The organism is Mycobacterium sp. NGS68 (genome assembly GCF_059812195.1).
Map to the genome: position 1 here is coordinate 1 of NZ_JCALCE010000026.1, position 57,671 is coordinate 57,671.

Annotated in this window: 42 protein-coding genes, 1 tRNA gene and 2 pseudogenes (1 of these 45 running past the window's edge); 23 read left to right on the forward strand and 22 right to left on the reverse strand. The window is 69.3% G+C overall.

Annotation, left to right across the window (positions count from 1 at the left end):
- A partial coding sequence (locus AC5Y5V_RS23305; RefSeq protein ID WP_499940289.1) for an NHL repeat-containing protein occupies nt 1-802 on the forward strand: 802 nt, incomplete at its 5' end.
- 137 nt (nt 803-939) lie between these two features.
- Here AC5Y5V_RS23305 and AC5Y5V_RS23310 read toward each other — a convergent pair.
- Nucleotides 940-2,625 carry a hypothetical protein gene (locus tag AC5Y5V_RS23310; protein ID WP_499940290.1) on the reverse strand — a complete coding sequence of 562 codons (1,686 nt, stop codon included), beginning with the start codon at nt 2,623-2,625 and terminating at the stop codon, nt 940-942.
- A gap of 13 nt (nt 2,626-2,638) precedes the next feature.
- A complete protein-coding gene (locus tag AC5Y5V_RS23315; protein WP_499940291.1) occupies nt 2,639-4,507 on the reverse strand; it encodes a bifunctional diguanylate cyclase/phosphodiesterase in 1,869 nt (622 codons plus the stop codon).
- 264 nt (nt 4,508-4,771) lie between these two features.
- On the opposite strand from AC5Y5V_RS23315, the gene AC5Y5V_RS23320 reads away from it, so the two are divergent.
- The 5 genes from AC5Y5V_RS23320 to AC5Y5V_RS23340 all read left to right on the forward strand — a co-directional run bounded on the left by AC5Y5V_RS23320 (nt 4,772) and on the right by AC5Y5V_RS23340 (nt 10,338).
- Entirely contained in the window at nt 4,772-5,575 is an 804-nt protein-coding gene (locus AC5Y5V_RS23320; protein ID WP_499940292.1) for an FkbM family methyltransferase, read from the forward strand.
- A gap of 225 nt (nt 5,576-5,800) precedes the next feature.
- Entirely contained in the window at nt 5,801-6,991 is a 1,191-nt protein-coding gene (locus AC5Y5V_RS23325) for an NAD(P)/FAD-dependent oxidoreductase (RefSeq protein ID WP_499940293.1), read from the forward strand.
- The gene (locus AC5Y5V_RS23330) at nt 6,988-7,893 is read left to right on the forward strand and encodes an RNA polymerase sigma-70 factor (RefSeq protein WP_499940294.1); all 906 of its coding nucleotides are present in this window, start codon (nt 6,988-6,990) and stop codon (nt 7,891-7,893) included. The genes AC5Y5V_RS23325 and AC5Y5V_RS23330 overlap by 4 nt, the downstream gene beginning before the upstream one ends.
- A 21-nt stretch (nt 7,894-7,914) precedes the next feature.
- Nucleotides 7,915-9,159, forward strand: a complete 1,245-nt coding sequence (locus AC5Y5V_RS23335) for an aminodeoxychorismate synthase component I (RefSeq protein ID WP_499940295.1) — start codon at nt 7,915-7,917, stop codon at nt 9,157-9,159.
- 93 nt (nt 9,160-9,252) lie between these two features.
- Nucleotides 9,253-10,338 (forward strand): hypothetical protein, encoded by a 1,086-nt coding sequence (locus AC5Y5V_RS23340; protein ID WP_499940296.1) that lies wholly within the window; start codon nt 9,253-9,255, stop codon nt 10,336-10,338.
- 4 nt (nt 10,339-10,342) lie between these two features.
- Here AC5Y5V_RS23340 and rsmI read toward each other — a convergent pair whose 3' ends face one another.
- Complete coding sequence (gene rsmI, locus AC5Y5V_RS23345) at nt 10,343-11,209, reverse strand: 16S rRNA (cytidine(1402)-2'-O)-methyltransferase (protein ID WP_499940297.1); 867 nt, start codon at nt 11,207-11,209, stop codon at nt 10,343-10,345.
- 24 nt (nt 11,210-11,233) lie between these two features.
- Here rsmI and AC5Y5V_RS23350 point away from each other — a divergent pair, with 24 nt between their 5' ends.
- A complete protein-coding gene (locus AC5Y5V_RS23350; RefSeq protein WP_499940298.1) occupies nt 11,234-12,793 on the forward strand; it encodes a dolichyl-phosphate-mannose--protein mannosyltransferase in 1,560 nt (519 codons plus the stop codon).
- 114 nt (nt 12,794-12,907) lie between these two features.
- Here AC5Y5V_RS23350 and arcA read toward each other — a convergent pair whose 3' ends face one another.
- Nucleotides 12,908-14,119 carry an arginine deiminase gene (arcA, locus tag AC5Y5V_RS23355; protein ID WP_499940299.1) on the reverse strand — a complete coding sequence of 404 codons (1,212 nt, stop codon included), beginning with the start codon at nt 14,117-14,119 and terminating at the stop codon, nt 12,908-12,910.
- Between the two features lie 56 nt (nt 14,120-14,175).
- The gene (locus AC5Y5V_RS23360; RefSeq protein ID WP_499940300.1) at nt 14,176-14,544 is read right to left on the reverse strand and encodes a hypothetical protein; all 369 of its coding nucleotides are present in this window, start codon (nt 14,542-14,544) and stop codon (nt 14,176-14,178) included.
- A gap of 88 nt (nt 14,545-14,632) precedes the next feature.
- Here AC5Y5V_RS23360 and AC5Y5V_RS23365 point away from each other — a divergent pair, with 88 nt between their 5' ends.
- Nucleotides 14,633-15,253 carry an alpha-ketoglutarate-dependent dioxygenase AlkB gene (locus tag AC5Y5V_RS23365; RefSeq protein ID WP_499940301.1) on the forward strand — a complete coding sequence of 207 codons (621 nt, stop codon included), beginning with the start codon at nt 14,633-14,635 and terminating at the stop codon, nt 15,251-15,253.
- Between the two features lie 115 nt (nt 15,254-15,368).
- Here AC5Y5V_RS23365 and AC5Y5V_RS23370 read toward each other — a convergent pair whose 3' ends face one another.
- From AC5Y5V_RS23370 to pat, 3 genes are read right to left on the reverse strand one after another with little or no spacing between them, the layout of a single operon-like run.
- Complete coding sequence (locus AC5Y5V_RS23370) at nt 15,369-16,022, reverse strand: DUF5642 family protein (protein WP_499940302.1); 654 nt, start codon at nt 16,020-16,022, stop codon at nt 15,369-15,371.
- Between the two features lie 28 nt (nt 16,023-16,050).
- Nucleotides 16,051-16,752: a DUF5642 family protein gene (locus tag AC5Y5V_RS23375; protein WP_499940303.1), complete on the reverse strand. Its 702-nt coding sequence runs from the start codon at nt 16,750-16,752 to the stop codon at nt 16,051-16,053.
- Nucleotides 16,753-16,756: 4 nt separating this feature from the next.
- The gene (gene pat / locus AC5Y5V_RS23380; RefSeq protein WP_499940356.1) at nt 16,757-17,707 is read right to left on the reverse strand and encodes an acetyltransferase Pat; all 951 of its coding nucleotides are present in this window, start codon (nt 17,705-17,707) and stop codon (nt 16,757-16,759) included.
- A gap of 140 nt (nt 17,708-17,847) precedes the next feature.
- Between pat and AC5Y5V_RS23385 the strand changes: the two genes are divergently transcribed.
- The 7 genes and pseudogenes from AC5Y5V_RS23385 to AC5Y5V_RS23415 all read left to right on the forward strand — a co-directional run.
- Nucleotides 17,848-18,594 (forward strand): class I SAM-dependent methyltransferase, encoded by a 747-nt coding sequence (locus AC5Y5V_RS23385; protein WP_499940304.1) that lies wholly within the window; start codon nt 17,848-17,850, stop codon nt 18,592-18,594.
- 74 nt (nt 18,595-18,668) lie between these two features.
- Nucleotides 18,669-18,881 (forward strand): annotated as a pseudogene (locus AC5Y5V_RS23390) (serine/threonine-protein kinase); the annotation flags it as partial.
- A 653-nt stretch (nt 18,882-19,534) separates the two neighbouring features.
- Complete coding sequence (locus AC5Y5V_RS23395) at nt 19,535-21,226, forward strand: fatty acyl-AMP ligase (RefSeq protein ID WP_499940305.1); 1,692 nt, start codon at nt 19,535-19,537, stop codon at nt 21,224-21,226.
- Entirely contained in the window at nt 21,223-22,152 is a 930-nt protein-coding gene (locus AC5Y5V_RS23400; protein ID WP_499940306.1) for an acyl-CoA desaturase, read from the forward strand. Before AC5Y5V_RS23395 ends, AC5Y5V_RS23400 begins: the two co-directional genes overlap by 4 nt.
- A complete protein-coding gene (locus tag AC5Y5V_RS23405) occupies nt 22,149-23,144 on the forward strand; it encodes an acyl-CoA desaturase (protein WP_499940307.1) in 996 nt (331 codons plus the stop codon). Before AC5Y5V_RS23400 ends, AC5Y5V_RS23405 begins: the two co-directional genes overlap by 4 nt.
- A gap of 2 nt (nt 23,145-23,146) precedes the next feature.
- Nucleotides 23,147-23,458 (forward strand): acyl carrier protein, encoded by a 312-nt coding sequence (locus tag AC5Y5V_RS23410; RefSeq protein ID WP_499940308.1) that lies wholly within the window; start codon nt 23,147-23,149, stop codon nt 23,456-23,458.
- Nucleotides 23,442-25,193 (forward strand): annotated as a pseudogene (locus AC5Y5V_RS23415) (fatty-acid--AMP ligase); the annotation flags it as partial. The gene AC5Y5V_RS23410 and the pseudogene AC5Y5V_RS23415, both read left to right, overlap by 17 nt.
- Nucleotides 25,194-25,601: 408 nt before the next feature.
- On the opposite strand, the gene AC5Y5V_RS23420 reads toward AC5Y5V_RS23415, so the two are convergent.
- From AC5Y5V_RS23420 to AC5Y5V_RS23435, 4 genes are all read right to left on the reverse strand, one after another.
- Complete coding sequence (locus AC5Y5V_RS23420; protein ID WP_499940309.1) at nt 25,602-26,042, reverse strand: hypothetical protein; 441 nt, start codon at nt 26,040-26,042, stop codon at nt 25,602-25,604.
- Between the two features lie 10 nt (nt 26,043-26,052).
- On the reverse strand, nt 26,053-27,807 hold the full coding sequence (locus AC5Y5V_RS23425; RefSeq protein WP_499940310.1) for a protein kinase domain-containing protein: 1,755 nt from the start codon (nt 27,805-27,807) through the stop codon (nt 26,053-26,055).
- A gap of 342 nt (nt 27,808-28,149) precedes the next feature.
- The gene (locus tag AC5Y5V_RS23430) at nt 28,150-34,488 is read right to left on the reverse strand and encodes an SDR family NAD(P)-dependent oxidoreductase (protein ID WP_499940311.1); all 6,339 of its coding nucleotides are present in this window, start codon (nt 34,486-34,488) and stop codon (nt 28,150-28,152) included.
- 250 nt (nt 34,489-34,738) lie between these two features.
- Nucleotides 34,739-35,530, reverse strand: a complete 792-nt coding sequence (locus AC5Y5V_RS23435) for an N-acetylmuramoyl-L-alanine amidase (RefSeq protein WP_499940312.1) — start codon at nt 35,528-35,530, stop codon at nt 34,739-34,741.
- 134 nt (nt 35,531-35,664) lie between these two features.
- Between AC5Y5V_RS23435 and AC5Y5V_RS23440 the strand changes: the two genes are divergently transcribed.
- Complete coding sequence (locus AC5Y5V_RS23440; protein ID WP_499940313.1) at nt 35,665-37,437, forward strand: AMP-binding protein; 1,773 nt, start codon at nt 35,665-35,667, stop codon at nt 37,435-37,437.
- Between the two features lie 10 nt (nt 37,438-37,447).
- Here the strand turns inward: AC5Y5V_RS23440 and AC5Y5V_RS23445 are convergent, their stop codons facing one another.
- Nucleotides 37,448-43,807 (reverse strand): type I polyketide synthase, encoded by a 6,360-nt coding sequence (locus tag AC5Y5V_RS23445; protein WP_499940314.1) that lies wholly within the window; start codon nt 43,805-43,807, stop codon nt 37,448-37,450.
- Nucleotides 43,808-44,037: 230 nt separating this feature from the next.
- Here AC5Y5V_RS23445 and AC5Y5V_RS23450 point away from each other — a divergent pair, with 230 nt between their 5' ends.
- Together AC5Y5V_RS23450 and AC5Y5V_RS23455 are read left to right on the forward strand one after the other, a co-directional pair.
- On the forward strand, nt 44,038-45,246 hold the full coding sequence (locus AC5Y5V_RS23450) for a cytochrome P450 (RefSeq protein WP_499940315.1): 1,209 nt from the start codon (nt 44,038-44,040) through the stop codon (nt 45,244-45,246).
- 44 nt (nt 45,247-45,290) lie between these two features.
- Entirely contained in the window at nt 45,291-46,208 is a 918-nt protein-coding gene (locus AC5Y5V_RS23455; protein ID WP_499940316.1) for an alpha/beta hydrolase, read from the forward strand.
- A 58-nt stretch (nt 46,209-46,266) separates the two neighbouring features.
- Here AC5Y5V_RS23455 and AC5Y5V_RS23460 read toward each other — a convergent pair whose 3' ends face one another.
- The 5 genes from AC5Y5V_RS23460 to AC5Y5V_RS23480 form a co-directional block, all read right to left on the reverse strand.
- A complete protein-coding gene (locus tag AC5Y5V_RS23460; RefSeq protein ID WP_499940317.1) occupies nt 46,267-46,641 on the reverse strand; it encodes a hypothetical protein in 375 nt (124 codons plus the stop codon).
- A gap of 31 nt (nt 46,642-46,672) precedes the next feature.
- Nucleotides 46,673-48,820 carry a molybdopterin-containing oxidoreductase family protein gene (locus AC5Y5V_RS23465; RefSeq protein ID WP_499940357.1) on the reverse strand — a complete coding sequence of 716 codons (2,148 nt, stop codon included), beginning with the start codon at nt 48,818-48,820 and terminating at the stop codon, nt 46,673-46,675.
- Nucleotides 48,821-48,941: 121 nt separating this feature from the next.
- The gene (locus tag AC5Y5V_RS23470) at nt 48,942-50,138 is read right to left on the reverse strand and encodes a DUF1214 domain-containing protein (RefSeq protein WP_499940318.1); all 1,197 of its coding nucleotides are present in this window, start codon (nt 50,136-50,138) and stop codon (nt 48,942-48,944) included.
- A gap of 24 nt (nt 50,139-50,162) precedes the next feature.
- Nucleotides 50,163-51,308, reverse strand: a complete 1,146-nt coding sequence (locus tag AC5Y5V_RS23475) for a sulfotransferase family protein (RefSeq protein WP_499940319.1) — start codon at nt 51,306-51,308, stop codon at nt 50,163-50,165.
- Nucleotides 51,308-52,222 (reverse strand): NAD-dependent epimerase/dehydratase family protein, encoded by a 915-nt coding sequence (locus AC5Y5V_RS23480; RefSeq protein WP_499940320.1) that lies wholly within the window; start codon nt 52,220-52,222, stop codon nt 51,308-51,310. Before AC5Y5V_RS23480 ends, AC5Y5V_RS23475 begins: the two co-directional genes overlap by 1 nt.
- Nucleotides 52,223-52,275: 53 nt before the next feature.
- Between AC5Y5V_RS23480 and AC5Y5V_RS23485 the strand changes: the two genes are divergently transcribed.
- From AC5Y5V_RS23485 to AC5Y5V_RS23495, 3 genes are all read left to right on the forward strand, one after another.
- Nucleotides 52,276-52,884, forward strand: coding sequence for a VOC family protein (locus AC5Y5V_RS23485; protein WP_499940321.1), 609 nt, complete (start codon nt 52,276-52,278; stop codon nt 52,882-52,884).
- 74 nt (nt 52,885-52,958) lie between these two features.
- Nucleotides 52,959-53,891 carry an acyl-CoA thioesterase gene (locus tag AC5Y5V_RS23490; RefSeq protein WP_499940322.1) on the forward strand — a complete coding sequence of 311 codons (933 nt, stop codon included), beginning with the start codon at nt 52,959-52,961 and terminating at the stop codon, nt 53,889-53,891.
- Nucleotides 53,892-54,094: 203 nt separating this feature from the next.
- The gene (locus tag AC5Y5V_RS23495) at nt 54,095-54,499 is read left to right on the forward strand and encodes a hypothetical protein (protein WP_499940358.1); all 405 of its coding nucleotides are present in this window, start codon (nt 54,095-54,097) and stop codon (nt 54,497-54,499) included.
- A gap of 24 nt (nt 54,500-54,523) precedes the next feature.
- Here AC5Y5V_RS23495 and AC5Y5V_RS23500 read toward each other — a convergent pair whose 3' ends face one another.
- Nucleotides 54,524-54,706, reverse strand: coding sequence for a hypothetical protein (locus AC5Y5V_RS23500; RefSeq protein WP_499940323.1), 183 nt, complete (start codon nt 54,704-54,706; stop codon nt 54,524-54,526).
- Between the two features lie 313 nt (nt 54,707-55,019).
- Nucleotides 55,020-55,610, reverse strand: coding sequence for a TetR/AcrR family transcriptional regulator (locus AC5Y5V_RS23505; RefSeq protein ID WP_499940324.1), 591 nt, complete (start codon nt 55,608-55,610; stop codon nt 55,020-55,022).
- Nucleotides 55,611-55,705: 95 nt separating this feature from the next.
- On the opposite strand from AC5Y5V_RS23505, the gene AC5Y5V_RS23510 reads away from it, so the two are divergent.
- Together AC5Y5V_RS23510 and AC5Y5V_RS23515 are read left to right on the forward strand one after the other, a co-directional pair.
- Nucleotides 55,706-56,179 (forward strand): DUF1772 domain-containing protein, encoded by a 474-nt coding sequence (locus AC5Y5V_RS23510; RefSeq protein ID WP_499940325.1) that lies wholly within the window; start codon nt 55,706-55,708, stop codon nt 56,177-56,179.
- A gap of 13 nt (nt 56,180-56,192) precedes the next feature.
- Complete coding sequence (locus tag AC5Y5V_RS23515; RefSeq protein WP_499940326.1) at nt 56,193-56,570, forward strand: DUF4267 domain-containing protein; 378 nt, start codon at nt 56,193-56,195, stop codon at nt 56,568-56,570.
- Between the two features lie 120 nt (nt 56,571-56,690).
- On the opposite strand, the gene AC5Y5V_RS23520 is transcribed toward AC5Y5V_RS23515, so the two are convergent.
- Nucleotides 56,691-56,763, reverse strand: a tRNA-Ala gene (locus AC5Y5V_RS23520).
- Between the two features lie 48 nt (nt 56,764-56,811).
- Nucleotides 56,812-57,671, reverse strand: partial view of a divisome protein SepX/GlpR gene (gene sepX / locus AC5Y5V_RS23525; protein WP_499940327.1) — the 3' portion only. Its footprint extends 157 nt past the window's final position; the window shows 860 of its 1,017 coding nt (coding positions 158-1,017); its start codon lies off the right edge, out of view — the gene reads right to left on this strand; it ends in the stop codon at nt 56,812-56,814.

Below are 57,671 nucleotides of genomic sequence, written 5' to 3' on the forward strand. Positions count from 1 at the left end.
CCTCACCAAGCATCAGCAGTCTGATTCGATTTCGCCGCGGCGCAGCTATGGCGCTCAAATTGCGCTGCCCTTCACCGGCCTCGACCGTCCCAGCGGTCTGGCGGTCGATAGTGCCGGCACCGTCTACGTCGCCGACTCGAACAACGGACGGGTGCTAAAGCTGCCGGCGGGCTCGTCTACACAGGCCATCATGCCGCTCGCCGACATCGTTTCGCCTGAGGGTGTAGCGGTGGATATCGCCGGCAACCTCTACGTCTCCTTGCTCAATCCCCCCGGGGTACTAAAGCTGGCGGCGGGCTCGTCCACCCCAACCAGGCTTCCGTTTTCCGACTTCACACCCAACGGCGTGGCAGTGAGTAGCGCCGGCACCGTCTACGTCGCCCAGAATGGCCTTGACGCGAACCGCGTGTTTGCGTTGGCAGCGGGCTCCTCCGCGCCGACTGTGCTGCCCTTCACCGATCTCAAAAATCCGCACGGTGTGGCGGTGGACAGCGCCGGCAATGTCTTCGCGACCGGATCCATAAATGGCCGGGTGTCGAAGTTGCCAGCGGGCTCGTCCACCACCACCCTGTTGCTCGCCGACCTAAGAGACCCCGAGGGTGTGGCGGTGGACGGCGCAGGAAACGTCTACATCACCGACGGCGGCAACGACCGTGTGTTGAAGTTGCCAGCGGGCTCGTCCGCGCCGGCCGTACTGCCGTTCACCGGGCTTCACCATCCCACGGGTGTTGCGGTGGATCACTCCGGCAACGTCTTTGTGGCCGACCTCGACAAGCGGGTGTTCGAACTACCGGTGCAGTAACGCGCTCAAGACGGCGGCTGTAACGCCTTGGCAGCATCCGGGCCTCGCCAGGCGGGTCTCTCGGTGCACAGTGCCCGGCTTGATTGTGAAGCCATGGCATTGAGTGCGTGAACACAATCACCAGCCGCGGCTCGCACTCAGCGCGGCGCGGAGCCAAGCACGTCGCGCGGCACGTCAAGCGTCGCAATCGAATACCAGCCGGACTCGTCGCGGCCGTCGCGGGCCAACTGCATCGACGGGTAGTTCACGACGTGCGTGCCCTGCGGCTTGTGCTGCTGCCAGGCGACCGACGCCTGCAGCCGATAGCGACCGGGAGCCAGACCCCCGAGGTCGACGGACACGGTCTCGGTGGCCGAGGCGGCGACAGGTTGGTCTGACGAGCTGTCACCCTTGTGCACAAGGCCCTTCAAGTTCACCGTCGCCGGTAGCGTCCGAATCACCGCGCCGGAGTAGTCGACCAGACGGTAGCCGGGCGCCCACTTCTCGGTGGCGGCCGCGGCGCCGTAGTTGGTCCAGGTGACCCCTATGGTCGCCCGCCCGTCACGCTGCGTCTGCGAACCGGACCGTGCCTCCACCGAATACCGGTACCCCGAAGCAACATTGGCCGCAGCCCACAGCAGGTACAGCTTCGGGTCCATCGCGGTGGTCGAGTTCGCGTCCAGGAAGTTCACGCTCGACGTCATCGACACGTGGTACTTGACGACGTCGCGTAAACCCTTGCCGTAGTAGTCCTTGGGGTCGGTCTTGGTCGGCGGCGCGCCGCCCCACTCGGTGATCACCGGCGCCTCGGCCAGCCGCTTCCTCAGAGCGTCGACAAGCGGATCTTTGTGCTGCACATAGTAAGACCCGCTGTCCTCGGCCCAGACCGGGAACGGCGCATAGACGCCGAGCGCGTCCGAGCGGATCCCGACGGGCGCGACCATTTTCTTGGTGACGTCGTCGGCGAGCGTCTGGCGCACGATCTCCGGGTTGGCGACGGTCACCACCAGCTGCGTGTGCGGGAAGGCGTTGACGTTGGCCGCAACCAGCCGCCGAATGGAATCGATCGTGATGTTCTGGTCGCGGAACTGGCTGTAGTAGCCCAGCTTTGCGACGCTCTCGTCGGGCGGAGGACCTGGCGCGTTCAGCGTGTCGCGCAGGTACGCGTTGTGGTCCTCGCTGAAGTCGCCGTATCCGGAAAACTCGAAGACGCTCAGCCGCTCGTCGTTGTCGTAGCGACGGCCGAGCGCCGCCAGCAGCTGCTCGAAGCCCGAAAGGTAGCCCGGGTCATTCCAGTTCGGCACCACCTGCGTCACGCCGCGGGTCGACGAGCCGGCGGGCGGTCCGGCGTAGTCGGTGGTGGCGCCAGGAAGTGCACGGACCCAGTCGGGAACCTTGATGTTCGTGTCGTTGGGATATGTCGCGTCGCAACACGAGTCGTAGGCAGTCACCCGCAGCGTCAGCCGCATGTTGCGGTCGGCCAGCTTGTTAAGTGTGTCGTCGATCGCGCTGAAGTCGTACTTGCGATCGTCCGGAGCATCCGGCGGCAGGGTGCGCGGGTCGACAGGCTGCAACTGCCGCCACGAGATCCGCAGGCTCGCGTCGCTGGACGCCGGCCATGCCGGATAGCGCTGCTGCGCGGGATTGCCTTGCGGGAAGAGCGGTACCAGCAGGTCTTCGTACTGGCCGCGCAGCGGGTTGGCGATCTCCTGGACCCCGGCCGGTATCACCGAACTGACGATCGCGTTCAGCGGCCCGGGGTTGCCGTGCCGATCACCACCGCAGGCACCCACAACCAGCGTCGCGCAGGCGAGCAACACCAGGGCATTCTTCCTCAACATCATCGCTACCGAATGCTCAGATCGCGCCGAGCGACAGCGCCTCGCGGTCGGCGAGGAACGGCATCGGCATCCAGCGCGCGGACAGTAACTGCTCCATCGCGTTGCCGGGGACAGGTCGCGACAACAAGAACCCCTGCGCGCGATGGCAGCCGTGTTGCATCAAAGTCAGTGCGGCGGCAGGTGTTTCGACGCCCTCGGCGACCAGCTGCAGACCGAAGGCCTCGGCCAGGCCGATGATCGCACGGACGATGGCCAAGTCACCGGCATTGGTACCCAGGTCGCGCACGAACCCGGTGTCGATCTTGAGCATGTCGACGGGCAGCGACTTCAGGTGCGACAGCACGGCATAGCCGGTGCCGAAGTCGTCGATGGCGATCTGCACCCCAACCTCTTTGAGCTCCGCGAGGGTCTTGCGGGTGGTTTCGATGTCGTGCACCACCGCACGCTCGGTGATCTCCAGGCACACCGATCCGCCGTCGATGCCGAACTCCTCGATGGTGTCGGCGACGGTGCGGACGAAGCCGCGGGTGATCAGTTGCACGGGTGAGACATTGATGCGCAGGATCGCGCTCTGCCCGACGCCGTTGGCGCGCCACCGAGCGAATTCGGCACACGCGCTGCGCATCACCCAACGGCCCAATTCCCCTGCGAGATTGGTCGATTCGGCCACACCGATGAACGAATCCGGCAGCAGCAACCCCCAGATCGGGTGCCGCCAGCGCACCAGCGCCTCGGCCGCCACGATGGCGCCGGTCCACAGGTCTACTTCGGGCAGGTAGTGCAGCAAGAGGGCCTCGCTGTCGATGTCACCCTGCAAGTGCAGCTCGATGTCGTTGCGGAACGCGCTCTTCAGCGACATGTCGTCGGTGGACAGCGCCACCTGGTTGCCGCCCCCGCGCTTGGCGGTCAGCACGGCCTCGTCGGCGCGGCGCAGCAGGTCGGTGCTGTTGTCGCGCCCGGGCATGCCCACCGCCAACCCGATGCTGACCGTGCGGGTGATCATGTGGCCGCCGATCGCGAGCCGCTCGCGCAGCATGGTGCCCAGCCGCCTCGCGAACGACTCCGCGGCCCCGGCCGACATCGGCTGGTCCGGGATGACGACGAACTCGTCGCCGCCCAGCCGGGCGATCATGCTCTGACTGCCCGCGCACACGCGAATGCGCTGCGCAAACACGCGGATGAACCAGTCGCCGGCGGTGTGCCCCAGGTAGTCGTTGATCGGCTTGAGCCGGTCGAGATCCAGATACAGCACCGCGACGGGTCCGGTGTTGCCCGCGGCGAGCCGGTCGGAGAGATGCGCGACCAGCGCGCGCCGGTTGTACAGGCCGGTCAGGTCGTCGTGCTCGGCCAGGTAGCGCAACTTCTCCTCGGCCGCGATGCGGGCCTGCAGCTGCGCGAACAGCGCGGCCACCGCCTCGAGGGTGTTGATCTCTTCTTGCTTCCACTTGCGGGCGCCGGCCTTCACGAAGCCCAGCACCCCGGTGGTGACGTCACGCGAAACCAGCGGAGCGGCCGCCACCGACGGGGACGGCTCCGGCTTGGGCCCATTGCCGCGACGCTGGAGGGTCTTCCCCGACGCGTTGTCCGGCCGGATCACGACGGGCTTGCGACCGTGTTCACACTGCGCGAGCACCGGATCTGCGCTGGTGAAGTGCACGACGGCCAGCGGATCCGGATCCGGCACGTCGACCCGCGGCGGCCATTCGGCGACCAGCACCGAGGCGCGGATGTCGTGATCGTGGTGGCGCAGGAAGCTGCCGCTCAAGTTCATCTGCTCGACGAGCTGCGCGAGGACGTTTTCGGTCACCTGCGTCGCGGTGGAGGCCGTCGCCTCCATCAGCTGTTTGGCCACCGACGTGACGACCAGGTCCAGGCTGCGTGGCACGAGGTCCTCCGATAGCGGATGATTTGGTCGTCGTCGAGACTGCTACTCCCGATGCCCTTCAATGCGCGTTAGGGAGCCCCATTTGTTCACGTGGTGCTAGTCGAATTCGGCCCGGGGCAGGCCGCAAACTGCATAGAAAAGCGTATCATGCACGCCCCTGTCCGGTGACGCGAAATCGTAGCTGTGACCTGCGTCAAACGGACTTCGGGTCGGCTAGGGTGGTGCCGCAGCAGAACAGGTAATAGTCAGGGGAGACCGTCGCAGATGCCCGCCGCACAGTCGATCAAGCGGTGGCTCGCGCCGGTGGTGAAGACCGTGGCGCCGCGGCGGTTTTGGCGGCGCAAATACGGCATCCTGCGCAGCCTCGGGGAAACGCATCCCGACGTACAGCTGGCCCGCTCGCTGTGCGACCCGAATCGCGTCTCGGTGGACATCGGGGCATCCATCGGCGAGTTCACCATCGCGATGCTCGAGTCGTCGCGCGCGGTGATCGCCTTCGAGCCGCGCCCGGCGCAGGCCCGCGAGCTGTCGGCGATGTTCGACGCCGTCGGCGCCCCCGTCCGGGTCGAGGCGGTGGCGCTGTCGGACCAGCCCGGCGTCACGTCCATGCGGGTGGTGGAGAACGACCCGGGGCGCAGCACGATCGACGACGGCAACCCGCTGAGTGACCTGGACGAATCCGGCGGCCATCCCGTCCAGGCCATCGACGTGCCGGTGAAGCGCCTCGACGATCTGCAGTTGGACAACGTGGGCCTGGTCAAGGTCGACGTCGAGGGCCACGAACTCGCCGTGCTGCGCGGCGCCGCGGACACCCTGACCCGCAACCGCCCGGCCGTGCTGGTGGAGGCCGAGGAACGCCACCACCCCGACGCCGTCGCCGCCATCACCGAATTCCTGACCGGGCTGGGCTACACGGGCTATTTCGACGTCGACGGCACCCGGTTGCCGGTCGAGGAGTTCGACCCGGCCGAGCATCAAAACCCCGCGAACATCGGCGGCCGGGAGGACGACTGGGCCAAGCGCGGCGTCTACGTGAACAACTTCGTCTTCCTCCCGAAGGACGCGTGAGCGAGGCGTGTGACCGCCGAGCGTGAGCGACCCCAAAATTGGGGCAAAAACACCGCAATAGCCTGCAATTTGGGGCCGCTCGCGCGATGCCCAATGTGCGGCCCCTCGCGGCCGCACGGTCGGGATCCGCCCGCTGTGAGACGGGTCACAATCGCGGCCCGGATGTCACGCCCGGCGGGCTTGCGGTGTCTCCAGGGCATGAGTCCCGCAAGCGAAGGAGCTGACATGACCGAGATGGCAACCGCGAGAACACACGTCATCGTGATCGGCGGTGGATACGCCGGCACGCTGGCCGCCAACCACCTGCTGCAGCGAGAAAACGTGGACGTCACCCTGGTCAACGCGCGCCCGGTGTTCGTCGAGCGAATCCGCCTGCACCAGTTGGTCGCCGACACCGGCACCGCCACGGTCGACTTCCACGAACTGCTCAACGAGCGGATCCAGCTGGTCGTCGACAGCGTCGAGAGCATCGACGCCGACGCCCGGCGGATCCGCCTGTATTCGGGTCTCGCGCTGGACTACGACTACCTGATCTACGCCGTCGGCAGCACCGGAGCCACCCCGGCGAGGGTGCCGGGCGCGGCCGAATTCGCCCATTCCGTCGCCGATCTGGACAGCGCGCAGCGGCTGCACTACGCGTTGATGGATCTGCCGCTCAACGCGCCCGTCGCGGTGGTCGGCGGCGGCCTGACCGGCATCGAGGCGGCCTCCGAGTTGGCAGAGCAGGGCCGCCCGGTGACCTTGATCTGCGGCGGGCCCCTGGGGCCGTCGCTGAGCGCCCGGGGCCGGCGCTCGGTGGCCAAGCGGTTGCGCAGGCTCGAGGTGAACGTGCTCGAGTACATCGCGGCCAGCGAGGTGCAGTGGGACTCGGTGGTGCTGGCCGACGGCGCCGTCGTGCCCAGTGCCGCGACGGTCTGGACGGCCGGTTTCGCCGTGCCGGACCTGGCCGCCCGCAGCGGCCTGACTACCGACGCGATGGGCCGGTTGCTTACCGATGAGACACTGACCAGCGTGGACGACGACCGCATCGTCGCCGCGGGTGACGCCGCCGCGCCATCGGACCAGCCGTTGCGGATGAGCTGCCAGGCCGCCGGGCCGCTTGGCGCCCAGGCCGCCCGCACCGTGCTCAGCCGCATCGCCGGCGACACCCCCGTGCCGCTGAACCAGGCGTTCGTCGGGCAATGCATCAGCCTGGGCCGCACCGGCGCCACCGTGCAGCTCTCGCACCTCGACGACGCGACGGTGAACGCGGCCATCGGCGGCCGGTTCGGCGCGTCCATCAAGGAGGCGATCTGCAAGGGCACCGTGTGGGCCCTGCGGCGCGAGGCCGCCAAGCCCGGCTCCTATGTCTGGCTGCGCGGCGGCAAGCGCCAGGCCCGGCTGGCGGCCGCCGTCGAACAGGCCGCACTGCGATGAGCTCGGCACAGGCCGATGGTGAACACGCAGAACGGTTCACGCTGCTGCGCCCGCTGCTGTTCACGATCGCCTACGAGATCCTGGGCTCGGCGACCGAATCGGACGATGTGCTGCAGGACAGCTATCTGCGGTGGGCGGCCGTCGACCTGACGACCGTGCACGACACCAAGTCCTATCTCGCTCAGCTGGTCACGCGCCAGGCCCTCAACGCGTTGCGGGCCGGCGCGCGCCGGCGCGAGGAATACGTGGGGCCGTGGCTGCCCGAGCCGCTGCTCATCGCGGAGCAGGACGCATCGTCGGATGTGGTTCTGGCGGAATCGGTTTCGATGGCGATGCTGGTGCTGCTGGAAACGCTGAGCCCCGACGAGCGCGCGGTGTTCGTGCTGCGCGAGGTGTTCGGTTTCGACTACGGCGAGATCGCCGAGGCGGTGGGCAAGCCGGCGCCGACGGTACGGCAGGTCGCGCACCGCGCGCGCGAGCACGTCCGGGCCCGACGGAAGCGGTTCGGCACCGTCGACCCGCAGCGCAACGCCGAAATCACCACGCAGTTCATGGCCACGGCGGCCAGCGGCGACGTGGAGGCGCTGATGGCGATGCTGGCGCCGGACGTCACCTGGATGGCCGACGGCGGCGGCAAGGCGACCGCGGCGCGCAAGCCGGTGGTCGGCGCCCTGAAGGTGGCCCGGGCCATCACCGGGATGCTGCGCAAGGCCGGTGCCGGCGCGCGCGCCGAGCTGGTCACCTGCAACAGCGCGCCCGCCGTGCTGCTCTACCTCGACGACCACCTGGAGGGCGTCATCACCCTCGAGATCGTCGGGGACAAGATCGCCAACTTCTACACGATGCGCAACCCCGACAAGCTGGCCGCGCTGGCCAGCGCCCGCGAGATCAGCCGCGGCTGAGGCTCATGTCAAGCTAGGGCGGTGCGAATCGAGCGGCTCGGCGACCTTGGCGGCGCACCCCGGGTGTTGCGTGCGGTCGGCGACGCCACCGGCCGCCTCGGTCTGCCGCCGCCGGCCGCGCTGACCGGAGACTGGTTCGGCGCGCTGGCGGTGATCGCGCCGAGCGTGTCGGTGCGGCAGGTGCACGTCCGGGACGCGTTCGACGTTTCACCCGGCTCTGACGGACCGGACGCCACCGCGGTGGGCGGCGGGTGGGTCGGCTACCTGTCCTACCCGGACGCAGGCGCCGACGGCCGCGGCGGCCGCATCCCCGAAGCCGCGGGAGGTTGGACCGACTGCGTGCTGCGCCGCGACCGCGACGCGCAGTGGTGGTATGAGAGCCTGTCCGGCGCGCCGATGCCGGACTGGCTGGCCGCCGCGCTGGCTGAGCAGCCGGCCCCGACGCGCGACTGCCGCATCCATTGGGAGCCCGCCGACCGGGACGCGCACCGCGACGGCGTGTTGGCCTGCCTGGAGGCGATCGCCGCCGGCGAGGTCTATCAGGCGTGCGTGTGCACGCAGTTCAGCGGGACCGTCACGGGGTCCCCGCTCGATTTCTTCGCCGACGGCGTGGCCCGCACCTCCCCCGCGCGCGCCGCCTTTGTCGCCGGGCCGTGGGGCGCGGTGGCGTCGCTGTCGCCGGAGCTATTCCTGCGGCGCCGCGGGACCGCGGTGACATCCAGCCCGATCAAGGGCACGCTGCCCCTCGACGCGTGGCCGTCGGCGCTGCGGGCGTCGGCCAAAGAGGTGGCCGAGAACATCATGATCGTCGACCTGGTCCGCAATGACCTTGGGCGAGTTGCGATTACCGGCACCGTGACGGTGCCCGAGCTGCTCGTGGTGCGGCGCGCGCCGGGTGTGTGGCACCTGGTGTCGACGGTCGCGGCACGGGTCGCGGGCGAACTGCCGACGTCGGCGCTGCTGGACGCCGCCTTCCCGCCGGCCTCGGTCACCGGAACGCCGAAACTGCGTGCCCGCCAGCTGATTTCACAGTGGGAGCAACACCGCCGCGGAATATACTGCGGGACAGTCGGTTTGGCGTCGCCGATCGCCGGGTGCGAACTCAACGTCGCGATCCGCACGGTCGAGTTCGACACCGCCGGTAACGCCGTGCTGGGCGTCGGTGGCGGGATCACCGCCGACTCCGACCCCGACGCCGAATGGGAAGAGTGCCTGCACAAGGCGGCCCCGATCGTCGGGGCGCCGGCCCACGCGGCCGTGGGCTGATCCCACGGAATTTGGCGATAACGGTCACGCCGCGGGCGTTAGTTACCTAAGCTTCAGATCATCAAACGACCATGACCCGACTGGGGGTCCGTGATGAAAATCGCTGTGCTGGGCGCGGCGGCGGCTGCGGTGCTGGGTGGCACCCTGGCGCTCATGCCGCTGGGCCCGGTCGGTCCGCCGACGCAGGGCGCCGGGGCATGCGCCGGCGGCGGTTCACAATGCGACCGGCTGGCCAATGTGCTGATGCCGGGAACACCTGGGCAGGCCCAGCCGCAGGCCGCGCCCGCACTCGCGGCTCCCCGCCCGCCCGGCCCGGCGGGGGCGCTACCCGGCGCGGAGCGCGCCGCGGCTGTGCCGCGCGCGCTGACCGCCCAGGCCATCGTGCCGGGACCGGTTCCCGCACCGCCGATGCCGTCGTTCCCGTCGGCGCCGTCGTTGGCCGCGCCCCAGGCGAGCACCCCCGGCACACCCGGCGCTCCCGGCGCCCCCGGACAACCCGTCGTTCCCGGTGTCGACGCTTCGGGAACTCCGTACGACATACCCGGCATGCCCGACGTGATCAGCCAGGCCTACGGGCTGGTCAACGGCGTCGTCGCGGCGTACACCATCGGCCAAGTCATCAACGGCGTGGTGGGCGTGGCCGCCGTCGCGGGCGGCGTGGGCACAGCCGGCCTGGGCCTGCTCGCCACGTTGGCCACGCTCAACCGGGGCGCCAACGACCTCATCTCGGCGGGCCAGCTGGCGTCGATGCTGTTGCCGCAGATCGGCCTGCCGACGGTCGGCCTGCCGAAACTGCCGATAGGCCTGCCCGAACTGCCCGCGGGGCTTCCGGCGGTCATCGCGAACCTGCCCGCGGGTCTGCCCGGGCCGGCGCAGATCCAGGCGCTGGTCGCGGCCCTGCCGCAGCTACCGCTCGGTCTGCCCGGCATCGCGTCCAACATCCAGGCCCTGGTCGCGGAGCTGCCCGCGGTGCTGCCTCAGCTGCCGGCACATATCCAGCAGCTGATCGCCGGCCTGCCCATCGGCCTGCCGGGGGTGCCGATGAACGCGCAGGCGGTGCTCGCCGTTCTGCCCGCTGTCGCGGGTGCCATCGCGGCGCTCCCGCCGCCAGCCCTGCCGGCGCTGCCCGCGCTGCCCGCGATGCCGTGCGTCACCGGCGTGTTCCACCCCTGCTGGTAGCGGCTCAGTCGTCGTCCTCGGCCGCGTCCTCGCGTGCGCGCAGCACCGCGTCATAGAGCTGGCGGGTGCGCACCTCCGCGTGCTGCCCGGCGACCAGGCTGCACGCGTCCTTGATGCGAATCCCGCCGGCGATCAGCTCCTCGACCTCGTCGACCAGCGAGTCCAGCAGCGACGGCAGGTCGTCCGACGGCAGCGCGGCGCCCAGCACGACGGTGATCTCGCCGAGCACCCCGCCGGCCGCCCAGGCCGCCAGCTCGTCGAGCGATCCGCGGACCACCTCCTCATGGGTCTTCGTCAGCTCCCGGCAGACCACCGCCCGACGCGCCCCGCCGAGTTGCTCGACCGCGTCGCGCAGACACGCGGCCAGCCGCCGCGGGGACTCGAAGAACACGCAGGTCCGCGGCTCGTCGGCCAGCGACGCCAACCAGGTCCGGCGGGCCGACTTCTTGCGCGGCGCGAAACCCTCGAAGCAGAACTTCTCGGCGGGCAGGCCGGACACGGCGAGCGCGGTGGTCACCGCGGACGGCCCGGGCAGGCACTGCACCGGCAGTCCGGCGTCGGCACACGCCACCACCAGCCGGTAGCCGGGATCGCTGATCACCGGCATTCCCGCGTCGCTGACCACCAACACCGTCGCACCGGATTCGATCGCGGGCACCAGCGACGCCGCCCGCCCGGCCTCCACCCGGTCGAAGAGGCTGACCACCCGGCCGGTGATGGTCACGTCGAGCGCCTTGGCCAGGTTCCGCACCCGCCGGGTGTCCTCGGCGGCCACCACATCGGCGCTGGCCAGCGCCTCCATCAGCCGCGGTGAGGCGTCCGACGGCTGACCTAACGGAGTGGCGGCGAGCAATAGGCGGCCATGGGTCATGACGGACAGCCTACGATCGACGGGATGACCGCCCCGCCCCGCGAAAGCTCCGCTGAGCGCGCGGTCCCCCTCGTCAGCCCCGGGCCGCGGATTCCGGTCGCCGACTTCGGGCCGGTCGACCAGGTTCGCGGCTGGGCCGTCACCGCGGTGATCGCGCTGCTCGCGGTGCTGACCCGGTTCCTGAACCTGAGCTCGCCGACCGATGCGGGCACGCCCATCTTCGACGAGAAGCACTACGCGCCGCAGGCCTGGCAGGTGCTGAACAACCACTGGGTGGAGGACAACCCCGGCTACGGCCTGGTGGTTCATCCGCCGGTCGGCAAGCAGTTGATCGCGTTGGGCGAGGCGATCTTCGGCTACACCGGGTTGGGCTGGCGGTTCACCGGCGCGGTGCTCGGCGTGGTGCTGGTGGTGCTGGTGACGCGGATCGTCCGGCGGATCAGCCGTTCGACGCTGGTCGGCGCCATCGCCGGGGTGCTGCTGATCTGCGACGGCGTCAGCTTCGTCGCCGCCCGGACCGCGCTGCTCGACGGATTCCTGGTGTTCTTCGTGGTCGCCGCGTTCGGTGCGCTGATCGTCGACCGCGACCAGGTGCGGCAGCGGATGCACGCCGCGTTCCTCGAAGGCCGCATCGCCGACACGGCCTGGGGTCCGCGGCTCGGGGTGCGCTGGTGGCGGTTCGGCGCCGGGGTGCTGCTCGGATTGGCCTGCGGGACAAAGTGGTCCGGCCTGTACTTCGTGCTGTTCTTCGGTGTCATGTCGCTGGCGTTCGATGTGGCCGCGCGGCGGTTGTACCAGGTGCCCAGGCCGTGGCTGGGCGTGTTGGGCCGCGACTTCTTACCCACCGGGTACGCGCTCGGGGTCATCCCGATCGCCGTCTACCTGGGCAGCTACGCGGGCTGGTTCGCGTCCGAGACGGCGATCGACCGCCACCAGGTCGGCCTGACGATCGGCCCGCGCAGCGTTGTGCCACTGCCCGATGCGATCCGCTCGCTGTGGTACTACACGGCGAAGGCGTTCCAATTCCACGCCGGTCTGACGAATTCCGCGGGCAATTACCACCCTTGGGAATCCAAGCCGTGGAGCTGGCCGATGTCGCTGCGGCCGGTGCTCTACGCCATCGACCAGAACAACGTCCCCGGCTGCGGGTCGCAGTCGTGCGTCAAGGCCGAGATGCTGGTCGGGACACCGGCGATGTGGTGGCTGGCGGTGCCGGTGCTGATCTACGCGACGTGGCGGATGCTGGTCCGGCGGGATTGGCGCTATGCCGTGGTGTGGACCGGCTATTGCGCCGGGTGGCTGCCGTGGTTCGCCGACATCGACCGGCAGATGTACTTCTTCTACGCCGCGACGATGGCGCCGTTCCTGGTGATGGCGATCGCGCTGATCTGCGGCGACATCCTCTACCCGCCCGGTCGGGGCTCCCGTCTGGGTGACGAACGACGCACGCTGGGACTGGTCGCCGTGTGCTGCTACGTGGCGTTGGTGGCGACGAACTTCGCCTGGCTGTTTCCGGTGCTCACCGGCCTGCCCATCTCGCAGGAGACCTGGAACATGGAGATCTGGCTGCCGAGCTGGCGTTGATTGTGCCGCTTTTCCTGCGCCGAGACTGCGTTCGGGCCTGACAAATCGCGGGCGGCGTGACCCTGACCGCAGGTTCGCCGCTCGCACCGCAGACTCGCCGCTCGCCGGGGAGAACTAGAGCGGATCTCGGGCGGCGGGGCACGACATACACCGTGGCCCGCCGCGCCCGGTGCCCAACTCCGAGCCGGCGATCGTCAGCACCTCGATGCCGGCATCCTCCAGCCGGGCGTTGGTCTGCGCGTTGCGTTCGTAGGCGACGACGACGCCCGGCGCCAACGCCAGCGTGTTGTTGCCGTCGTCCCACTGTTCCCGCTCGGCGACGACGGGATCCAGCCCAGTGTCGATGACCCGCAGCTTGTCGATCCCGATCGCCTCAGCGGCGGCATCAAGGAAGGAGGCCGAGTCGCTGATGGTCACGCCGTCCGGCGTGCGCTGGATCGTGAACGCCGACAGCGTGTCGACGACGTTCGCGTACATCACCACCGTGTCGGTGTCGACCATCGTGCACACCGTGTCCAGATGCATCTGCGCGCGACGCTGCGCGATCGGCACGGCAAGCACGGTATGCGCCAGGTCGTCGTCGAAAAGGCTGCGCGCCAACGCTTCCGCCCCGGCCGGCGTGGTCCGCTCCCCAACCCCGATCGCGACCACACCCGGAGCCAGCAACAGCACGTCACCCCCCTCGACCGGCGCGGTGCGCGACTCGTAGGCGCGCCGCACGCCGGTGAACCGCGGGTGGTGGGCATAGATGAGGTCAGTCAGCGACGCCTCGCGCACCCGGGCCCGCAGCGCCAGCGACGGGATCACGATTCGCGGCCCGATCCAGATCGACGAGTCGCGGGTGAACACCAGGTTGGGCAGCGGATCGATGACGAAATCCGCCCCGTGATGCATGCGCAGCACCAACGACACGTCGGTCCGGGTCTCGGACGGGAGCTCGTTGAACGTCATCCCGGCCGTCAGCACGTGTGCCAACGCGGCGGGGTCCAGGCCACGCAGATAGGTCGAAAGCCCTTGCGCCAAGGGCACTCCGAGCCGACGCGCGTCGACGGCTGCGGCCACACCCTGCATCCGCGCGGCGCCGCTGTGCTGCAGCGCCTCGGTCAGCAGCTCCGACATCAGCAGCACTTCCACGCCGCGGGACCGCAGCAGCTCGGCGAACTGATCGTGCTCGTCCTGCGCGCGCGACACCCAGGGCAGCCCGTCGAACAGCAGCTGGTCGTTGTTGCGGGGGTTGAGGCGGCGCAACTCCGCGCCCGGCCGGTGCAGAATGGCGACCCGCAGCGCGCCCACCTCGGAATTGGTGCCCAGCTCCACCGCGCTCACAGTAAGAACCGTAGCGGGTGCTAGTCGCTCAGGCTGATCGGCGCGGGAACCGCACGTCAGTCGCCGACCTTGAAACCGTTGGCTCCCAAGTCGCATTCCTCGTATGACTCAGCGTGGCTGCGTCCGGGAAGCAGCGGAATCGAGCATTGCCATCCTTCGACTGTCGCGAACGCGCTCGATCCGGGTGCGCGGGAAATCGAGGGGTCGTGGTTGTACCGATCGGCGATACGTAGTGCGGTCGGGCAGTCGACATCCCCTTTGAGCACGATCACCGGCTGCTTACGACCGGGCACGTCCAAGACCGTTCCGCACGTGGTTCCCGGTGGGGCCGCGGCGGCGTCGGGCGCAAAAGCAAAGGGGCCGCACCCGGCGGCAATGCCGGCGGCACATCCGACGACCGCCGTCACTCGCCGGGCGAGTTTCATCCGCAGGTGACTCATCGGTGAAACACTAGCCCAGCTGCGGCATTTGAGTGGTTGCGCACCGCGCTCTCACCTCCGGGCGATCGAACGAATGTGCGATAAGCTGGACGGCGTGGTCTCGTCGGGGGTACAGGGCTCGTTGTTCGAGCACACCGAGCGCAGGCAACTCGGCGACGGCGCCTTCATCGAAATCCGTTCCGGCTGGCTGCAGGACGGTGCGGGCCTGCTGGACGCCCTGCTGACCGATGTGCCGTGGCGCGCCGAGCGGCGCCAAATGTACGACCGGGTGGTCGACGTGCCCCGGCTGGTGAGCTTCCACGACCTGACGGTCGAGGATCCCCCGCACCCGCAGTTGGCGCGACTGCGGCGGCGACTCAACGACATCTACGGCGCCGAGCTTGGCGAACCGTTCACCACCGTCGGGTTGTGCTGTTACCGCGACGGTTCCGACAGCGTCGCCTGGCACGGCGACACCATCGGTCGAAGCAGCTCCGAGGACACCATGGTGGCGATCGTCAGCCTCGGCGCCACCCGTACTTTCGCATTGCGCCGGCGCGGCGGCGGACCGTCGCTGCGGCTCGCGCAGGCGCACGGCGACCTGCTGGTGATGGGCGGCTCATGCCAGCGCACCTGGGAGCACGCGGTGCCCAAAACGTCGGCGCCGACGGGTCCGCGGGTCAGCATCCAGTTCCGGCCCCGCAACGTGCGCTAACCCCCGCGGCGTGTGGCCGCCATCCCGCCGAGAGTGAATCTCCTGCGAAATCCAAGCCGCTTTTTCGCAACCAGTTCACTCTCGGCGAGAGCGTCGGCGGGCCAACCCGTGCGCCTTAGCCCCGAATCGCGCTGACCGCCGTAACCAGTAGCTCGCGGGCCCGCTGCGTGTCGACTTTGGCAACCGGCTTGTCGGGCACCACCAGCGGATTGGCGATGACGATCACCTGGTAGTCGCCGAACTGCGCGGAGTAGTCGTACAACTCGCCGGTGCGGGGCCCCCCGGCGGCCGCCGCCTGCAGGATCCGGTGGACACCCATCGTGCGCGCGCCGTCGATCCGCGGCGCCTCGACCACCTCGATGCCGCCACGTACCTGGCTGCCCGCGAATGCCACCTTGTTGCAGTCCTTCCCCGGGTCGTTGAAGGGCAGCGCCCTGGAGGTCTCGACGGCGATGACGACGAACCGGTTGCCGTTGCCCTCCGCGGACACGGCCGCCATGTTGCCCTGCAGGTCCGTCGGCATGTCCGGCCCGGCGGCCACCTTCGCGCAGTTCGCGGGGTCGAACTTGAGTCCCTCGGGCAGCTTGCGGGCGGACAGTAGCTTGGGGTCGATCGCACGCTCGGAGATGTCGAGGACCTTGAATTCGGGGCCGAAACTCGACTTGACGCCGGCGACCTTCGCGATGTCGGCGTTCGACGAGGTGCCGGACGTCGACGAGCACCCGGCGACCAGGCACGCCGACGCCAAAGCGAGCACCACCTTGAACATCGTGGCCAATCTACCCAACCGGAGGCGCTCAGCCGCGTAACGCGGACACCGTTTTGACCAGCAGATCGGCGGCGAATTGCGGTGTCAGCGCGGGCAGTACCGAGCCGGGATCGGTCCGCACCGTGGTGAACGCGTAGTAATCGCCCAGGTAGGCGACGAACGTGTGGGCCCGCGAGTCGATTTCGGTGCCGGATTCGACGGCGGTCCGGATGTCGGTCGCCATGCCGACGGTCTCGGCGCCGTCGATGTGCGGCGCCTCGATCAACCGGACCGTTGCCTCAATGTGACCCGTGTGCCCGTCGACCAGGGTCCACTGGCCACACGCCGCGAGCAGCCCGGGGTCGGGCGCGACGGGACCCGGCAGCGACGGCAACGCCACCACCACCGCGTCGACGATGCCGCCCGAGCCCGACCCCGAAACGCCCTGCGCCTGACCGCGCCCGCTCGCGGGGTCGGCCAGCGCCGCGCACTGCGGCAGCTTGGTGGTGACCTGCGCGGCGTCGGCTTTCAGACCCCACGTGACGCGCGGCGAGGCGGCCCCGGCGCTGGTCACCTCGTAGCCCTGCGGCAGCTCGCGGCCCATGCGCTTGATGTGGGCGGGGTTGACGCCGCCGGGGTGGGCCGGCGGCGCCTGGGACGGCGCCGACACGGGCGCGGAGGCGGGCTGTGCGCACGCCGCGATCAGCAGCGCCGAGGGCAGCACACAGGCGCCAATCCGGAACGGACGCATGCGGTTAGCCGACCGCCTCGATGACCTGACGGGCGACACGCTTGATCTGCTCGACCATGTCCCGTCCGAGGTGCAGGTCGCGGATCCGCGGTACGTCGATGACGGTGGTGATGACCCCGACGTCTTCGCGTTGCCAGACCGCGCCATAGCGGTCCATGATCGTGCGCATCGGCAGATTGTCGGAAAGCATGCGCGCGGAGAACCTTTCGACTCCGCCGACTCGAGCGGCCACCGACAGCGCGCCGATCAGGAAGCCGCCGATCCCGCGGCCCTGATAGGCGTCGGCGACGAGGAACGCGATCTCGGCGACCGTCGGATCGCTCTCGTCGCGGACGAAGCGCGCGTCGGCCACCGGGTTATCCCCGTCGATGACCACCCAGACGAAATGGTCGACGTAGTCGACCTCGGACAGGTAGTGCATCAGCGCCGGAGTGGGGACGCGGGCCGTCATGAACCGCCGGTACAGCGTCTCGCTGGAGAACTGGACGTGCCCGTGGACGGTGCGCTCGTCGTCGCCGGGTAGTACCGGGCGCAGCAGCAACTCGCTGCCGTCGCGCAGCCGGACCGGGATGGGCGTGATGAACGCGGCCAGCCGCTGGCGGACCGTGCGGACGAGGCGCGGCGCGACCCCCGGGATGTGCACCATCCGCGCGAACGCGTCGTTGTCACCGATCCACCCGGTCAGGGGTTCGGTCGTGGTGACCGTCGCGGTCCGCGGGATGTTGCGCAGCAGCGCGATCTCACCGACGAGCATGCCGCGGGAGGCGCGTTCGATGATCGCGACGCCGTCGTCGCCGACGTGCTTGATCTCCACCGCGCCCGACGAGATAAGCAGAAACGAGATGGCGTGCTCGCCCTGCTGCATCAGCACCTGGCCGGCGGAGGCCCGCAGCGGCTCGACCGTGGCAGCCAGCGGCAACAGGTCCGCGGCGGGGCAGCCCTCGAAGATGTCCATCGCGGCGAGTTCTTGGACTCGCGCGCCGATCAATTCGGCCACTGCGATATTTCCGGCACTCGCGGTGCCCGCACTGCCACGCGACCCAGGTTATGGCGTCTGGCGCGGCGGCGGCAAGGACACGCGCTAGCGTGACACCGATGACCGACCGCAATGACCCGCTCGAGTCGACGCGCGCTCTGCTCGACAAGACCGCGGAGGTGCGCCACGGTTTCCTCGACGTGCTGGGCGAGTCGACGAGTTCTCCGGCGCCGACGTTCGCGCAGCGCGCCATGAACAGCCCCTTGGTGGCGACCGTGTACGAGCGGCTGTGGCGCCCGACGTCGTTCTACGTCGCCAGCGGCGTCACCACCGGGGCCGAGCAGCGGCGCGCGGCCGCCGCGCTGCAACTGCCGAGCGCCCAGCGGTTGCTCGATGTCGCTTGTGGGCCAGGCAATTTCACCGGCCCGCTGGCCGAGCAGCTGCCCGACGGCGGCCTGGCGGTGGGATTCGACATCTCCGAGCCGATGCTGACCCGCGCCGTGCTGGACAACAGCGGGCCGCGGACGTGTTACGTCCGCGGCGATGCCCGCATGCTGCCGTTCGACGACGAAACCTTCGACGCCGTCTGCTGTTTCGGCGCGCTGTACCTGATGCCCCAGCCGTTCCGGGTGGCGCACGAGATGATCCGGGTGCTGCGGCCCGGCGGCCGGATCGCGATCCTCACCAGCTATGCGGGCCAGCCGCCGCCGATCCAGCGTTTCCTCAAGGCCGGGGCCGGGGTCATCGGGCTGACGATGTTCGACCGGCATGCCTTCGTCGACCTGTTCACGTCGTCCGGCTTGGTCGACGTCGAACAGGAGACGCAGCGCGCGCTGCAGTTCGTCGCCGCGGCAAAGCCTGCTTGAGCGCGCCGAATGGGTTTATCGTTCCTGCTAACGCTCTGCTGACCAGGAGAAGGGGCCGCGGAGGACGGAACGCCGTCCTGCCCATCCAGTACGCCGACGACCCGGTGTTCCAGGAACGCTTCCGGCGGGAGGCCAGGTCCGCCGCGGCGCTGGACGAGCCACACGTGGTGCCGATCTACGACTTCGGCGAAATCGACGGGCGACTCTTTGTCACCATGCGCCTGATCAAGGGCCGCGACCTGCACAGCATCCTGCGCGACGGGCCGATCGCGCCCGAACGCGCGGTGCCATAGCCGAGCTATCGACGAGACGTTCACCCGCACCGGCGACTAGCCGCGTCGTGTGCTCGCGAGGCGGCACCGCGTTGGTCTCACGGGCCCCGCGTGCCACAAGAAAGTCGGGCATAGGGCTTTTGCCCACCTCACAGCGACGCCTTGTCGCGGTGAGGCGGGCAAACCCGCACATCCTGCCGACCGAGAACAGGGTGACAGATGCGACCAACCGCCCAGCTTCTCCCCCGAGCGTGCGCCAGGACGCGTCTGACAAAGTGCGCCCACGCGCGAGACTTAATCGGCTGCGACGTCCGCCGGCGTGTCGTGTGCGTGATTTCAGTGTCGCGGCGGGGACGGGCCCGGCCGGCATGCAGACTGACGCGGCCCGCCAATCCTGAAGCATGACCGGGCTATTGCCGGCGCTGCACTTTCCGAGTCCGACAGGTGTTGCACGAGTGGCTTCTGTGCCACGCGAATGTGGCCGCCCTGTTACGTGTTGCCCCAATGCTGCAAATGTCCTGCGTACGGGCTGCGCGGGCGTTATAGTCGCGCCATTACGCGGGCGTCAGTAGCGACGATGCTCCGCCGGAATGACGGGTTAGGGGACCCCTTGATGGTGGATGTCGAACGTTTGCTGTGCGCGCCATGTCGCCGCCGAGGCACCGAAAATGCCTGATCACGCGACCATTCTGCACGCGCTGGCGGCCCGGTCCACCTCCGAGAGCGCCGCCTACCTGTTCCTCGCCGACGGCACATCGGACACCGAGATTCGGTGGACCTACGCCGACGTCGCCGCGCACTCGGCCGCGTTCGCCGCCCACCTGGCCGAACAAGGCGTCAAGGCCGGGTCGCGTGTGGTGTTGGCAGTGAACCCCAGCCTGGAGTTCATCGCCGCGATGTACGGCATCATGCTGCTCGGCGCGGTCCCGGTCCCCAGCTTCCCGCCGCTGAAGGCCCGCGAGCTCGACCGGTTCCACGCCATCACCGCCGACTGTGCGCCCGACGCGATCGTGATCGACGCGATGTTCGCCCCGGCGATGGAGATCCTGATGGAGCGCCTGAAGCCGTCGGGCCTGCAACCGGCGCTGTGTTACCCGGAGGGCCTGGCGGCGATGCCGGCCGCAGACCTGACAGCCGTCGAGGCCGCGCCCGACGACCTCGCGCTGATCCAGTACACCTCCGGTTCGACGGGCACCCCCAAAGGCGTCTGCCTCACCCACGACAACCTGGTCAGCAACTGCGAAGCGATCTTCCGCAACATGGGTCCGAACCCCGACCGCGTCGTCGTGTGCTGGCTGCCGCCCTACCACGACATGGGCCTGATGGGCACGATCCTGTACGCCTTCTACCACGGCTGGCCCCTGGTGCTGATGTCGCCGATGAACTTCATCCAGGACCCGCGGCTGTGGCTGAAGGCGATCTCCGACTACCGGGCGAACACCACCGTCGGACCCAACTTCTCGCTCGACATGTGCACCGACGCAATTAACGACGGCGAGGCCGAAGGCCTGGACCTGTCCACCCTCACCGAGTGGTACTGCGGCGCCGAGCCCGTCAGCATCGATACGCTGACGCGGTTCGAGGCGGCGGCCGCCCCGCTCGGGTTCAACCCGAACACGATGCTCCCCTGCTACGGGATGGCCGAGGCGACGCTGTTCATCTCCGGCAAGCGCCGCGGCACCCGCTGGCACACCGAACGCGACCCACAACCCGACGGCGACGGACGCGACCTGGTCAGCTGCGGCGACGTCGACGCCGGGCACACAGTGCAGATCGTCGACCCCGCCACCGGCCTGCCGCTGCCCGACGGCTCGACCGGCGAGATCTGGGTGACCGGGCGCAGCGTCGCCGCGGGCTACTACCGCCGGCCGGACGTGACCCGCGAGGTGTTCGGCGCCCAGGTTCCCGGCGACGACCGGCGCTACCTGCGCACCGGCGACCTGGGCTTCCTCTACAACGGCGAGCTCTACATCACCGGCCGCATCAAGGACCTCATCATCGTCAACGCCCGCAACATCTACCCGCAGGACGTCGAGGCGGCCGTGGGGCGGGCGGTGCCGGACATCCGCAGGTCGGTGGCGTTCTCCGTGCCCGACGAGGGGACCGAGCGGCTGGTCGTGCTGGCCGAGACCGGTGACCTCGACGGCGAGTTCGCGGCGCTCGCCGAAGCGATCCGCACCAGCGTCACCGCGGAGTTCGGCGTCGGACCCGACGTGCACCTGTGCGCGAAGCGGACCATCCCCACCACGACCAGCGGCAAGGTCCGCCGGCAGGAAGCCAAGCGGATGTTCACCTCGGGCGAGGTGACCCCGTTGGTCGGGGCGCCTGTGGACCGTCGAGCGATGGAGTACACGCGATGACCGCCGATGCCACCATGCGCACCGAGCCCGAACGGGACATGCTGGCCGCCCGGCTGGCCTACCTGACCGTCGGCCTGCCGACGCTGGGCACCATCGCCGCCGTCGTCTACGCCTGCTACGACGGGCTGACGGTGACCGACGTGGCGCTGTTCCTGAGCATGTTCGTGATCACCTCGCTGGGCGTGGAGGCCGGCCTGCACCGCTACTTCACCCACCGCTCGTTCGAGGCATCCGAGGCGGTCAAGGTGTTCCTCGGGGTCGCCGGCTCCATGGCCGCCCAGGGCCCGATCATCTTCTGGGTGGCCAACCACCGGCTGCACCACGCCTTCGCCGACACCGACCGCGACCCGCATTCGCCCAAACCGCAGGGCCCGGGCGTCAAGGGTCGCGTAAAAGGCTTGTGGCACGGCCACATCGGCTGGTTATTCACGGTGAAGAAGATCGACTGGAGCCGGCACACCCGCGACTGGCTGGCCGATTACCGTGTCGTGCGGATCAACGCGCTCTACTTCTGGCTGGTCGCGCTCGGCGTCGTGCTGCCGGGCCTGATCGGCCTGGCCGTCACGCAGACGCTGCATGGCTTCATCGGCGGCGTGCTGTGGGGCGGGTTCGCGCGGATCTTCGCGCTGGATCACTCGGTGTGGGCGGTCAATTCGCTGGGTCACACGATCGGCAACCGCGAGTTCGATACGCGCGACGGGAGCCGCAACATCGGGGCGCTGGCGCCGCCGACGATGGGCGGCTCATGGCACAACAACCATCACGCCCGCCCGGTGCTGGCGCAGACCCGCCAACATTGGTGGCAACTCGACCTGGCCGGCGAGTTCATCAGGGTGCTCGACGCCGTCGGCCTGGTGCGCAACGTACGGTACGTCAATTCGTCAGAACGCAAAGACTCTGCGGAGCGTCGAGAGGTGCAGTCATGAAAGCCACGGCAACGACCGACGAATCGCTGCTGCGCGCGATCGTCCAGCTCGACCCCCGCAGCGCCCGCGCCAAGAAGGTGGTCGCGTCGGTCACCATCGGCGTGCCGACCGTCGGGTTCGTCATCGCCGTCTACCTGATGATCATCGGCAAGGCCACCGCGCTGGACTACTGGCTGTTCGCGGTGTTCTACGCCATCCACATCTTCGGCGTGACCGTCGGTTACCACCGCTACGCGGCGCACAAGTCCTTCAAGACCTCGCCCTTCTTCGAGGGCGTCCTGATGATCACCGGCTCGATGGCGCTGGAAGGCCCCGTCCTGCACTGGACGGCCACCCACCGCCGCCACCACCGCTACGCCGACGAGCTGGGCGACCCACATTCGCCGCACCTGAGCGGCGAAGGTTTCCGCGGGGCGATGAAAGGCCTGTGGTACGCCCACATTCCGTGGATGCTCAGCGACGAGGAATCGCGGCTGAACGTCTTCGCGCCGGACGTCCTGCGCAACCAGCGGCTGTACTTCTACAACAGGACCTACCAGATCTGGGCGCTGAGCGGGCTGCTGCTGCCGGGCGTGCTGGGCTGGGCCATCGGCGGCACTCCGTGGGCGGCGTTCTCCGGCTTCATCTTCGGCGGCCTGGCCCGCGCCTGCGCCGCGAACCAGGCGATGTGGTGCGTCGGCTCGATCAGCCACATGATCGGCTCGCGGCCGTTCGCCAACCGCGACGACAGCGCCAACAACTGGCCGGTCGCGTTCCTCACCTTCGGTGAGGGCCTGCAGAACAACCACCACGCCTTCCCCGGCGCCTACCGGCACGGAATGCGTTGGTGGGAGCCGGATATGAGCGCCTGGATCATCTACGGCCTGTCCAGGGTGGGCGTCGTGTGGGACCTGCACATGCCGCCGAAGAAGACGATCAACAACAAGCTGCGGCGAAACCGCCTCGCCAACGCGAATTCCCAGTTACCCAAAGACATCACAGAAGAGGTTTGACCATGTTCGGAAAACACGCTCCGCAGATCAACGGACCGCTGACCTACGACTCGCTGCGGTCGTGGATGGTGGAGGACCTGGCCCGCCGGTTGCGTTGCGCCCCAGAGGACATCGACACCGCCAAGCCGTTCGACGCGCTGGGCCTCGACTCCCGCAACGCCGTGCAGATTTCCGGTGCGCTACAGAAGGTCGTCGGCAAGCGGCTGTCCCCGGCCGTGCTGTTCGACCACGAGACCATCGACGCCCTGGCCGACTACCTGGCCGGCGAGCTGCAGATCCCGGGCCGGACGGGCGGTCTTGACCCAGTTCCGTGATGCCCCGGGCGGGGAGTTCGCCATCCCCTCGGTGGTACGCGAGCGCGCCAGCCTGGTGCCCAACGGATCCGCGTTCACCTTCGTCGACTATGCCGCCGACCCCGCCGGCGCCAAGGAGACGCTGAGCTGGTCGCAGCTCTACCGCCGCTCCTGCGGTGTGGCGCAGGCCCTCAGCCGCACCGGATCGAAGGGCGACCGCGCCCTGATCGTCGCACCACAGAGCCTCGACTACATCGTGGCGTTCGTCGGCGCGCTGCAGGCCGGGATGGTCGCCGTGCCGCTGTCGGTGCCCGCGCTCGGCGAGCACGACGAGCGAACCAGCTCGGTGCTGGCGGATTCGACGCCGACGGCCGTGCTGACCACCTCGGCGGTCTCCGCCGGGATGCAGCCCTACCTGCGGGGCCTGCGGCCGGCGCCGGCGGTCATCGAGGTCGACCTGCTCGACCGGCTGGCCCCGACGAAGTTCGAGCGACACGACCTGAGCGATGACGTTGCGTACCTGCAGTACACGTCGGGGTCGACGCGCACGCCGGCCGGGGTGATGGTGTCGCACCGCAACCTGGCCGCCAACTTCGAGCAGGTGATGCGGTGCTACTGGGGCGCCGATGGTGATGCCGCGCCCACGGACACGACGATGGTGTCGTGGCTGCCGTTTTACCACGACCTGGGACTGTGGATCGGGGTCAGCTCGCCGATGCTGGCGGGCCTGCATTCCGTGGTGTTCAGCCCGATGTCGTTCTTGATGCGGCCGGCCCGCTGGCTACAGCTGATGGCCTCCTATCCAAAGGTTTTCACGCCCGCCCCGAACTTCGCGCTGGACCTGGTGCTGCGCCGCGTCACCGACAAGGACCTCGCCGGGCTCGACCTCAGCGACGTGGGACACGTGATCAGCGGCGCCGAACGGGTGCACGCCGTGACGCTGCAGCGGTTCGCGGATCGCCTGGCGCCCTACGGCTTACGGCGGGAGACGCTGTGCCCGTCGTACGGACTGGCCGAGGCGACGGTATACGTGGCGGCCAGTCCGGCCGAAACCTACCCCAACATCGCGCATTTCGACACCGAGAAGCTGTCGGCGGGCGTCGCCGAGCGGTGCGAGGGCGGGACCGACCAGGGTCTGGTCGGTTACGAGGTGCCCGAGTCGCCGCTGGTGCGCATCGTCGACCCGCAGATCTGCACCGAGCTTCCGGCGGGCACCGTCGGCGAGATCTGGTCGCACGGCGACAACAACGCGCTGGGCTACTGGCAGCGGCCCGACGAGACCGAGCGCACCTTCAAGGCGCGGTTGGCTGACCCGTCGCCGGGTACGCCCGAGGGTCCGTGGCTGCGCACCGGCGACCTGGGGGTGCTCAGCGACGGCGAGCTGTTCATCATGGGCCGGCTCAAGGACCTGCTGATCATCTACGGCCGCAACCACTATCCCGACGACATCGAGGCGACGGTCGGCGACATCACCGGCGGGCGCGTCGCCGCGATCTCCGTGCCCGGGGATCAGGGTGAGCGGCTGGCCGTCATCGCCGAGGTGCTGCCGGAAGGGTTCACCGCCGACGAAGTCTCAGAAGAGGTCGAAGCGCTTGAGCGCGCAGTCATCTCGGCCGTATCGACGGGCCACAAGGTGCGGGTGGAATCGTTCCTGCCGGTGCCGCCGGGCTCGCTGCCGCTGACCACCAGCGGCAAGGTGCGCCGCAGCACGTGTGGCGAGATGTACCTTGCCGGTTCGTTTGTCAGGGTCGACGCCGACGACGAGTTCGCCGACGACGACGATTCTTCCGACGACGGCGCCGACGACACCGACGAGCTAGAGGCCACCATCAGCAAGGTCACCGGCGGGGTGGCCGCGGTGCTCTCGGTGCCCCGCGACGGCGGCGAGGAACTGGTCGCGATCGTCGAACTGACCGCCGCGCAAGCGGGATCTGCCGACGGGCCAACGCCGCAGCTGCGCGCGATCAAGCGGGAGATCATCGCGGCACTGTCGGCGTCGCATGGCCTGCGCGTCAACGACCTGGTTCCCGTGCCGCCCGGGGCGATTCCGGTGTCCAGTGGTGGCGGCGTGCGGCGTTCATCATGCGTCGAGCGTTACCGCAACAACGAATTCAAGCGGCTGGACGTGTCGGCGAACATGCTGGACGACACCTGGTAGAGCGGCTCAGTGCGACGCCGAAGCCGCCTCCGCGATCACTGACGCCCAGCCGCTGACGTCCCCGACGTAGAACCCCGCCTCGCCCGCGGTCGTCTCGACGATCACGAACACCTTTCCACCGCGCCGATTGCCGTTCCACGACTTGGCCGTCCGGACGTTGCGCACGGTGGCGATTGGTATGTCGACGGGCTTGCCGACGCGTTTGTCGAAGTGCAGTGCGGTACGCGTGAGGGTGACCGTGCCGTCGCCGGCGACCTTCGGCAGCGACCCGGTCCCGCCCTGGTAGCTCGCCTTCTCGGGACCGCGGAGGGTTCCCGGCGCGACGACCGGCGGCGGCGCCTCGAGCGCGCGGCGCGCGTTACGGCGCCTGATGGCCGGAATTCCGAACACGATGAATCCCGCCTCGACGACCACGAAGACGATGATCAGCCATACCCACCACGTCATCGCGCGGTCCTCAGCCGACGTGCCTGGCTGCGGGGCGTCCGCCGAATAGTAGACGGTTCTGCCCGAAGGTCCAGAAGTTGTTGGCGACGAAGTACAGCAGCATCGCCACGGGCAGGAATGGGCCAGCGATGAGCGGGCCGAGCGGGAGGATGAACAAGACAAGCTTGTTCAGCACCGCCATCTGCCGATTCGTGGCCGCTTCACGGCTTTGCCACGCCACCGAGGTCCGGCTATTCAAGTAGGTAGCGACACTGCCCAGGATCATCAGCAGGACGGCGATCGCAATCATCGCCGGGCGGTCGTAGTGGGCGAACGCCGCCAACCCGCTTCGTTGCGTCATGGTCGCGCCGATCGGCGCGCCAAATAGGTTCGCATCCAGGAAATGTCCGACGTCATCCGCGCTGAAAGAGTAGCTTCCCGTCGCGCGATTCTGCTCCACCGACATGGTGGACTGGCCGAGCCTAATCTGGGTGCGATTGAACGCTCGCACTACGCCATCGAGCCCCATGAATATCGGTATCTGCCCTAGCAACGGCCATCGCAAGACTTCGCTGAAGCCTCGTTGCAACCGGCGTGCCTTGCGGATGTAGGGCACGAACGGCAACAGGAGAAGGGCCCGTAGCGTGAATGTCAGGAACACCACGGACAGCGCCCATGTGAAAAAGTTCGACGGACCAAGTGCTACCGCGAAAGCCTTGAACCACACCCGCATCAGCACCGAGACGCAGTAGGGCATGATGCTGAGACTCCTCAGCATGGCGCCGACTACCAACAGGACAATCACCGAAAGTACCGTCACCACAGCAGGATTGCGACTCCACCAGGACGTGTGCACGGTTTGATCGACCAGCGACGCTGCCCTGACGGTCGGCGACTGAGCGGTGACCGGACTCGGCGCCGGCCGCGTCGCGCGGACGCGCGTGGTACGCGGTGTCGGAATGGGAACCGTAATTGCCTCGCGGGCGGCGCTGGCCAACTCCACCGTCGTCGCATAACGCTGGTCGGGGTCCTTGGCCATTCCGGTGGCGATGACGTCGTCGACCTGAGAAGGGACATCTGATCGGGCGATCGACGGCCGCGGCGGCGGCTTGCTCAGGTGCGCCGCAACCAGGCGGGCCATGGTGTCGCCTTCAAACGGCGGGGCGCCCGTCAGGCATTCGTACAGGACACACGCCAACGAGTAGATATCCGCGCGGGCATCTTCTGTCCCACTGTCCAGCCGCTCCGGAGCGATGTATTGGAAGGTGCCGATCGTAAAGCCGGACTTAGTCATTCGCGTCTCGTCCACGACGCGTGCGATCCCGAAATCGATCAGGTAGGCATAGTCATCGGCGTCGAGCAGGATGTTGGACGGCTTGATGTCTCGGTGCAGCAGACCTACCTGATGAGCCGTGTGCAATGCCTTGGCGACCTGCTCGACGATGCGCACCGCCCGCGCGGGCTCCAATGGCCCCTCGGCCAACACGGCACCCAAATCGCGACCCTCGATCAGCCGCATATCCACATACAGGCGCCCATCAATCTCGCCATAGTTGTGAATCGGAATGATGTGCGGGCTGTTCAGCCGTGCCGCAGCGTGGGCCTCCCGGCGGAACCGCTGCTGAAAATCGGCGTCGTCGGACAGATTCGCCGGCAAGACCTTGATGGCGACGATCCGGTCGGTCTCGGTGTCATGTGCCCGCCACACTTCACCCATGCCGCCGCGACCCAACAACTCCACCAACCGGTAGCGGCCGAACGGCGCGCCGCCCACATCAGCCGACATCGCGGCGCTCCCCTCGAGGCCCCTGAAAGATATGCGGACGGCCATAAGTATGGCCAATTCCGCCCAGACTCGCCGGGCTTTCGCTAGCCTCCACGAGCCGTCGCGCTATCACCTTCCTGCTCAGGTCGTCGCGGCAAGGTTGCGCTGCGCATCTTGCGACATTCTTGGAGCCACACACGCGGCGCTATCGAGGCACGACGGTGATCGCGCAGCGGGCCATGCCGCGGCCCAGCCGCGCATCAGCCGTGACCAGCGCGCAGCCGAGGGCTGACGACTTCCGAATCGACGAGATGCGGGGCTCCAGGTGCTGAAGTGGCGCATGTGACGAGACCGCCACACGCCCTACGCCGCCGCCACCAGCTGATCGGCGAGCCGTGCACCCAGCGACGCCACCCCCCCGCCGCGGTTCAGCTCCATCGCCGAAATCTGAATGTCCAGCGCAACATTGACGCGCGTGCGCAGCTCGGCCGCCATCAGCGAGTCCAGGCCCAGCTCGGTCAGCGGGGCGTCCCGGTCCACCATCTCGGCGGGCACACCGAGGACCGCGGCCAACTGCTCACACAGCAAGTCGGTCACCGCGCCGGCCCGCTCGTCCGACGACATGGCCGCCAGTTCGGCGCGGACGGACCCGCTGGCCTCGTCGGCGACCTTGGCCGCCTTCACCTGCTCGGCGAACCGCGGCGTCGTCGCCGACGTCGGGTACAGCGAACCCCATGCGCCCCAGTCGACGTCGGCGATCGCGACCCCGACGGGCGCCAGCCCGATCGCCGCGTCCAGGTACGCGCAGGCGGCGTCCAGCGCCAGCGGACGCACGCCCTGCAGCGCGAGGAACGCGGCCAGCTGCTCGCTGGTCGCGGCCATGCCGCCCTCCAGCGATCCCCAGTTCACCGACAGCGCCGGCAGCCCACGATCGGCCCGGTACCGGGCCAGCGCATCCAACACAGCGTTACCCGCCGCGTAGCTGATCTGCCCGACGGTCCCGGCCTGGCTGGTCACCGAGCTGTACAGCACGAAGTGGTCGAGCTCGTGACCGCTCAGCGCGTCGTGAAGAATGAACGCGCCCTTGGCCTTTGGCGACAACACCGTTGTCAGGCCGGCACGGGTGAGCTTGCTGACCGGCTCGTCGGCCAGCACGCCGGCGGCGTGGAAGACGCCGCGCAGCGGCGGACCGTCGGACAGCCGTGCCAGCAGCGCATCGACACTGGCCCGGTCGGAAACGTCCAACGACTCCACCCGCACGCCGGCACCGAGAGCCCGCAGCGCCTCCACCGCGGCCCGCTGATCCGGCGAGGCGGCACCGCTGCGCCCGGCCAGCACGATGCAGCCGGCGCCCTTGCCGGCCAACCACTTCGCGGTGGCCAGCCCGAAGTCCCCGAGCCCGCCAGTGACCAGATACGAAGCGTCCGAACGGATGTCGGTGACGGGCCGGGCCCGCTTCAAAGGCGGAGCGGCCTCGTTGAAGTCCAGCACGATGCGGCCCAGGTGCGCCGACCGCGCCACCTGACCGAACGCGTCCGCGAGCTGCGACACCGGCATGATGCGGGTGGGCAGCAGCTCGTACTCGCCGGCCCGCAGCGCCGCCAGGACTTCGCGACTCACCTGCTGCGCCAGGTCTTTTCGGTGCGCCATCATCCGGTCCATGTCGACCGAGATCAGCGACAGGTTCTTGTTGAAGACCGCCATGTCGATCAGCCGGCCGCCGAAGATCTCGGTCTTGCCGACCTCGACTACCCGGCCGAACTCGGCGGCCGCCTCCAGCAGCGCCACCACCGCCTCACCGGGCGCGGAGTTCAGCAGCACGTCCGCGCCGTGCCCGCCGGTGAGCCCCCGCACCTCTTCCACCGCCGACAGCGACCGCGAGTCGATGACGTGCTTGGCGCCCAGCGTCCGCAACAGGTCGGCGCGCTCGGCGGATGACGCGGTCGCGATCACCTGGGCCCCGGCCTTCGCGGCGACCTGCACCGCGGCCATGCCCACGCCTCCGGCGCCGCCGGCCACCAGCACCCACTCGCCGGGCTGCACCCGGGCCGCGTGCACCAGCGCGTATTGCGCGGTCATGAACACCACGACCGACCCGCAGGTCTCTAGCGAAAGCCCGTCGCCGGGTTCGAAGGCGCCCGCGTCGGACCCGACGGTGATGTAGCGCCGCGCCATGCCCGGGACGCTGACGAACCGCGACTCGCCGACGGTAAACCCGGTGACCCCGGGGCCGATCCGCGCGACGGTCCCCATGCCTTCCATCCCCAGTTCGGTGCCGAACCAGGTGCCGGCCAACTCGGCCTCGCCGAGCACGCCGAGGATCTTCATCGGGTCCTTGAAGTTCAGGCCGATACCATCCATCCGGAACTCGACCTCGCCGGGGCCGGGGGCGCGGCGCGGGATCTCGCGCAGCACGAGATCGGACAGCCGCCCAGGCGGCGCCTCCATCTCGAAGTTCGTCTCCGGGCTAGACAGCGGCGCAACCTCTTCGAGGGCTTCCAGGCGGCCGGACAGGTTGGACTCGTTGACGATCACCTTACGAACGCCGTCGCGCAACGCCACCTCGTCGGCGTCGTCGCTCGCGTACGCCTCGGTGACCAATGATTCCAGCACAACGGTTTTCAGCGGGCTGTCCTGCGCGACGTCGACGAGCCGCCAGTTCAGGTCCGGCTGCTCGTTGCGCAGCACCCGGCGCGCACCGACCAGTCCGGCCGCGGCCAGGTCCGGGGACTCCGACGAGCCAGGCACCTGCAGCGCACCCCGGGTGATCACCAGCCCGTGCATCGGCAGGTCCGAGCCGCCCAACAGCGCCTCCTCCTGCACCTTCTGCATCGCGCGGGCCAGGCCGCCCAGCATTGCGGGCAATTCGCCCACGCGCACAAGGGGATCCACCGACTCGGCCCCGACCGCGATCAGCGTGACGACCATCGGGCGCGTGTCGTCGACGGCGGCGCCGGCCGCCAGCACCTCGCGCAGCGAGGCCTCCACCTCGGCGCCGATCCGTTCCGGGTCATCGCCTTCCACGGTGAGCAGCTGCGAGGTGCCACGCTCGGCTGCGTAATCGCGGGCCCACGCTGCGGACTGCAGGCCCGCCGCCACCAGGAAGACCCGCTCGCCGGCCATGGCGGCATGCCGGGCGGCCGGGTGCCGGCGCGGCCGGTCCTCGAAAACCTGCTCCATCCACAACCGGTCCAGCTCCTCGAGCACCGGGCGCGCCGGGCTGATCGGCCGGAACTGCACGCGGTGCAGCTCGACCAGGACCTCGCCGCCCGGGTCGGTGATCACGACGTCGGCGACCAGGTCGGCCTCGCCCGGCTCCGGCGTCACGCGGGTGACGCCGACGAGAACCTGGTCGGTCAGCGGCGCGAACTGGCGCACGTGCCCCATCCCGGCCGGCACGACCGCTCCCGCGGGAGACGAGTTCGCCCCTTCCAGCAGCGCGACGCACTGCAGCGCCGCGTCGAGCACCGCGGGATGCGCCTGATGGTTGGAGGTGGCGACGCCGGTATCGGTGGCGTCGACGCGGGCCACCGCCCGCTCGCCGTCGACCTGTCCTTCTACGATCCGGCGGAACGCCGGCCCGTAGGCCAGACCCCGCTCGGCCAGCCGCGGGTACAGGTCGTCGGCGGTCACGGTCGTCGCGCCCACGAGCTCCGGAAGGCTCAGCGTCGGGCGGATCGCGCCGTCCACGACGCGACCGTGCGCGTGCCCAGTCCAGTTGGCGTCGGGGTTGATTCGCGAGCTGACATGGAACCGCCCGCTGGAGGATTCCACGTCCAGGCGCAGCGTCGGGACCTCGGTGGCGTCCACCACCAGCGGGCTGACGAACCGCACGTCGTCGAGCGCCGGGGCCGGCTTGCGGGTGATCTGCGCGGCGGCGGCCAGCGCGGCATCGACGTACGCGGTACCGGGCAACACCACCAGGCCGGCGACGACGTGGTCGCGCAGCCAGGGCAGCCGGGCACTGGACAGTTCGGTCCGCCATTCGGGCTGGCCGGCGTCGACGGGATCGCCGGGCAGCGCGAGCGCGCCGCCGGTGCCCAGGTGGTAGTCCTTGGCGGCCTGTTCCATTGACCACATCCGCTGCCGCTGGAAGTGGTGCACCGGCAGCGCGCGGTGCGGCGCCACTCCGCTCGCGGCACCCGGCGCGTGGTCGCTGTCCAGCGCGCCGGCGACATACAGCTCGGCCAGCGCCGTGCGGACGCTGACCTGGTCCTCGGTGTTGCGGCTCAGGGTGCCGATCGAGGTGCCCAGCTCACCCTTGCGGAGCAGGACCTCCTTGATATTGCCGGACAGCACCGGGTGCGGGCCGATCTCCAGGAACACCCGGTCGCCGGCCTCGACCAGCGCCGCGATGGCGTCGCCGAATCGCACTGGCCGACGGACGTTTTCGGGCCAGTACTGCGCACCCCAGTCCGGCCCGGTGACCTCGGCGGCGGTCACCGTCGAGTACAGCGGGTACACCGGCGTCCGCGGCGTCAGGCCGGCCAGCTCCTCGCGCAGCGCCGGCAGGATCGGGTCCATCAGGTGTGAGTGGTAGGGCACCTCCACCCGCAGCTGCCGGACGAACACGCCTTCGTCGGTCAACGTCTCGATCAGCTCGGCGATCGCCTCGTGGGTGCCGCCCAGCGTGACGCCCGACGCGCTGTTCACCGCCGAGACGCAGACGTCCTGGCGGCCGCCGATCCACTCCTGCACCTCGTCGTCGCTCAGGCCCACCGCGAGCAGACCGCCGGAACCGGCGGTGGTGGCCTGCAGTCGGGAGCGGTGGTAGCTGACCCGCACGGCGTCTTCGAGGCTGAGGATGCCGCTGACGTAGGCGGCGCTCACCTCGCCGACGCTGTGCCCGACGATCGCCCTGGGCCGCACGCCGTAGCGCGCCAGCTCGGCGGCCAGCCCGACCTGCACCAGGAAGTTGGCGGGCTGGGCGATTTCGGTGCTGGTGACGCGGGACTCGGCCTCGTCCTTGCGCAGCTCGTCGATGATCGACCAGCCCGCCACCTCGCGGAACGCCGCGTCGAGCTCGGCGGCGGCCGCCGCGAACGGCCCGTCGGCATCGAGCAGGTCGCGGCCCATCCGCCACCACTGCGGGCCCATGCCGCTGAACACGAAGACCGGGTCGCGTCCGTCGCCGACCGTCCGGCCGCCGGCGACCGCCCCGTCGACCACCGCGCCCAGCCGCGAGCTCAGGTCGGCGCGGTCGCTGAACGGCACCGCGAAGCGGTAGCTGTGCTGCGCCCGTCGGGACCACATGGCGTCGGCCAGTTCCGCCGGGTCCACCATCGGGTCCGTTGCGAGCGGGAGCAACTCGCGGGCCAGGGCGCGGGCGCCGGCCTCGTTGCGTCCGGAGATCGGCAGCACCTGGGCCGGCGCCGGCCGCTCAGCCGCTTCGCCTTGCTGCGGCGCCTCGACCAGGATCGCGTGCGCGTTGGCCCCGCCGTAGCCGAAGCCGTTGACCGAGGCCGCCGCCGTCTCGTACCCGTCGGGGAAGGGTTCGGTTTCGGTGACCACGCGGAGCCGGTGCTCGGCGAACGGGATCTCCGGGTTCAGCTGGTTCAGCGTCGCCTGCGGCGCCAGTTGGCGGTGATGCAGCGTCAGCGCCGCCTTGATGACGCTGGCCATCCCGGCCGCCGCTTCGAGGTGTCCGATCGAGTTCTTGATCGACCCGACGACCAGGTCCTGCGTGCGGCCCTCGACGTTGCCCAGCGTCTCGCCGATGGCCGCCATCTCCATCGGGTCGCCGACGGCGGTGCCGGTGCCGTGCGCCTCGACGTAGCCGATTTGCGCTGGGCGCAAACCACATTCGGCGGTCACCTCGCGGATCAGATCGGCCTGGGCGTCGGGGTTGGGGACGGTGATGCCCGGCGTGCGGCCGTCCTGGTTGACGCCGGTGCCGCGGATGACGGCGTAGATGCGGTCGTGGTCGCGGGTCGCGTCGGCGAGCGGCTTGAGCACGATGACGCCCGCGCCCTCACCGCGGGCATAACCGTCGGCGGCGGCGTCGAAGGTCTTGCAGTGCCCGTCGGGCGCGAGGAACCGGCTCTTGCACAGCCCGATGAACACCTCGGGGATGAGCATCGCGTTCACCCCGCCAACCAACGCCAGCTCGATCTCGCCGCGCGCCATGGCCTGGTAGGCCTCATGCAGCGCGACCAGCGACGACGAGCACGCCGTGTCGATGGTCATGCTGGGCCCGCGCAGGTCGAACACGTAGGAGACCCGGTTGGAGATCATGGTGAACGTGCTGGCCATCGAGCTGTGCGCGTCCACCGTCCAGCGGCTCATGAACCCGGTGCGCAGGATCATGTTGTCGGCGGCCGAGGCGCCGACGTAGACGCCGACCTGCTTCCCGGCGACCCGGCCGGACACCCCGGCGTCGTCCATCGCCTCCTGGGCCACCTCCAGCACAAGCCGCTGCTGCGGGTCCATGATCGACGCCTCACGCGGCGAGATGCCGAAGAACTCCGGGTCGAAGTCCCACAGCGAGCTCTGCAGGAAGCCCCCGCTGCGGGTGTACATGCGGCCCGGCATGTCGGGGTCGGGGTCGTAGTAGCGGTCCAGGCTCCACCGGTCCGGCGGCACCTCGATGATGCCGTCGCGACGGGACAACAGAAAGTCCCACAGTTGTTCTGGCCCATACACATTGCCGGGAAGCCGGCATCCGATGCCGACGATCGCCACATCGACGATTTCAGAGCCCATACCAGTGACCATGGCGTGGTCCTGCCTTCCTGAAAACCCCGGCGATCGCTCCCCTGCGCCCCGTCGAACGGCTGCAATAATTGCTCAGCTGCCGGGCTAATGTCGACGGATCCGCGCATAGCGTATAGGCATTTGACCTGTTGCGTTGGCCGAAAGGCCCTTTCCCGCGACCCCCTCCCGCGAGCAGACACAGAATCGCACCCGGAACGCCTCCGGCGTGCGATTCTGTGTCTGCTCGGCGGAGGTCTGGTCAGCCGCCCGCTTCGATAGCCGCCACCTTCGCTGCGGCGTCCGGCCCGCAGAACGGCTGCAGGTCCACGGGGCCGGCGGCCGTTAGGTCGTTGATCCGACGCTTCAGGTCGCCCGAGGTCAGGTGCGCATAGAGATTGGCGCCCGGGCACGACGTCTGGGCCAGGTCGCGATGGCCCAGCAAACTGTCGGTCGCGATGTGGAAGGTCTGGACGGCCCAGGCGAACGCCATCGCCGTCGAATGCAGCTGGGCCTCCGAGACCGCCTCCTTGTCGAAGTCCCCCTCGGCCAGCACCAGAAAATGGCCCGTGGTGTCGTAGTCCGTCGCCGTGTCACCGACGAACTGGGTGCTGCGCAGCTCATAGATGTTGCCGTTGCGGTCCACGCCGATGTGGTACGCGATGTCGATCCACCCCAGCGTGTCCTGGTGATAGCGCTGGTCCGAGCGGAAGCGGCCGGGGGCGTTGCGGTTGTCGCCGAGGACCACGGCTTCGTGGTGCAGGGTCATCCGGGTGATCGTGAGGGGGCGGCCGCCGGCGCGGGCCGGCCGCGCGCCCCACGCATCTCGGCAGATCAGCGAGGCGGTGTTGGCGCTCGGAGCGAGCGGCGGGGTGATCGGCGCAAGCGGCGGCGCGACGTTGGTGACGCCGGTCGCGACGGGTGTCGGGGGCACCGGCGGTTGCGGGGTGGTCGCCGGAGCCGCGTGTGGCGTGTGCGCGCAGGCGTCGACGGCGGAGACCAGGCCGACACCCCCGGCCAGGCGGAGCAGCTGACGGCGGCTGACGGCGTCCATGGCCGTTCACGATACTTGGGTCCGACCCCGCCGCCAGGATTCCAATGCAACTCACAGAAAATGCCCTGACCAGTCACGATAATCTTGACTTCGGCACACCCCACGAGCCGTCCAGCCCACTTGAGGCGATCGCTATGACGCAGTCAACGCTTCCCGCGCTCCTTGCGCAGCGAACGCGCGACAAGCCAGATGCCACCGCCTACACGTTCATCGACTACGAAGCGGACCCCGCCGGTTTCGCCGAGAGCCTCACGTGGGCCGAGGCGCATCGCGGAGCGCTGGCCGTCGCCGAGGAACTCCGGCTCCTGGGCCGGGCCGGCGATCGTGCCGCGATCCTCGCGCCGGAGGGGCTCGATTTCATCGTGGCCTTCCTCGGAGTTCTGCAGGCCCGCCTCATCGCCGTCCCGCTACCCGTGCCGCAGTTCCGCATCCACGACGAACGCGTTTCCGCCGCGCTTCGCGATTGCTCGCCGTCGGTCATCCTCACGACCACCGCCGTTCTCGACGAAGTCGCCAAATACGCCTGCGCGGACACGACCGTGGTCGCCATCGATGCGCTGGACTTGTATTCTCCCCGTCCCTTCGAAGACGTGGATGATGCGTATCCGCGCGCGGCTTACCTGCAGTACACGTCGGGGTCCACTCGCACACCCGCCGGCGTGATCGTTTCCCACCGCAACGTGATGGCCAACCTTGACCAGGCAAAGGCGGTGTATCTCAAGGACTTTGGCGACACCGTTCCGGCCGGGCTGCGCTGGGTGTCCTGGCTGCCGTTCCATCACGACATGGGGTTGTTCTTCACGGTGTTCATCCCGCTGTACGTGGGAGCTCCGATGTCGTTCATGACTCCCGTCGCATTCCTGCGGCGGCCCGCCCGCTGGATGCAATTGCTCGGCGCGGTCGATCTCTCGTATTCCTGTGCACCCAATTTCGCCTACGATCTGGCGGCTCAACTGACGTCGGATCGCGACATGGACGGAGTCGACCTCGGCGGCGTGCTGGCCCTCATCAACGGGTCCGAGCGAGTGCAGCCGGCGACCCTGCGGCGATTCAACGAGCGCTTCGCCCGCTACAACCTCAAGCCGACGGCGATCCTCCCGTCCTACGGCCTCGCCGAGGCGACGCTGTGTGTGGCCGCTCCCGAATTGGGCCGGCCGGTGCGATGCGTCAGTTTCGCCGCCCAACCCTTGTCCGACGGGCACGTCACGCTGTGCGCGCCCGACGACCCCGGCGCGATCGAGCACGTGAGCTACGGGCCGCGGCGGGCTGAACCGGGGATGTGCGCGGTGCGGATCGTCGACCCGGAAACCCAGCGGGAGAGTCCGGCCGCAACCATCGGCGAAATCTGGTTGCACGGCGACAACGTGGCGATGGGGTACTGGCAGAAGACGGCGGAATCCCAGCGCACCTTCGCGGCCCAGATCGTCGACCCCGAACCCGGCACCCCGACCGGCTCCTGGCTGCGAACCGGCGACTTGGGCGCCATGTTCGACGGCGAGTTGTTCATCATGGGTCGCCTCAAGGATGTGCTCATCGTCGACGGGCGCAACCACTACCCGGACGACATCGAGGCCACGATCAGACCGATCACCGGCGGCCGGGTCGCGGCGATCTCGGTACCGGCCGACCGCGGCGAGCAGCTTGTCGCGATCGTTGAACTCGGCGGCGGGCAATCGGACGCCGGTGAGGACGTGGCGGCCTGGCTGCGCGCGGTCAAGCGGCAGATCAAGTCGGCGGTGTCGAGCTCGCACGGCCTGCGGGTCTTCGACCTCGTGGTGGTACCGCCCGGCTCTATTCCGTTCACCACCAGCGGCAAGGTGCGACGGTCCGCGTGCGTCGAGCTTTACCGCCGCAACGAATTCCGGCGCCTGGACGCCTCGCCGAGTCTGCTCGACGAGGCCTGGTAGCGACCGCGAGTCAGCCCATCGCGGGGGCGGCCAGTTGCTCGGCGAGCCGCGAGGCGAGCGAGGACAGCCCGTTGCTGCGGTTGAGTTCCATCGCGGAGATCTCCACGTCGAGCGCGATGTTGACCCGCGCCCGCAACTCGGCGGCCATTAGCGAGTCCAGCCCGAGCTGGGGTAGCGGGGTGGTCCGGTCGACCGAATCGCCGGGCACGCCCAGCACCGCTGCCAGCTGCTGGGTCAGCAGTTGGGTGACCCGATCGACCCGCTGCTCCGCCGACATCGAGGCCAAATCGTCGCGAACCGAGCCGGCGGCGCCGTCGGCGCCCTTGATCGCCTCGATGTACGCGGCGAACCGCGGAGTGCACGCCGACGCGCGGTTCAACGACCCCCACAGCGGCCAATCGACGTCCGTGATGCCCACCTGCGTGGGATTCAGTGCGATCGCCGCGTCGAGGTAGCGGCAGGCGGCGTCGAGCGGCAGCAGATGCACCCCGTTGCGCGCCCAGTAGGCGGCGACCTGTTCGCTGGCCGCGGTCATGCCGCCCGCCAGCGAACCCCAGTTCACCGACAGCGCCGGCAGTCCCAGGCGCGCCCGGTGGTGCGCCAGGCCGTCGAGCACCGCGTTGGCCGCCGCGTAACTGAGCTGCGACGCGGTCCCGGCCTGGCTGGCCACCGAGCTGTACAGCACGAAGTGGTCGAGTTCGGCGCCGAGTAGGGCCTCGTGGAGGATGAGCGCGCCACAGGCCTTGGGCGCCAGCACCGAGCGCAGACCGCGCTGGTTGATATCGCCGAGCAGCTGATCCTCGAGGGCGCCGGCGGCGTGGAACACCCCGCGCAGCGGCGGGCCGTCGGCCAGGCGGCCGAGCAGGGCGTGCACGCTGGCCCGGTCGGACACGTCGACCCGCTCCACGCGCACGTCGGCGCCGCCGGCCCGCAGGGCCGCCACCGCGGCCTGTTGCTCGGCGGTGGTCGCGCCCCGGCGCCCGGCCAGCACGATCGTGCCCGCGCCCTTGGCGTTGAGCCAGTTGGCGGTGGCCAGGCCGAAGTCGCCGAGGCCGCCGGTGACCAGATAGGCGGCGTCGGGCCGGATTTCGGTGGCGGGCCGGACCGGTTTGACCGGTGGCGACGGCTCGCTGAAGTCGAGCACGATGCGGCCCAGGTGGGTCGACCGGGCCACCTCGCCGAAGGCGTCAGCGAGCTGCGACACCGGGAGCATCCGGGTGGGTAGCAGCTCGTACACGCCGGCCCGGATCAGCGCCAGCACTTCGCGGTTGAGCGCCAGCGCAAGGTCCTCGCGGTGTGCCATCATCCGGTCGAGGTCGACGGAGATGAGCGACAGGTTCTTGTTGAACACCCCCATGTCGATCAGGCGGCCGCCGAAGATCTCGGTCTTGCCGACGTCGACGACGCGGCCGAACTCCGCCGCCGCCTCCAGCACGGCCACCACCGCCTCCCCCGGCGCCGAATTCAGCACGACGTCGACGCCGCGGCCCCCGGTGAGCTGCCGCACCTCTTCCACCGCGGATAGCGACCGGGAGTCGATCACGTGTTTGGCGCCGAGGGTGCGCAGCATGTCGGCGCGCTGCGGTGTGGATGCGGTCGCGATCACCTGGGCGCCCGCCTTCGCGGCGACCTGCACGGCGGCCATGCCCACTCCGCCGGCGCCGCCGGCCACCAGCACCCACTCGTCGGGCTGCAGCCGGGCCGCGTGCTGCAGCGCGTAATGCGCGGTCATCAACACCACGACCGACCCGCAGGTCTGCAGCTTTAGCCCGTCAGCGGGCTCGAAGGCGCCCGCGTCCACGCGGGCGGTGAGGTAACGACGGGCCATGCCCGGCACGCTGACGAAGCGCGTCTCGCCCACCGCGAAGCCGCTGACCCCCGCACCGATCCGGGTGACGACGCCCATGCCCTCCATCCCGAGTTCGGCGCCGAACCGGGTGCCGGCGAGTTCGGCCGCGCCGAGCACGCCGAGGACCTTCATCGGATCCTTGAAGTTCAGGCCGACGGCCTCCATCCGCAGCTCGACCTCGCCGGGTCCGGGGGCACGGCGCGGCGTCTCCCGCAGCGCCACGTCGGCGAGACGCCCCGGGGGCGCTTCGATCTCGAAGTTCACGTTGCGCGGCCGCGCTTCCTCCAGCGCCGCCAGCCGGCGCGGCAACCGGGACTGGTTGACCAACACCATCCGCCGCTGGCCGCGCAGGGCGACCTCGTCGGCGTCATCGCCGGCATAGCCCGCCGTGACCAGCGACTCCAGCACCAGGGTTTCGCAGCCGTCCGGCCGGGCGGACGGGTCGACGTCGATCAGCCGCCAATTCAGCCCCGCCTGCTCGTCGCGCAGGACGCGGCGCGCCCCCACCAGGGCCGACGCGGCCAAGTCTCCCGTCGCCGGGTCACCGGGCACCGGTAACGCACCGCGGGTGATCACCAGGCCGCGCATCGGCAGGTCTGACCCGTCGAGCAGCGCCTGGTCCTGCACGTCCTGCGCGGCGCGGGCCAGCCCCGCCAGCATCGCGGGCAGCTCCGCGACCCGCGACAGCAGGCAGGCCGGCGCCGGTTCGTCGTCGGCCATCGCGACCAGCGTGACCACGACCGCGCGAGCGTCGTCCGCGTCGAGGGCCAGCACCCGAGCGAGTCCGGCCTGCGCGTCCGCATAGATCCGTTCCGGATCGCTGCCACGCACCGTCAGCGCAAGCCGTCCGCCGCGGGCGCGGGCATACTCGTCGGCCCGACTAGCGCACTGGTCGCCCGCGGCGACCACGAACACGCGCTCGGCCGCAAGCGCGTCGGCCCGGCCGGCCGGGTCGCGGGCGGGCCGCGGCTCGAACACCCCTTCCAACCACAGCCGTTCCAGTTCGTCGAGCACCGGGCGCCCCGGGCTGACCGGCCGAAACTGCACCCCGTGCAGTTCGACCAGCACCTGGCCGGCGGGGTCGGTGAGCACCACGTCGGCGACCAGCTCGGCCTCGCCCGCCTGTGCCAGCAGGCGGACGCCGACCAGCACCTGATCGGTCAGAGGACCGAACTGACGCACATGCCGCATCCCGACCGGCACCACCGCCGCCGCCGGTGCGACGGTCGATCCCCTCGCCAGCAACGCCACGCACTGCAGGGCGGCGTCCAACACGGCGGGGTGCGCCTGATGGTTGGACATGGCCACGCCGGTGTCGGTCGCGTCGACCCGGGCCACCGCGCAATCCCGATCCGCCCGCCCGTCCAGGATCCGACGGAACGCCGGCCCGTACCCGAGGCCACGCTCGGCAAGCCGGGGGTACAGCTCGTCGGCAGCGGTGGTCGTGGCCGCCGTCGGCTCGGGCAGGGTCATCGTCGGCCTGAGCTCGCCGTCGACGATGCGCCCGGTCGCGTGCGCCGTCCAGCTGCCGCCGGGGCGGCTCTGCGCACTGACGGTGAACCGTCCGCTGGCGGCCTCCACGTTCAGATCGAGGATGGGCACCTGGGTGCTCTCCACCACCAACGGGCTGACGAACCGGACGTCGTCCAGCGCCACCGCGGGTCTCCCGGTGACCTGGGTGGCCGCGGCCAGCGCGGCATCGACGTAGGCGGTGCCGGGCAGCACCACCACCCCGGCCACGACGTGGTCGCACAGCCAGGGCAGCTGCGCCGCGGACAGCTCGGTTCGCCACTGGGAGTGGCTGGTGTCGACCGGGTCGCCGGGCAGCGCCAGCGCGCCCCGCGCGCCCAGATGCTGATCGTTCGACGACTGTTCGATCGACCACAGCCGTTGCCGCTGGAAGTTGTGCACCGGCAACGGGCGCTGCGGTGGCGGCCCGGGGGCGGCGCCCGGGGCGTGGTCGGCGTCCAGCGCGCCGGCGACGTACAGGTCGGCCAGAGCGCCGCGGATGCTGACCGCGTCCTCGGCGTTACGTTTCAGGGTGCTTACCGCGACGCCGGGCACGCCCTGACGCAGTAGCCCCTCCTTGACGTTGCCGGACAGCACCGGATGCGGCCCCACCTCGAGAAACACCCGGGCACCGGATTCGATCAGCGCGCCGACCGCGTCGCCGAACCGCACCGGCCGACGAACGTTTTCCGCCCAGTACTGCGCATCCCAGTCGGGTCCGGTGACCTCGGCGGCGGTCACCGTCGAATACAGCGGCACCCTGGGGCGCCGGGGAGTCAGACCGGCCAATTCTCGACGCAGCTCCGGCAGGATCGGGTCCATCAGGTGCGAGTGGTAGGGCACCTCGACCCGAAGTTGCCGGACGAACGCGCCCTCGTCGTTCAGCTTCTCGGTCAGCTCGGCGATCGCGTCGTGGGTGCCGCCCAGCGTCACGCCGGAGTGGCTGTTGACCGCCGCCACGCACACGTCCCGACGCCCGGCGATCCATTCCTGCACCTCGGCCTCGCTCAGACCCACCGCCAGCATTCCGCCCGAACCGGCGGTGGCGGCCTGCAGCCGGGAGCGGTGGTAGCTCACCCGAACCGCGTCACGCAGGTCGAGCATGCCGCTGACGTACGCCGCGGTCACCTCGCCGACGCTGTGCCCGACGACCGCGCCGGGCACGACGCCGTAGTGCGCCAGCTCCGCGGTGAGCCCGACCTGCACCAGGAAGTTCGCGGGTTGAGCGACCTCGGTGCGGCTCACCCGGGACTCCGACTCGTCGCGGCGCAGCTCTTCGATCACCGACCAGCCCGCCAGCTCGGCGAACGCCGCGTCGAGTTCCGTCGCGGCCCGCGCGAAGGGACCGTCGGCGTCGAGCAACGCGCGGCCCATCCCCCACCACTGCGGCCCCATCCCGCTGAACACGAAGACCGGCGCGGTGCCGTCGACGACCGTGCCGGCACCCACCGCGGACCCGTCGGCCACCGCCGACAGCCGAGAGCTCAGTTCGAAGCGGTCGCCGAACGGCACGGCGAACCGGTAGTTGAGGTGCCGTCGGCGCGCCCACATGGTGTCCGCCAATACGGCCGGGTCGAGCTCCATATCGCTTGCGAGCGTGAGCAACTCGCGGGCCAACGCGCGCGCGCCGGCCTCGTTGCGGCCGGACACCGCCAGCACGGGCGCCGGTGCCGGCCGGGCGGGTGGCGGGGTGGGCGGCGGCGCCTGCACCAGGACCGCGTGAGCGTTCGTGCCGCCATAGCCGAACCCGTTGACCGATACCGCGGCCGTGGCATAGCCGGCGGGGAAGGGCTCGGCCTCGGTGATCACCCGCAAGCGGTACTCGTCGAAAGGGATTTGCGGATTCAGCCGGTCCAGCCTCGCCTGCGGCGCCAGCTCGCGGTGATACAGGGTGAGCGCCGCCTTGATCACGCCGGCGACCCCGGCCGCCGCCTCGAGGTGGCCGATGGAGTTCTTGATCGACCCGACGACCAGCTCGGTGATGCGGCCCTCGACGTGGCCCAGCACCTTGCCGATCGACGCCATCTCGAGCGGGTCGCCCACCGCCGTACCGGTACCGTGTGCCTCGACATAGCCAATCTCGTTGGGCCGCAATCCCGATTCCGCGGTCACGCGGCGGATAAGTTCGGCCTGCGCGTCGGAGCTGGGCACCGTGATTCCCGGTGTGCGCCCGTCCTGGTTGACGCCGGTCGCCCGGATCACCGCGTAGATCCGGTCCTGGTCACGCTGCGCGTCGGCGAGCGGCTTGAGCACGATCAGGCCGGCGCCCTCACCGCGCGCATAGCCATCCGCGGCGGCGTCGAAGGTCTTGCAGCGCCCGTCCGGAGCCAGGAACCTGCCCTTGCACAGGCCGATGAAGGTCTCCGGGAGGAGCATGGCGTTCACCCCGCCCACCAGCCCCAACTCGATCTCGCCGCGCGCGATCGCCTGGACCGCCTCGTGCAGCGCGACCAACGACGACGAACACGCGGTGTCGATGGTCATGCTCGGTCCGCGCAGGTCGTACACGAACGACACCCGGTTGGACAGCATGGTGTAGGTGCTGGACATCGCGCTGTGCGAATCCGCCGCCCACCGGCCCGTAAACCCTTGGCGCAGCACCATGTTGTCCGCATTCACGGCGCCGACGTAGACGCCGACCGGCCGACCGGCGACCCGGCCGGACACCCCGGCGTCGTCCATCGCTTCCTGCGCGACCTCCAGCAGCAGCCGCTGCTGGGGGTCCATCGATGCTCCTTCGCGCGGCGAGATGCCGAAGAACTCCGGATCGAAGTCCCACAGCGAGGTCTGCAGGAAGCCGCCGCTGCGGGTGTACATCCGCCCGGGCGTCTGCGGGTCGGGGTCGTAGAAGCGATCCAGACTCCACCGGTCGGGGGGCACCTCGACGATGCCGTCGCCGCGAGACAGCAAGAACTCCCAGAGCTGTTGCGGGCCAGACACATTGCCGGGCAGCCGACACCCGATCCCCACGATCGCCACGTCGACAGTTCCCAATACCGATTCGAGCGCCATCCGACGTTCCTGCCTTCCCGCGACCCCGGCAATGACTCCCCCCGCGATCCGCAGCACGGCCGTAGACGCTGTCGGCTGCCGATGGATAGGGCACAGCGTATGCCTGGCGCCGAAGCCGTAATCAGACTCCGATCAAACTCCAAACAAACTCACAGGCAATGGCCTGACCAGCCGAGATAGCCTTGGCGATCCGAGCCGTCCTGCTCTTGAGCCAACAGGAAAGGACCTCGATGCCGACAATCCCGTCGTATCCGCATGACCTTTTCACCGACGACGTACTGCTGGACTCACATCAGCACTACGGGGCGCTGCGTGAGCTCGGACCCGTCGTCCGGCTCGACGCGCACGACGTCCTTGCGCTGCCCCGTTACGCCGAAGTCCGCGCCGCCCTCGCCGATCCCCAGACGTTCGCGTCCGGCCAGGGCGTCGGTCTCAACGACCTCGTCAACACCTTCGGTGCGGGCCTCACCACGATGATGAGCGACGGCGGGCAGCACTCCTATCTGCGGGGCATCATGATGCGCGGCTTCACGCCACGCGCCCTGCACAGGCTGGGCATCGACCTGGAGCAGCTCGCCGCCGCGCGCGTAGCGGAGCTAGTCGAGCGGGGCACCTTCGACGCCGTCACCGATCTCGCTGGCGCGCTTCCGCTTTCGGTTGTTCCCGAGCTACTCGGCTGGCCCGGCGGGGGTCGCGAGCAGCTGCTGGAGTGGGCGTCGGCGAGCTTCGACCTACTCGGGCCGTTGAACGCCCGCGCGGAGCACGCCGCCGGGATCACCCGGGACATGATCGCGGCCACACAGAAGATGATCGGCCTCGCCGAACACGCCTTTGCCGACGGGACCGCCGTCCCAGGCAGCCTCGGCGCGGCGATGTCCGCGGCCGCCGACCGCGGGGAACTGGGGCCCCAGCAGGTCCCGCAACTGATCTTCGACTACATCGGGCCGTCCCTGGACACCACGATCAGCGCGATCGCCAGCGCGGTGTGGCTGCTGGCCACCCACCCCGATCAGTGGGCCGCGCTGAAGGGCGACCCGAGCCTTATTCCCAACGCCCTCAACGAAGTCGTGCGCGTGGAGTCGCCCGTGCGGCTCTTGAGCCGCGTCGCCACGACGGCGACCAGCATCGCCGGTTACGAGGTTGCCGCAGGGTCGCGGGTGGGCCTGCTCTTCGCGTCCGCCAACCGTGACCACCGACAGTTCGAGCGCCCGGCAGAATTCGACGTCAAGCGGCACAACGCCGGCGACCACGTGGGCTTCGGCGGCGGCGCGCACACCTGCGCCGGCCAGGGACTGGCCCGGATGCAGTGCCATGCGGTACTGAAAGCGCTTGTCGCACAGGTAGACACGATCGACTGTGGCGAACCGGTACGCGGACTCAACAACGTGATCAACGGCCTGGCGCGCCTTCCCGTGACCGTGCACGCTCGCGTAGCGTGACCCCATACCCGGCCGTCATACCCGTCGGCAGAGATGGAGATTCCATGGCGAGCACGCAATCCGACCAGCTGGCCAGGTTGTTCGGCGCGGCCCGCGACCGCTACAGCAACCTGACCCTGGGCCTGGACAACATTCGCGACATCTGCGACGCGATGGCCGGGCGGGCCAGCAAGGAGCCCGAGGGCGTCAGCTACGCGGAAGTCGACGCGGGCGGCGTCCCGGCCGTCTGGTGCATCCCGGCCGGATCCGACGACGGGAGCGTCCTGCTGTGGGGCCACGCCGGTGGGACGGTGGTGTTCTCGATGCACTCCGACCGCAAGGCCGCGGGCCACCTCGCTAAGGCGGCCGGCATTCGCGCGCTGGCGCTGGACTTCCGGCGATCGCCGGAGAACCACTTCCCCGCGCAGCAGGATGACTTCGACGCGGCATACCGCTGGCTACTTGCCCAGGGGTATCGGCCCGACAAGATCGCTGCCGGCGGTCATTCGGTGGGCGGCAACTTCGCCGTCGGCCTGGCCATCCGAATGCGCGATCAGGGGGTGCCGATGCCGGGCGCCATCCTGTCCTGCTCGGCCTGGTACGACATCGAATTGAAGAACCCGACGCTGAAGGCCAACGCTGAGACCGACAAGGTACTGACCCTTGCGGTGTTGCAGCTATTCCGCGAAAGCTGGCTCGCCGGAACGGGTGTCAAGTACGACGACCCCCGGGTGAACATGCTGTACGCCGATCTGAGCGGCCTGCCCCCGATCGACATCCATTACGGCAGCCACGAGGTGCTGGTCGGCGAGATCCGCGAGTTCGCCGACCGCGCGGTGGCCGCGGGTGTCCAGACGAGGCTCAACGTCGTGCCCGACGGGCAGCATCTGTTTCTGCTGGGCGCGGGCAAGGTGCCCGAGACCGACGCGGCGATCGCGGAGATGGGCGCGTGGCTGCGCGAGAAGCTCGGCGTGACGGGGTGATTCGGGCGTCCCCGCATCCGCCGAGACTGCGGCCACGGCGCGCTTTGCGCCGGAAGCGCTATTCGTCCTGTTGGTGTTCGCGGACGATGACCTGCAGCAGGTCGACGATGCGCTGCTGCCCGGCGGCCGTGACGTCGAACTTGCGATGTATCTCGGTGAACCCCTGGTCGACATGAGTGCGGAGGTCGACGAAATCTTCGCGCAGGGCATTGAAGCCCGCCGCCGTGGCCTGGCGGAGGGCGTCGAAATTTGCCGCGGTGTCCCGGCGGAACTCGCGAAGCTCGCCGCCGAGCTCGCTCACATCGCGATCGGCGGCGCCCGCAAGCACCCGAGCCGCTGCGGCGTCTTGTTCACTCACCTTCAGGCGGCCGGCCAAATCGCGCACCTGGCGTTCAAGAGCGCCTACACGTGATTCGAGATCGCCTGGCTCCATGGCAACCCAGCATAACGTCGCCGCCAACGAACTACACCGTCGTCGTCAGCTCCGCGGCGCTGACGGGCTCCACGCGCACCGGCACCCCGGTGAGCCACGCCATGCCGGACAGCTCCTCGACGTCCTCGGGCTCGCTCGACGTCAACCGGTTGACGTTGGCGCCGCCGGCCCGGTTCGCCACCTGCCAGGTGCCGGTGCCCTTGTGGCCCCAGCCGTGCGGGACCGCGATCACCCCGGCCATCAGGTCCTTGGTGGTGGCGACGCCGACGGTGATCTCGCCGTACGGGGAGGACACCCGCACCATGTCGCCGTCAGCGATGTTCAGGTCCGCGGCGTCGTCGACGTGGATCAGGCCGCGGTGCGCGCGCTCACCGCGCATCAGCAGCGGGGAGTTGTGCATCCACGAATTCTCCGACCGCGGCTCGCGCATGCCGATCATTCGCAGCGGATAGCCGTCGGGATGCTTGCCCGTCGACAGCTTGTCCACCTCCGCGGCGATAGCGTCGTGCTCCAGCCTGACCCGCCGCGACAGGTACGCCACGGCGTCGCGCAGCACCCCGGTGCGAATGTGCGGCGCGACGACCACGCCGTGCGGGTGGTCTTCGGTCAGCCGGCGCAGGGTCAGGCCGCCGCGGCGCAGACCGAACCGATCCCCACCCTGCGACATCCGGACCATGGCGTCGATCATGACCCGCGGCGTGAGAGTGATCCCGAAGAGGCCCAACGCCTTTCGCGCCGTCCCCAACACACCGAACCCCCGCACCGTCCCAGCGAGCCGCCGGGTGAGGTCGTCGACGATGTCCCACTCCGACCGCGCCTCACCCGCCGGCGCGACGACGGCCTCGGTGGCCTGCCGGAACGGCGTGGCCTGGAAGGGCTGGAAGATGAACGGAAAGTCGTCGCGCTCGTACATCGTGGTGGCGGGCAGGATGTAGTCGCAGTGGGCGCCGGTCTCGTTGACGTAGAAGTCGATGGCCACCGACAGGTCCAGGGTCTCGAACGCGGCTTCCAGCTCGTCGCCGTTGGGGCACGACAGCACCGGATTGCCCGCCGAGACGAACATGGCCTTGATCTGCCCGGCGCCCGGCGTGGTGATCTCCTTGGCCATCAGCGCGGCCGGTTCGGAGTCGATGGCGCTGTGGATGTTCCCGATGCGCGTGCGCTTGCGATGCGAACGGCGCAGCGCGACACCCATCATCGTCTTCTGCCAACGCTCGCCCAGCGTCTCCATCGAGCCGAAGACCGACCCACCCGGCGCGTCCAGGTTGCCGGCGACCAGGTTGACCACGTCGATCAGGTAGGAGGTGAGCGTGCCGTATCGGCCGACGCAGGTGCCCAGCCGGCCGTAGACGGCGGCGCGGGGCGTGCTCGCCAGGTCGTGCGCGAGTGACCGGACGCTGTCCGGGTCGATCCCGGTCCGCGCCGCGGTCCGCTCGGGGGTGAACGACGCGCACAACGCTTGCAGCCAGTCGATGCCGTCGGCCTGGCGTCGCACGGTGTCTAGGTCGACGAGGCCGTCGGCGAACATCACCTGCAACAGCGACAGCAACAGCAACGCGTCGGTATCCGGGACGATGCCCAGCCATTCGAACGCCGCGGCGGTCTCGGTGCGACGGGGGTCGACGACGACGACGCGTCCGCCACGCTTGACGACGTCGGACATGCGGTCCTTGATGCGCGGCGCCGTCAAGAAGCTTCCGTGCGAGACAACGGGATTCGCGCCCATCATGACCAGCAGATCGGTGCGCGTCAGGTCGGGAATGGGCACCGATGTCGGCACACCGTAGAGCAGCTGGCTCGCGATCAGCCGGCTGTTGGTGTCCTGCGACGAGGCGGTGAAGTAGTGCGCGCCGCGCCCGACGCCCTTGATGAACGTCATCGCGGCGAAGGTGTGCGAGTAGCTGAAGGCGGCGGGGTTGCCCATGTACCAGCCGACCGCGCCCGGGCCGTGCGCCTGCAGGATCGTGGTGAGCCGGGCGGCGATATCCGACAGCGCCTCCTCCCACGTCACCGGCTCGAACCCCGTCGGCGTGCGGCGCAGCGGCGTGGTGACGCGGTCCGGGTCGTTGTGCACCTCGGCGAAGGCGATGCCCTTCTGGCAGGCGAAGCCCGCCGACAGCGGGTGGTCCTTGTCCGGGCGGAGCGAGACCAGGCGCCCGTCCTCGACGGTCGCGATCATGCCGCATAGCGGTTCGCAGATCCGGCAGTAGGTCGGCTTCTGCTCGGTAACAGGTGTCACCTATCGCAGAATACTGTAAGAGCTACAGTTCGGCTCTCGGAGATTTGCTCGCAGGCCACGTTCACCAGATCCGGCGCAGCTGCGCGCCCGTGCGGCGATGTCGCAGTTGCTCACGCCGCTCCTGCGCTGTGAGCACGGGGGTTCCCGACGGGAGGTGGTCGAGGACGTCGGCCACCGGCACCCTGGTCACCGTCGCCTCGGGGAAGACGTCGCTCTTGTAGAAGCGGGCCTGCAAAACCCCCCAGGGCCAATCGGCTTTGTCGAGCCAGTTGTGCACGGCGGGATCGCATTTGGACACCACGCCCCGAAACCACCCGTCGGAGTCGACCCGCGCCTGCACGTCGTTGAGGCTCGACTGCCGGTTGACCCAGTCCACGGTCGCGAACCGGTCATCGGCCACGAGGATCTGCCAGTAGTAGCAGTTCTCCGGCACGGGAAACTCGACGATCAGCGCCTCGTCGTCGGCGATCTGGTGGATGCCGTCGTAGTAGGCCTGCTTGGTGGCGAGCCCGCCGCCTTGCTGAATCCACTGGGACCGGAGCAGGACATTGATTCCGTGGTGTTCCCGGTAGTACCGGACCAGCTCCATGTCGAAGTCGATCATGCCCTTGATCCAGTCGCCCAGCTGCGAGAACCGCCGCGCGATCTCCGCCGCAGACATGTCCGCCCCGCCGTCGTCGAGCCGGTTGATCGCGACCTGGGCGTCCAGCTCGGTGTTCCAGTCACAGGCACACTTGCGCATCAGGAGCTTGCCGACGTCCGGGTTCAGCGGCCACCAGTCGCCGGAGTACCCCTCGGGACGTTCGACGGACAGCACGACCCGGAAGGAACCGTCCTCGGCGATCGTGAGGTCGTCCAGGTCGTGTGTGATGGCCTGGAACTTCATCTGGCCTTCGACGCCCTTGAGGCTCCTCATCATTCCCGGTGCCTGCTGCGTGAGCTCGACGAAACGCACCGTGCCCCGGCGGCCGGTGAGCTCGTACACGCCGGCGCCGTCCACCTCGGCGGTCAGGTACACGTAGTCCGGATTGGGCCCGCCCTGGTTGCAGGCGTAGTTCCACAGCGGCATGAACACCGGGCGCCGGGCGTCGGTGTAGACGTGGCACAGGTAGCCGCACGCGAGGATGGACAGCGCCAGCTTGTTCATGTCCTGCACTTCGGCCTCGGTGGCCCCGTCGGGCCGCCAGGTGGCCAGAAGATGATCGGCGACCCCCTTCAGCTCGTCCATCTGCGCGTCCCAGGTGGGTAGTGCGGTCATGCTGGGCATCCCTCTCAGTCCCTATTAGCGTTCCACCGTCACGTCGAAATGACGGATGTAGAAGTCGTAGTCGGATCGGATCTGCTCGACGGTGAGGCCGAACTGCTCGGCGGTGTACCGATGCGTGCCCCTGGCTCCCATGGAGTTGGCCTCCTGCCATGCAAAGATCGTCTGGGCCACATCGGTTCTCAGGTCCAGGCCGAGCCAGTCGTAGACACGGCGGACCGTCCCTTTCGGGTCGGCGACCAGTTCGCGGTGCTGGACGTCGAGGAAGCGGTCCTCGCCGACGCGCGCCCGTTCCTCGATGGCGCGCTCCATGCCCTCACGCAAGTGCTCGCTGACCTCGCGGCCGAGCGCCCGCAGATCTCGTTGTCCCGCGGCGCGCGGGAAGATCGTGGACACCAGGCTGGCGTAGGAGGGCACCACCTTGGCCGGGTCGCGGTGTGTCATCACGAAGCGGACGTCGGGATAGGCGTCGGCGAGCGCGGCCAGGTGGAACTTGTGGTGCGGCGCTTTGAACAGCCACAGCTCCGGTGGGCATTTCGAGCCGAGCAGCTTGACCACGCGGCGATGGTATGCGTAGGTCTGGGTGAGATCAGCCCTGCGCCACCACTTTCGGTAGCCGGCGACGGGCAGCGTCATCTGCTGGCCGTGGAAGGCCATCCCGAGGATCTCGGTGTCCTCCATCGTGGCGTCGATCTCGAAGATGTGCAGGGCCGCGTGCGCCGCCGGGCGCTCCTCGTGCGCGCGGACGAACGCCCGCCGTCGCGGATCGTCGGCCTCGCCACCGGCGAGTGGTGGCGGCACGGGCCGGTATTGCTCCCAGCCACGCAGGCAACGGAATTGCGGGTCGAGGGAAAGCATGTCGGCCAGCGCCGTCGTGCCGGTGCGGGGAAGGCCGTTGATATCGATAGGGCCGGCGATGGCGACGTCCTCGACCTCGGGATGCTCCGCGTAGTAGGCCTCGACCTCGAGTCGGTTGACCAGGCGGCGCCGCAGATCCCCGGCAACGGCGGCGTCGGTGCCGGGGTCCAGGTCGCCGTCGCATTCGAGGCTCGTCAGCAGCACACCCAACCCCTCCCGGAAGTCACCGGGGCCGAAGTCGGTGTGACCGCAGGCCGCGACGGCCTCGTCCAGCAACTGGTCCGACGTGGGATAACGCGCGCGCATCACGCCTCGACGCGGTCTGGGTAGCGGCGGGCGGCCATTGCGCGAAACCCGTCTCGCCAATCCACAGTGCAGGGTCCGGTGATGGCGGTGCGCTTGGCGTGGTCCCCGACGGAGCCGACGGATGCGCCCGGGACGGGCCGCACGTCCACCCGCGCCTTGACGCCGAGCAGTTCGCCGAAATAGTCGGACCACTGTTGGACGCTGACGGGCGTATCGCCGGCGAAGTTCACGATCGTGGCGGGAACCGTCGCAGCGTCGAGCAGCGCCGGTATCTGCGCGTTGATGTCGTCGTAGTGAATCGGGCTGTACGGCAACGGGTCCCAACGTGCCGCCACGGGCCTGCCTTCCGCGATGGCCTGCAGGTGCCACATCGGGAGACCGCCACGGTCGCCGTAGGCGCTTCCCATGCGCGCGATCGTGACCGGGACGTCGAATTCGCGCGCACAGTACCGGGCGACGGCCTCCTCGGCGATCTTGACGATGGAATACGGCTGCGGGCTGGGCAATCCGGCGTCACCGATCGGGTCATCCTCCCGGAACGGATGCCATGGATCGGGGTGCGGTCTGTACACGGTGACCGTCGACATCACCAACGCCGCCTTGACGTCGCGGCAGTGCGACAGCAGCAGACCGGTGCCCTCCGCGTTGACCTGCAGCCCGCGCTCGTAATCCTCGCCGAAGTCGGCGGCGATGTGCAGGAGGTATGTGAAATCTCTTGGTATTTCGCCGAAGTTGCCCTCGGCCAGGTCTACGGCGCGCGTGGTGACGCCCAGGGCCTCGACCTCCGCGCGCGACGCGGCGTCGGTGAAGCGTGCGATGCCCCACACCTCGTTGTCGCGCGCCAGCGTTTCCGCGATGCCGTAGGCGATGCGGCCGGCCGGCCCGGTGATGAGGACCTTCTCGCCGCTCAGCACCGGCGCGTCCGGTGGGTCGCGGGCGCGTGCACGGGCGTGCCATGATCGTGCGCATGGACCCCCATACGGCAGCACTCTCGGCCCACCCGTTGTTCGAACAGCCATGGCCTGAGGGCGATTTCCGGTTCTTCCAGCTCGGTCACGTGGTCGACGACGTGCTCGTCGCGGCCGCCGGCTGGGCGCGAACGTTCGGCATCGGACCGTTCCACGTGCTGCCCGTGATCGAGCAGCGGGCCGACTACGGCGGCGAAATCCGCACCGCCAAGATCCAGGTCGCCGTCGCCCAGGCCGGGCCCGTGCAGATCGAGCTGATCCAGCAACACTGCGACACGCCGAGCATCTTCACCGAATGGAGCCGCGGCGGCCTGTCCGCATTCCATCAGATCGCCACGCTGACAAGCGATTACGACGCCAAGACCGCGCACTTCAAGGCGCTCGGCTATGCGATCGCCGCGGAGAGCCTGGGCGGCGGGTTCCGAGTCGCTTATGTCGACACGGCGGCCGACTTCGGGTTCTACACCGAAGTCGTCGAAGCCCCACCCAGCTTTCTGCACCACGTCCGCAGCATCTCCGACACGTGCGCCAACTGGGACGGCAGCGACCCCGTGCGGATCATCACGCGCGACGGCTACCGGGTGCCCGAAGCTTCCCCCGGGCAGTGATACGGACGCCATCACGGACCGACTCTAAAGTCTTAGAGACATGCGGGGCAAGCGTCTGGCAAGATCCTGCTGTGATGGCCGCCGACGAGCAAGCCCCGGTGAACGACCTGACCGGTCCATTGCGGGATACCGCATTGGAGAAAGCGGTCCTCGAATCGCTCGATACCCTTGAGCGCGCTTTGCGGCTTGAGCCATTAAGCAACAACCGGTTTCGTGCATCCAATGAGCGCGATCGCTTCGGCCGGATCTTCGGCGGCCAGCTGCTCGCCCAGGCCATCTACGCGGCGTCGGAAACCGTCGACAGCCACCCGCCGCACTCCCTGCACGCCTACTTCGTTCAGACGGGCGCGCCGGACACGCCGTTGGACATCGTCGTCACGGCCGTGCGTGACGGTCGGTCGATGGCGACGCGGCAGGTCACGGTGACACAGGGCGACCGCACGCTGCTCACGGCGTTGGCGTCCTTCCACACCAACCCGACGGAACCAGAGCTTCACCGGCCCCGCATCGACGCACCGCCGCCCGAGGACGTGCCGCTACTCCAACACTGGGTGCACCGGTCCGCCGGGGAGCTGAGGACGAGGGCGCAGACCTGGATCGACGCTCCGCCCGCCGTGGAGATGCGGATCGCGGAACCGACGAACTTCCTGGGCGGCCAGCAGACGCCCGGGCCGCGTTCGCACTGGATGCGGCTGCCCCGTCCGATCGGCGAGAACCCGGCGCTGCACAACGCGATGCTCGCGTATGCGAGCGATTACCTGTTGCTGGACATGGCATTACGGAACCACCCGGAACCGGCCGACTACGCGTCGATCGCGGCCGTCAGCCTCGACCACGCGATCTGGCTGCACCGCCCCGTCCGCTTCGACGAATGGCACCTCTACACCCAGGAGGCCGCAGCCATTGGCGGTCATCGCGCGTTGGTGCGCGGCACCATTCGCGACGCGGCGGGCCACGCCGTCGCCAGCACGGCACAGGAAGTGCTGATCCGCCCGGCGAGCGAATAGGGGCGCCCATCACCAGTCGACGAACACCCGATGGCCAACGGCGGCGTCGCGAACTCTGTGACGCCGCCATCGAGCTGCTGGCCGATCGGGGCGCGAAGGGGCTCAGCCATCCCCAGGTGGACCGACAGGCACGCGTTCCCGACGGCAGCACCTCCTATTACTTCCGGACGCGCAAGGCGCTCGTGCACGCAGTCGCCGAGCGCGTGGCCGAACTCGACCTCGCGGATCTGCGCTCGGTGACCGAGGTCGACGCGGACACGGCGTCGCAAGAGACCGCCGCTTCGAAACTGGCTGCGGTCGTGATGAAGTCACTCACCGGCGACGGGCTGACGCGCACCCGCGCAAGGATCGAGCTGCTCCTGCAGGCCAGCCGAGATCCGCTGCTGTCGAAGGTGTTTCACGCCAATTCGCAGACCTACCTTCGATTGCACCGCGACCTCGCTCAACAGACGCAGACGGCGAACGTCGACGATCAGGCGCTGCTCACGGTGACGTTCATCAGTGGGCTGATGCTCGGCGCCGCGGCCGGCAACCAACCGGTGATGGACCAGGATCGCCTGGCGGCGCTGCTCGCGCAGCTCGGAGTCGAGAACGTAGCGCACAAGTAGTCCACCGCTGATCGCGAGGCCGGATCAGGACTCGGGCAGCCCGGCAACCTGCTCGCTGTGCCGCTTCGCGTGGAGTTGCTCGATAATGCTGTCGATGTCGGCGTCGGGGATTCCGAAGCCCTTGCAGGCCGCGCGAATCTCGGCCTCGGTGAACATCTGCACGGGCGCCTTAGAGCCCCAGCCCCAGTTAGGACGTCCCTTGATCATCGAAACTCCACCAACAGCGCGACTCGTCGATTTGATCGAACACTAGCAGCCTAGGTTCGGTCGGCGGGAGGCCCATTTGCGCAAGCGACCCCAGAGGCAGTTTCCCGTCGGCCGGTGAGCTGGTGGACGACCAGTTGCAGACGCTGCGTGTGGTATCCGGGGCGCCAGCGTGGCCGCGACAGGTGATCAGGCGCCGCTAGCATGCGCACGACCTGGGCACCGATCCGGCACGCGTGCGGCGGCGAGAAACTATGTTGCGGAGCTGGCGGATCCACGAGTGACGATCGTCGGTGACGATTGACGGTCCGGTTGCCTAGCGCGTCGCTTCCCGTCGGCCGACGAAGCCGTCGACGAGCAACGCGACGCGCTCCGAGTCGTAGCCGGGCCGCAGGCGGCCAGCCCGGGTTAGGCTGACCAGTCCGTGCAGCGCGGCCCAGAAAGTCTCGGTGAGCGTGTCCGCGTCACGCTCACCGGCGACCTCACCGACCGCCTCACTCAGTCCGGCGAAGGCCGTCGTCAGCTCGGGCGGTGTGTCGTCGGCGGCGAAGCGCAAGGTGGTCGCGCGGGTGAACATCGCGTCGTAGACGGCCGGGTTGTCGCGGGCAAATTCGAGGTATGCGTGGGCGATCCGGGTCAGGGCGTCGCCGGCCGCCCCCGCGCCGGAGCAGGCTTCGCGAATCACCTCCACGAGATCACCGAACCCGTCGACGGCGACGGCCTCCGCGATTTGGTCCATTCCGCTGAAGTGCTTGTACAACACCGGCTGGCTGTATTCGATCTCGGTGGACAGCCGACGCGTGGTCACGGCGTCCCAGCCTTCGGACTCGGCCAGCCGACGGGCCGTCGTGACGATCAGCCGCCGGCGGTCGGCCCGCTCGCGCTCGCGTCGATCCTCGATGGCCACAACACACGGTATCACTGCTAGAAGTTCTAGCACTGCTATTGCCGCGCCACGGAGGCTGGGTTAGCATTGCTAGCGGTACGACGAGGGGGTGCGACGTGAGTTGGGAAATCGCCCGCGCCGCCGCGCTGATCGCGATCCTGGGGACCGCCGTGGTCTACGGCACCGACGTGTTTTGCGCGATCGTGCTGCGGCCCGCCTTGGCGCTGGTCGACGACGGCACCCTGGTCGCGGTGACGGGAAACGTGCACCGCTACGGGGACCGGCGCATGCAGGTACCCGGAGTGCTCGGGGTGCTCGCCACCGCGGCAAGCGTAGTGCTGGCCACGGTGGCCGCCCACTGGGCGCAGGCGATCGCGGCCGGCGCCGCACTGGTTCTGCTGCTGGCCTGGATTGCGCTCTACGCGCGGGTGAGTGCGCCCATCAATCGCCAGCTGACGGCGGCCGCCGACGCCGGTCAGCCGGCACCGAATGGGCGCGTGTTGCAAGCGAAGTGGGACCGAATCATCGGCGTTCGCGCGATGCTGCAAGGCCTGGCGCTGGCCGCCCTCTGCGTGGCCCTGATGACCTGAAGGAGTACTCGATATGACGACCATCGGCTACACGTTCGCCGGCCTCATCGGCGCGGGAATCGTCTTCATCGGCGCGCGGTTCCTGGTCGCGCCGCGCGTCGCGGCCGCGGGCTACGGCGTGCAACCGGATCTCGACCAACGGTCCGTCGGCGCGTACTTGAGCGTCAAGGGCGTCCGCGACATCGCTTCTGGGCTGGTCCTTTTCGTTCTCATGGCCGCCGGCGCCACGCACCTGCTCGGCTGGGTGATCTTGGCTGCCACGATCATTCCACTCGCCGACGCGGCCATCGTGCTCGCCAGCGGCGGTCCGAAGTCGATCGCCTGGGGAGTCCACGGCGTCACCGCCGCCGTCATGCTGGTGACATCTGCGCTGCTACTCGCCGCCCGGTAGCTCGGGGCCGTCGCGCGCCTCAGGTTCGCGAGCGTAACCGCACTGCGGCATCCGAGGCCGAAACCCGCAGCCCCGTATAGGCGAAGCGGCAGCACAACCGTCTGACCTGCACAAACTCTGTGGAGCTAAGGGGATTCGAACCCCTGACCTTCTCGATGCGAACGAGACGCGCTACCAACTGCGCCATAGCCCCTGACCGCTAGCAGGCTACCAGTTCGGGGAGACCACCCGCCGCGGCAGGCTACTGACCGACGGCGCGCGGCAGGTCACGCGGGTAACCGAAGTTGCGCATCGACACCGCGTCGTCGAGGTGCTCGAAGATGGGGTCCTCGTCGTCGATCTCGAGCACCACCGCGCCGGGGCGGCGTAGCCGCGACGGGACCACCTCGTACTCGCGGTCGTGGGTGTTCTCCACGCCCAGCCGCGCCCGTGCCATCCGCTGCGCCCGACGGCGGCGCACCTTCTCCTCGATGCGGGTCTGCCGGCGCAGGTAAGCCAGGTAGAGGACGGTGATCGTGGTGGCGGTGCCACACAGCCACCAGGCGGCCGACGACACTTCGAACGCCGCGATGGCGGAAGCGACCAGCACCACCGCCATGGCCACCAGCACGCGCTTGCGGAACGCGTACTTGCGCGCGCTCACCGCCGCGGCAGTCTTCGTGTCGAAGCGGCGCCGCCGGTTCACCGGCGCGACGGGGATCGACGAGTCCTCCTCGTACTCGTCGTCGTCCTCGGGCTCGAGACCCGACGAGTCCTCGACGTACTCGTACTCGTCGTCGGCCTGCTCGTCGGCGGCCTCTTCGGCCACCGGCTCGGGCACGGGAGCCTCCTCGGCCTCCGCGCGCGCCTCCGCCGACACGGCCCCGGCCGGCAGCGCGCCGGAATCCTCGACCACGTCGACGTCGAGGTAGTCGGGCTCGGTGTGCTCGACGACGGCTTGTCGCACCACGACGGCCCCGGAATCCTCGGACTCCGATTCCTCGTGTTCGTCCTGGTCAGCGTCGGCGTAGCTGCCGTCGACCGGCTCGTCTTCCCAGTCGTCCTCGGCCTTCCAGTCCGGGTCGCTGCGATGGCCGGCCGCGGGGCCGCGACGGTTGAGCA

Bases quoted from the DNA above. Each gene is read 5' to 3' on its own strand.
- AC5Y5V_RS23455 (WP_499940316.1), top strand. From the start codon at position 45,291: ATGGCGAGCACGCAATCCGACCAGCTGGCCAGGTTGTTCGGCGCGGCC.
- AC5Y5V_RS23320 (WP_499940292.1), top strand. From the start codon at position 4,772: ATGCCCGCCGCACAGTCGATCAAGCGGTGGCTCGCGCCGGTGGTGAAG.
- AC5Y5V_RS23310 (WP_499940290.1), bottom strand. From the start codon at position 2,625: ATGATGTTGAGGAAGAATGCCCTGGTGTTGCTCGCCTGCGCGACGCTG.
- AC5Y5V_RS23400 (WP_499940306.1), top strand. From the start codon at position 21,223: ATGACCGCCGATGCCACCATGCGCACCGAGCCCGAACGGGACATGCTG.
- AC5Y5V_RS23325 (WP_499940293.1), top strand. From the start codon at position 5,801: ATGACCGAGATGGCAACCGCGAGAACACACGTCATCGTGATCGGCGGT.
- AC5Y5V_RS23340 (WP_499940296.1), top strand. From the start codon at position 9,253: ATGAAAATCGCTGTGCTGGGCGCGGCGGCGGCTGCGGTGCTGGGTGGC.
- AC5Y5V_RS23375 (WP_499940303.1), bottom strand. From the start codon at position 16,752: ATGCGTCCGTTCCGGATTGGCGCCTGTGTGCTGCCCTCGGCGCTGCTG.
- AC5Y5V_RS23365 (WP_499940301.1), top strand. From the start codon at position 14,633: ATGTGCGATAAGCTGGACGGCGTGGTCTCGTCGGGGGTACAGGGCTCG.
- AC5Y5V_RS23475 (WP_499940319.1), bottom strand. From the start codon at position 51,308: ATGCGCGCGCGTTATCCCACGTCGGACCAGTTGCTGGACGAGGCCGTC.
- AC5Y5V_RS23465 (WP_499940357.1), bottom strand. From the start codon at position 48,820: ATGATCGCGACCGTCGAGGACGGGCGCCTGGTCTCGCTCCGCCCGGAC.
- AC5Y5V_RS23425 (WP_499940310.1), bottom strand. From the start codon at position 27,807: ATGTCGGCTGATGTGGGCGGCGCGCCGTTCGGCCGCTACCGGTTGGTG.
- AC5Y5V_RS23370 (WP_499940302.1), bottom strand. From the start codon at position 16,022: ATGTTCAAGGTGGTGCTCGCTTTGGCGTCGGCGTGCCTGGTCGCCGGG.
- AC5Y5V_RS23385 (WP_499940304.1), top strand. From the start codon at position 17,848: ATGACCGACCGCAATGACCCGCTCGAGTCGACGCGCGCTCTGCTCGAC.
- AC5Y5V_RS23330 (WP_499940294.1), top strand. From the start codon at position 6,988: ATGAGCTCGGCACAGGCCGATGGTGAACACGCAGAACGGTTCACGCTG.
- pat (WP_499940356.1), bottom strand. From the start codon at position 17,707: ATGGACATCTTCGAGGGCTGCCCCGCCGCGGACCTGTTGCCGCTGGCT.
- AC5Y5V_RS23500 (WP_499940323.1), bottom strand. From the start codon at position 54,706: ATGATCAAGGGACGTCCTAACTGGGGCTGGGGCTCTAAGGCGCCCGTG.
- AC5Y5V_RS23360 (WP_499940300.1), bottom strand. From the start codon at position 14,544: ATGAAACTCGCCCGGCGAGTGACGGCGGTCGTCGGATGTGCCGCCGGC.
- rsmI (WP_499940297.1), bottom strand. From the start codon at position 11,209: ATGACCCATGGCCGCCTATTGCTCGCCGCCACTCCGTTAGGTCAGCCG.
- AC5Y5V_RS23435 (WP_499940312.1), bottom strand. From the start codon at position 35,530: ATGGACGCCGTCAGCCGCCGTCAGCTGCTCCGCCTGGCCGGGGGTGTC.
- AC5Y5V_RS23440 (WP_499940313.1), top strand. From the start codon at position 35,665: ATGACGCAGTCAACGCTTCCCGCGCTCCTTGCGCAGCGAACGCGCGAC.
- AC5Y5V_RS23490 (WP_499940322.1), top strand. From the start codon at position 52,959: ATGGCCGCCGACGAGCAAGCCCCGGTGAACGACCTGACCGGTCCATTG.
- AC5Y5V_RS23485 (WP_499940321.1), top strand. From the start codon at position 52,276: ATGGACCCCCATACGGCAGCACTCTCGGCCCACCCGTTGTTCGAACAG.
- AC5Y5V_RS23430 (WP_499940311.1), bottom strand. From the start codon at position 34,488: ATGGGCTCTGAAATCGTCGATGTGGCGATCGTCGGCATCGGATGCCGG.
- AC5Y5V_RS23470 (WP_499940318.1), bottom strand. From the start codon at position 50,138: ATGACCGCACTACCCACCTGGGACGCGCAGATGGACGAGCTGAAGGGG.
- AC5Y5V_RS23450 (WP_499940315.1), top strand. From the start codon at position 44,038: ATGCCGACAATCCCGTCGTATCCGCATGACCTTTTCACCGACGACGTA.
- AC5Y5V_RS23350 (WP_499940298.1), top strand. From the start codon at position 11,234: ATGACCGCCCCGCCCCGCGAAAGCTCCGCTGAGCGCGCGGTCCCCCTC.
- AC5Y5V_RS23410 (WP_499940308.1), top strand. From the start codon at position 23,147: ATGTTCGGAAAACACGCTCCGCAGATCAACGGACCGCTGACCTACGAC.
- AC5Y5V_RS23445 (WP_499940314.1), bottom strand. From the start codon at position 43,807: ATGGCGCTCGAATCGGTATTGGGAACTGTCGACGTGGCGATCGTGGGG.
- AC5Y5V_RS23420 (WP_499940309.1), bottom strand. From the start codon at position 26,042: ATGACGTGGTGGGTATGGCTGATCATCGTCTTCGTGGTCGTCGAGGCG.
- AC5Y5V_RS23395 (WP_499940305.1), top strand. From the start codon at position 19,535: ATGCCTGATCACGCGACCATTCTGCACGCGCTGGCGGCCCGGTCCACC.
- AC5Y5V_RS23405 (WP_499940307.1), top strand. From the start codon at position 22,149: ATGAAAGCCACGGCAACGACCGACGAATCGCTGCTGCGCGCGATCGTC.
- AC5Y5V_RS23460 (WP_499940317.1), bottom strand. From the start codon at position 46,641: ATGGAGCCAGGCGATCTCGAATCACGTGTAGGCGCTCTTGAACGCCAG.
- AC5Y5V_RS23515 (WP_499940326.1), top strand. From the start codon at position 56,193: ATGACGACCATCGGCTACACGTTCGCCGGCCTCATCGGCGCGGGAATC.